Annotated in this window: 48 protein-coding genes (1 of these 48 cut by a window edge); 28 read left to right on the forward strand and 20 right to left on the reverse strand. The window is 64.0% G+C overall.

Features of this window, described 5'->3' with window-relative positions:
* From RHIZ70P_RS07775 to arsA, 3 genes are all read left to right on the forward strand, one after another.
* Positions 1–261 carry the end of a metal ABC transporter permease gene (locus RHIZ70P_RS07775; protein ID WP_115669810.1) on the forward strand. The gene continues 600 nt to the left of window position 1, outside the view, so 261 of the gene's 861 nt are visible here — the last part of the coding sequence; its start codon lies off the left edge, out of view; the stop codon is at positions 259–261.
* Complete coding sequence (locus RHIZ70P_RS07780) at positions 258–1,118, forward strand: metal ABC transporter permease (protein ID WP_115669811.1); 861 nt, start codon at positions 258–260, stop codon at positions 1,116–1,118. Before RHIZ70P_RS07775 ends, RHIZ70P_RS07780 begins: the two co-directional genes overlap by 4 nt.
* 93 nt (positions 1,119–1,211) lie before the next feature.
* On the forward strand, positions 1,212–2,969 hold the full coding sequence (gene arsA / locus RHIZ70P_RS07785; RefSeq protein WP_235842182.1) for an arsenical pump-driving ATPase: 1,758 nt from the start codon (positions 1,212–1,214) through the stop codon (positions 2,967–2,969).
* A 72-nt stretch (positions 2,970–3,041) separates the two neighbouring features.
* On the opposite strand, the gene RHIZ70P_RS07790 is transcribed toward arsA, so the two are convergent.
* Positions 3,042–6,515 carry an autotransporter domain-containing protein gene (locus tag RHIZ70P_RS07790; RefSeq protein ID WP_115669813.1) on the reverse strand — a complete coding sequence of 1,158 codons (3,474 nt, stop codon included), beginning with the start codon at positions 6,513–6,515 and terminating at the stop codon, positions 3,042–3,044.
* A gap of 196 nt (positions 6,516–6,711) precedes the next feature.
* Positions 6,712–7,605: a DMT family transporter gene (locus RHIZ70P_RS07795; protein WP_115669978.1), complete on the reverse strand. Its 894-nt coding sequence runs from the start codon at positions 7,603–7,605 to the stop codon at positions 6,712–6,714.
* A 197-nt stretch (positions 7,606–7,802) separates the two neighbouring features.
* On the opposite strand from RHIZ70P_RS07795, the gene RHIZ70P_RS07800 reads away from it, so the two are divergent.
* The 7 genes from RHIZ70P_RS07800 (at position 7,803) to RHIZ70P_RS22755 (ending at position 18,110) form a co-directional block, all read left to right on the forward strand.
* The gene (locus RHIZ70P_RS07800) at positions 7,803–8,711 is read left to right on the forward strand and encodes a LysR family transcriptional regulator (protein WP_028736692.1); all 909 of its coding nucleotides are present in this window, start codon (positions 7,803–7,805) and stop codon (positions 8,709–8,711) included.
* Between the two features lie 260 nt (positions 8,712–8,971).
* Positions 8,972–10,132, forward strand: a complete 1,161-nt coding sequence (locus RHIZ70P_RS07805) for an ABC transporter substrate-binding protein (RefSeq protein ID WP_115669814.1) — start codon at positions 8,972–8,974, stop codon at positions 10,130–10,132.
* Positions 10,133–10,329: 197 nt separating this feature from the next.
* The gene (locus RHIZ70P_RS07810; RefSeq protein ID WP_115669815.1) at positions 10,330–11,319 is read left to right on the forward strand and encodes an ABC transporter ATP-binding protein; all 990 of its coding nucleotides are present in this window, start codon (positions 10,330–10,332) and stop codon (positions 11,317–11,319) included.
* Positions 11,316–12,266 (forward strand): ABC transporter permease, encoded by a 951-nt coding sequence (locus RHIZ70P_RS07815; protein ID WP_115669816.1) that lies wholly within the window; start codon positions 11,316–11,318, stop codon positions 12,264–12,266. The genes RHIZ70P_RS07810 and RHIZ70P_RS07815 overlap by 4 nt, the downstream gene beginning before the upstream one ends.
* Positions 12,256–13,068 carry an ABC transporter permease gene (locus RHIZ70P_RS07820; RefSeq protein ID WP_115669817.1) on the forward strand — a complete coding sequence of 271 codons (813 nt, stop codon included), beginning with the start codon at positions 12,256–12,258 and terminating at the stop codon, positions 13,066–13,068. Before RHIZ70P_RS07815 ends, RHIZ70P_RS07820 begins: the two co-directional genes overlap by 11 nt.
* Before the next feature lie 36 nt (positions 13,069–13,104).
* Positions 13,105–14,529 (forward strand): gamma-aminobutyraldehyde dehydrogenase, encoded by a 1,425-nt coding sequence (locus tag RHIZ70P_RS07825; protein WP_115669818.1) that lies wholly within the window; start codon positions 13,105–13,107, stop codon positions 14,527–14,529.
* 638 nt (positions 14,530–15,167) lie between these two features.
* Entirely contained in the window at positions 15,168–18,110 is a 2,943-nt protein-coding gene (locus tag RHIZ70P_RS22755) for a beta strand repeat-containing protein (RefSeq protein ID WP_147293973.1), read from the forward strand.
* A gap of 25 nt (positions 18,111–18,135) precedes the next feature.
* Here the strand turns inward: RHIZ70P_RS22755 and RHIZ70P_RS07855 are convergent, their stop codons facing one another.
* From RHIZ70P_RS07855 to RHIZ70P_RS07870, 4 genes are all read right to left on the reverse strand, one after another.
* Positions 18,136–18,924, reverse strand: coding sequence for a carbon-nitrogen hydrolase family protein (locus RHIZ70P_RS07855; protein WP_115669824.1), 789 nt, complete (start codon positions 18,922–18,924; stop codon positions 18,136–18,138).
* Positions 18,925–19,019: 95 nt separating this feature from the next.
* Positions 19,020–19,679 (reverse strand): exopolysaccharide biosynthesis protein, encoded by a 660-nt coding sequence (locus tag RHIZ70P_RS07860; protein ID WP_115669825.1) that lies wholly within the window; start codon positions 19,677–19,679, stop codon positions 19,020–19,022.
* 162 nt (positions 19,680–19,841) lie between these two features.
* Positions 19,842–21,677 (reverse strand): ABC transporter ATP-binding protein, encoded by a 1,836-nt coding sequence (locus RHIZ70P_RS07865; protein ID WP_115669826.1) that lies wholly within the window; start codon positions 21,675–21,677, stop codon positions 19,842–19,844.
* 53 nt (positions 21,678–21,730) lie between these two features.
* The gene (locus RHIZ70P_RS07870) at positions 21,731–22,894 is read right to left on the reverse strand and encodes a M20 aminoacylase family protein (RefSeq protein ID WP_115669827.1); all 1,164 of its coding nucleotides are present in this window, start codon (positions 22,892–22,894) and stop codon (positions 21,731–21,733) included.
* Positions 22,895–23,218: 324 nt separating this feature from the next.
* Here RHIZ70P_RS07870 and RHIZ70P_RS07875 point away from each other — a divergent pair, with 324 nt between their 5' ends.
* From RHIZ70P_RS07875 to RHIZ70P_RS07885, 3 genes are all read left to right on the forward strand, one after another.
* The gene (locus RHIZ70P_RS07875) at positions 23,219–24,925 is read left to right on the forward strand and encodes a peptide ABC transporter substrate-binding protein (protein WP_115669828.1); all 1,707 of its coding nucleotides are present in this window, start codon (positions 23,219–23,221) and stop codon (positions 24,923–24,925) included.
* Between the two features lie 73 nt (positions 24,926–24,998).
* The gene (locus RHIZ70P_RS07880) at positions 24,999–26,009 is read left to right on the forward strand and encodes an ABC transporter permease (RefSeq protein ID WP_115669829.1); all 1,011 of its coding nucleotides are present in this window, start codon (positions 24,999–25,001) and stop codon (positions 26,007–26,009) included.
* A complete protein-coding gene (locus RHIZ70P_RS07885; RefSeq protein ID WP_115669830.1) occupies positions 26,002–26,910 on the forward strand; it encodes an ABC transporter permease in 909 nt (302 codons plus the stop codon). The genes RHIZ70P_RS07880 and RHIZ70P_RS07885 overlap by 8 nt, the downstream gene beginning before the upstream one ends.
* A 142-nt stretch (positions 26,911–27,052) precedes the next feature.
* Here the strand turns inward: RHIZ70P_RS07885 and RHIZ70P_RS07890 are convergent, their stop codons facing one another.
* The 3 genes from RHIZ70P_RS07890 to RHIZ70P_RS07900 all read right to left on the reverse strand — a co-directional run bounded on the left by RHIZ70P_RS07890 (position 27,053) and on the right by RHIZ70P_RS07900 (position 29,560).
* Positions 27,053–28,384: an NAD(P)/FAD-dependent oxidoreductase gene (locus RHIZ70P_RS07890; protein ID WP_115669831.1), complete on the reverse strand. Its 1,332-nt coding sequence runs from the start codon at positions 28,382–28,384 to the stop codon at positions 27,053–27,055.
* Positions 28,385–28,546: 162 nt separating this feature from the next.
* Positions 28,547–28,897 (reverse strand): ribbon-helix-helix domain-containing protein, encoded by a 351-nt coding sequence (locus RHIZ70P_RS07895; protein WP_115669832.1) that lies wholly within the window; start codon positions 28,895–28,897, stop codon positions 28,547–28,549.
* Between the two features lie 96 nt (positions 28,898–28,993).
* The gene (locus RHIZ70P_RS07900) at positions 28,994–29,560 is read right to left on the reverse strand and encodes a DJ-1/PfpI family protein (RefSeq protein WP_181903972.1); all 567 of its coding nucleotides are present in this window, start codon (positions 29,558–29,560) and stop codon (positions 28,994–28,996) included.
* A 246-nt stretch (positions 29,561–29,806) separates the two neighbouring features.
* On the opposite strand from RHIZ70P_RS07900, the gene RHIZ70P_RS07905 reads away from it, so the two are divergent.
* The 5 genes from RHIZ70P_RS07905 (at position 29,807) to RHIZ70P_RS07925 (ending at position 36,750) form a co-directional block, all read left to right on the forward strand.
* Positions 29,807–30,802, forward strand: coding sequence for a P1 family peptidase (locus RHIZ70P_RS07905; RefSeq protein WP_115669833.1), 996 nt, complete (start codon positions 29,807–29,809; stop codon positions 30,800–30,802).
* 239 nt (positions 30,803–31,041) lie between these two features.
* The gene (locus tag RHIZ70P_RS07910; RefSeq protein WP_235842173.1) at positions 31,042–32,856 is read left to right on the forward strand and encodes a PHA/PHB synthase family protein; all 1,815 of its coding nucleotides are present in this window, start codon (positions 31,042–31,044) and stop codon (positions 32,854–32,856) included.
* 7 nt (positions 32,857–32,863) lie between these two features.
* Complete coding sequence (locus tag RHIZ70P_RS07915; protein WP_115669835.1) at positions 32,864–34,270, forward strand: bifunctional enoyl-CoA hydratase/phosphate acetyltransferase; 1,407 nt, start codon at positions 32,864–32,866, stop codon at positions 34,268–34,270.
* Complete coding sequence (locus tag RHIZ70P_RS07920; protein WP_115669836.1) at positions 34,267–35,439, forward strand: acetate/propionate family kinase; 1,173 nt, start codon at positions 34,267–34,269, stop codon at positions 35,437–35,439. Before RHIZ70P_RS07915 ends, RHIZ70P_RS07920 begins: the two co-directional genes overlap by 4 nt.
* 120 nt (positions 35,440–35,559) lie before the next feature.
* Complete coding sequence (locus tag RHIZ70P_RS07925) at positions 35,560–36,750, forward strand: alpha-D-ribose 1-methylphosphonate 5-triphosphate diphosphatase (RefSeq protein WP_235842174.1); 1,191 nt, start codon at positions 35,560–35,562, stop codon at positions 36,748–36,750.
* Between the two features lie 2 nt (positions 36,751–36,752).
* On the opposite strand, the gene RHIZ70P_RS07930 is transcribed toward RHIZ70P_RS07925, so the two are convergent.
* The 6 genes from RHIZ70P_RS07930 to RHIZ70P_RS07955 form a co-directional block, all read right to left on the reverse strand.
* Positions 36,753–37,508, reverse strand: a complete 756-nt coding sequence (locus tag RHIZ70P_RS07930; protein WP_115669838.1) for an ABC transporter ATP-binding protein — start codon at positions 37,506–37,508, stop codon at positions 36,753–36,755.
* Positions 37,505–38,338, reverse strand: a complete 834-nt coding sequence (locus tag RHIZ70P_RS07935) for an ABC transporter ATP-binding protein (protein WP_115669839.1) — start codon at positions 38,336–38,338, stop codon at positions 37,505–37,507. Before RHIZ70P_RS07935 ends, RHIZ70P_RS07930 begins: the two co-directional genes overlap by 4 nt.
* Entirely contained in the window at positions 38,335–39,267 is a 933-nt protein-coding gene (locus RHIZ70P_RS07940; protein ID WP_115669840.1) for an ABC transporter permease, read from the reverse strand. The genes RHIZ70P_RS07935 and RHIZ70P_RS07940 overlap by 4 nt, the downstream gene beginning before the upstream one ends.
* Positions 39,264–40,268, reverse strand: a complete 1,005-nt coding sequence (locus RHIZ70P_RS07945; protein WP_419178283.1) for an ABC transporter permease — start codon at positions 40,266–40,268, stop codon at positions 39,264–39,266. The genes RHIZ70P_RS07940 and RHIZ70P_RS07945 overlap by 4 nt, the downstream gene beginning before the upstream one ends.
* A 68-nt stretch (positions 40,269–40,336) precedes the next feature.
* Positions 40,337–41,977, reverse strand: a complete 1,641-nt coding sequence (locus RHIZ70P_RS07950) for an ABC transporter substrate-binding protein (protein WP_115669842.1) — start codon at positions 41,975–41,977, stop codon at positions 40,337–40,339.
* Positions 41,978–42,028: 51 nt separating this feature from the next.
* Entirely contained in the window at positions 42,029–43,081 is a 1,053-nt protein-coding gene (locus RHIZ70P_RS07955; protein WP_115669843.1) for a dipeptidase, read from the reverse strand.
* A 588-nt stretch (positions 43,082–43,669) separates the two neighbouring features.
* On the opposite strand from RHIZ70P_RS07955, the gene RHIZ70P_RS07960 reads away from it, so the two are divergent.
* The 8 genes from RHIZ70P_RS07960 to RHIZ70P_RS07995 all read left to right on the forward strand — a co-directional run bounded on the left by RHIZ70P_RS07960 (position 43,670) and on the right by RHIZ70P_RS07995 (position 51,947).
* A complete protein-coding gene (locus tag RHIZ70P_RS07960; protein WP_115669844.1) occupies positions 43,670–44,767 on the forward strand; it encodes an ABC transporter ATP-binding protein in 1,098 nt (365 codons plus the stop codon).
* Between the two features lie 5 nt (positions 44,768–44,772).
* Positions 44,773–45,693, forward strand: a complete 921-nt coding sequence (locus RHIZ70P_RS07965; RefSeq protein WP_115669845.1) for an ABC transporter permease — start codon at positions 44,773–44,775, stop codon at positions 45,691–45,693.
* Positions 45,686–46,495, forward strand: coding sequence for an ABC transporter permease (locus RHIZ70P_RS07970; protein ID WP_115669846.1), 810 nt, complete (start codon positions 45,686–45,688; stop codon positions 46,493–46,495). Before RHIZ70P_RS07965 ends, RHIZ70P_RS07970 begins: the two co-directional genes overlap by 8 nt.
* 17 nt (positions 46,496–46,512) lie before the next feature.
* Positions 46,513–47,547, forward strand: coding sequence for an extracellular solute-binding protein (locus RHIZ70P_RS07975; protein ID WP_115669847.1), 1,035 nt, complete (start codon positions 46,513–46,515; stop codon positions 47,545–47,547).
* A 70-nt stretch (positions 47,548–47,617) separates the two neighbouring features.
* On the forward strand, positions 47,618–48,799 hold the full coding sequence (locus RHIZ70P_RS07980; RefSeq protein WP_115669848.1) for a serine hydrolase domain-containing protein: 1,182 nt from the start codon (positions 47,618–47,620) through the stop codon (positions 48,797–48,799).
* 35 nt (positions 48,800–48,834) lie between these two features.
* Complete coding sequence (locus RHIZ70P_RS07985; RefSeq protein ID WP_115669849.1) at positions 48,835–50,505, forward strand: amidohydrolase; 1,671 nt, start codon at positions 48,835–48,837, stop codon at positions 50,503–50,505.
* A gap of 7 nt (positions 50,506–50,512) precedes the next feature.
* Positions 50,513–51,196 carry a TetR/AcrR family transcriptional regulator gene (locus tag RHIZ70P_RS07990; protein ID WP_115669850.1) on the forward strand — a complete coding sequence of 228 codons (684 nt, stop codon included), beginning with the start codon at positions 50,513–50,515 and terminating at the stop codon, positions 51,194–51,196.
* A gap of 64 nt (positions 51,197–51,260) precedes the next feature.
* Entirely contained in the window at positions 51,261–51,947 is a 687-nt protein-coding gene (locus RHIZ70P_RS07995) for a hypothetical protein (protein WP_147293974.1), read from the forward strand.
* A 144-nt stretch (positions 51,948–52,091) separates the two neighbouring features.
* On the opposite strand, the gene RHIZ70P_RS08000 is transcribed toward RHIZ70P_RS07995, so the two are convergent.
* Positions 52,092–53,537: an NAD(P)(+) transhydrogenase (Re/Si-specific) subunit beta gene (locus RHIZ70P_RS08000; protein WP_115669852.1), complete on the reverse strand. Its 1,446-nt coding sequence runs from the start codon at positions 53,535–53,537 to the stop codon at positions 52,092–52,094.
* Between the two features lie 16 nt (positions 53,538–53,553).
* Positions 53,554–55,125: a Re/Si-specific NAD(P)(+) transhydrogenase subunit alpha gene (locus tag RHIZ70P_RS08005; RefSeq protein ID WP_115669980.1), complete on the reverse strand. Its 1,572-nt coding sequence runs from the start codon at positions 55,123–55,125 to the stop codon at positions 53,554–53,556.
* 248 nt (positions 55,126–55,373) lie between these two features.
* Here RHIZ70P_RS08005 and RHIZ70P_RS08010 point away from each other — a divergent pair, with 248 nt between their 5' ends.
* Positions 55,374–55,538, forward strand: a complete 165-nt coding sequence (locus RHIZ70P_RS08010; protein ID WP_115669981.1) for a DUF1328 domain-containing protein — start codon at positions 55,374–55,376, stop codon at positions 55,536–55,538.
* Between the two features lie 98 nt (positions 55,539–55,636).
* Here RHIZ70P_RS08010 and RHIZ70P_RS08015 read toward each other — a convergent pair whose 3' ends face one another.
* Positions 55,637–56,392: a Crp/Fnr family transcriptional regulator gene (locus RHIZ70P_RS08015; RefSeq protein ID WP_115669853.1), complete on the reverse strand. Its 756-nt coding sequence runs from the start codon at positions 56,390–56,392 to the stop codon at positions 55,637–55,639.
* Between the two features lie 121 nt (positions 56,393–56,513).
* Between RHIZ70P_RS08015 and RHIZ70P_RS08020 the strand changes: the two genes are divergently transcribed.
* On the forward strand, positions 56,514–56,882 hold the full coding sequence (locus RHIZ70P_RS08020; protein ID WP_115669854.1) for a hypothetical protein: 369 nt from the start codon (positions 56,514–56,516) through the stop codon (positions 56,880–56,882).
* A gap of 3 nt (positions 56,883–56,885) precedes the next feature.
* On the opposite strand, the gene RHIZ70P_RS08025 is transcribed toward RHIZ70P_RS08020, so the two are convergent.
* Entirely contained in the window at positions 56,886–57,452 is a 567-nt protein-coding gene (locus RHIZ70P_RS08025; RefSeq protein ID WP_115669855.1) for an RNA polymerase sigma factor, read from the reverse strand.
* The gene (locus RHIZ70P_RS08030; RefSeq protein ID WP_235842175.1) at positions 57,452–57,610 is read right to left on the reverse strand and encodes a NepR family anti-sigma factor; all 159 of its coding nucleotides are present in this window, start codon (positions 57,608–57,610) and stop codon (positions 57,452–57,454) included. Before RHIZ70P_RS08030 ends, RHIZ70P_RS08025 begins: the two co-directional genes overlap by 1 nt.
* Between the last annotated feature and the right edge of the window lie 61 nt (positions 57,611–57,671).

Below are 57,671 nucleotides of genomic sequence, written 5' to 3' on the forward strand. Positions count from 1 at the left end.
GTCGCCATGGTGGTGACGCCGGGCGCCACCGCCTATCTGCTCACCGACCGCTTCCAGCGGCTGATCGTGCTCGCCTTCCTGATCGGCGCAGGAACGAGCTTCACCGGCGCCTATGCGAGCTATTTCCTCGACGGAGCCACCGGCGGCGTCATCGTCGTGCTGCAGACCGTCCTCTTCCTGCTCGCCTTCGTCTTCGCCCCGAAGCACGGCCTTCTCGCGGCCCGCCGGCGCGCGGCCGAGGCCCTGGAGCCGACGCCATGAACGAGACCCTCGAACTTCTGCTTCTGCCGTTCCAGCTGCCCTTCATGCAGTCGGCCTTTGCCGTCACCCTGATGATCGCCGTGCCGATGGCGCTGCTCTCCTGCTTCCTGGTGCTCAAGGGCTGGTCGCTGATGGGCGACGCCGTGTCCCATGCCGTGCTGCCCGGCGTCGTCATCGCCTACATGGTCGGCCTGCCGCTCGCCATCGGTGCCTTTATCGCCGGCATGATCTGCGCGCTCGCCACCGGCTATGTGAAGGAGAACAGCCGGATCAAGGAGGACACCGTGCTCGGCATCGTCTTCTCCGGCATGTTCGGGCTCGGACTGGTGCTGTTCGTCAAGGTCGAGTCCGACGTCCATCTCGACCATATCCTGTTCGGCGACATGCTCGGCATCCTGCCCTTGGATCTCGTCGAGACCGGCCTGATCGCCCTTGCCGCGACCGCCTTCCTGGTGATCCTGCGCAAGGACCTTCTGGCCCACGCCTTCGATCCGCAACATGCCCGCGCCATCGGCCTGCCGGTCAGGCTCCTGCACTACGGCCTGCTCGCCGTCCTGTCGCTGACCGTGGTCGGCGCGCTGAAGGCCGTCGGCATCATCCTCTCGGTGGCCATGCTGGTCGCCCCCGGCGCCATCGCCTTCCTCATCACCCGCCGGTTCCAGACCATGCTGGTCGCCGCCGTCATTGTCGCGGTCACAGCAACCGTGCTCGGCATCTATCTGAGCTTCCTGATCGACAGCGCGCCGGCGCCGACCATTGTCCTTCTGATGACGGCCATGTTCATCCTCGCCTTCCTGCGCACCGTGTGGAAGGCCCGCGACCTGCGCAGGCATCCGGCGTCGGAGACCGAAGCCTAGCCGCGCCGGATTTGCTTTGTGTCAAGTCACTTCCATTGGCGACCGTCTAGGGTTAGCGTCACGCCCGAGCAAGGACCAAGCCCGATGACACCGATGACACTGCTGACGAAACCGAACCGCCACCTGTTCTTCACCGGCAAGGGCGGCGTCGGCAAGACCTCGATCAGTTGCGCCACCGCGATCGCGCTCGCCGACAAGGGCCTGAAGGTCCTGCTGGTCAGCACCGATCCCGCCTCCAATCTCGACGAGATGCTCGGCGTTTCCCTCGGCAGCGATCCGACCCCGGTGCCGGGCGTGTCCGGCCTCTTCGCCATGAACATCGACCCGGAGACGGCGGCGGAAGACTACCGCGCGCGTGTGCTCGACCAGATGGGACCGGCTGCCACCGACCAGGACAAGGCGACCGTGCGCGAACAGCTGTCCGGCGCCTGCACCACCGAGATCGCAGCCTTCGACGAGTTCGTCGGCCTGCTCGCAGACGACAATCCCCAGTTCGACCACATCATCTTCGACACCGCGCCGACCGGCCACACGCTGAGGCTGCTGAGCCTGCCCAAGGCCTGGACCGGTTTCCTCGAGGCCAATGAGCGCGGTGCCTCCTGCCTTGGACCGCATTCCGGCCTGAAGATGCAGGAGGACCGTTTTCGCGATGCGCTGGAATGCCTGGGCGACCCGGCCCGCACCACCATCGTCCTGGTGACCCGCGCCGAGCGCGGCGCGATCCGCGAGGCCGCGCGCACCGCCGCAGAACTCGCCGAACTCGGCCTCTCCAACCAGATGCTGGCGATCAACGGCCGCTTCACGCCCTCCGATGCGGGCGACACGGTCGCGGCCGCCTTCGCCGCCGAACAGACGGCGGCGCTGGCCGAACTGCCCGCATCCCTCGCGTCCCTGCCGCGCGACGAGGTACCGCTGAAATCCTTCGACATGGTCGGCCTCGAAGCCCTGCGCGCCCTCTTCGCCCCGAATGACGATCTCACCGGTTCCGGCACTGGCGACCTGCCCGCCGTCACCGACCTGCCCCGCCTTTCGGCGCTGGTCGACGACATCGCCGCCGGCGGCAAGGGCCTTGTGATGGTCATGGGCAAGGGTGGCGTCGGCAAGACGACGATCGCCGCCGCCGTGGCAGTCGGGCTCGCCGCGCGTGGCCATTCCGTGCACCTGACGACCACCGATCCGGCAGCCCACCTATCCTTCGTCGTCGGCTCGGATGCCATGCCGGGCCTGACCGTCGACCGCATCGACCCGGAGGCCGAGACGGGCCGCTACATCGACAAGATCATGACGACCAAGGGCCGCGATCTCGACGAGGACGGCAAGGCCCTGCTGCGCGAGGACCTTGCCTCCCCCTGTACCGAGGAGGTCGCCGTCTTCCACGCCTTCTCCCGCGTCGTCGGCGAAGCAAGGAGCAGCTTCGTCGTCATCGACACGGCGCCGACTGGCCATACGCTGCTGCTGCTCGACGCGACCGGGGCCTACCACCGCCAGATGACCCGGCACCTCGACGAAACCGCCCCCGGCCGCATGATCACGCCGCTGATGCGCCTGCAAGATCCGGCCTATACCCGCGTGCTTCTCGTCACCCTGCCGGAAACCACACCAGTCTCCGAGGCCGGCGCGTTGCAGGAGGATCTCCGCCGCGCCAAGATCGAGCCCTATGGCTGGGTGGTCAACAAGTCGATGGCGATCACCGGCACGCGCGACCCGCTCTTGCGCGCCCGGATCAAGGGCGAAGCCGCCCAGATCGAGCGGGTGAAACGCGATTTCGCCCGCCGCGTCTACGGTCTCGATTTCCGCTCGGTCGCACCGGTCGGGCTTTCCGAACTGCGCAAGATCGCCGATCCGGCATGATGCGCGCGACCGCTGGAGCACGGGAGGGGCCGCGAGGGTCGCCGCAGCGACCCTTGCCCGGCATCCTGCAGATCAGAAGCGCACGTCCACGCGCCCCTTGACTTGCTGTTCCCACTCGCCTTCGCCGGCCTGGCCCGCATAGCTGAGGCCAAGCAGCGCATTCTCGCTGACGGGAACCGAGAGCCCGGCTTCCATCACCGCGACGTCGCGGGCCGAAGGCACGCCGTAGGCGGTGAAGCTGTCGCTGCCGGCAAAGGCCAGTCGCGTATCGGCAAGACCGTCGCCGAAATCGTGGCGCCAGCCGACCATGCCGTGCAGCACGGCCTTGGTGTCACCAAGGGCAAGCGGCGCCTCGCCGCGCAGTCCGAGCGTGCCATAGGTCGTGTCATAGCTGTCCGCATCGGCGGAAACGGCCGTCACGCCGCCCGTTTCGGTGAAGCTGTCGGTGCGAAGATGCACATAGGCGATACCGGCAAAGGGCGAGATCCGGCCGAGGCTGGTGTCGATGTCATAGCTCGCCTCGCCGAACAGCTGGGCGGTGCGGGCGTCGTAGTCCGCTTCGTTGCGGTCATCGAGACTGCCGGCATCGACCGTGCGTTCGGTGGAAATCTCGTGCCAGGTATAGGCTGCGCCGAAGCGCAGATCGAGCGCTCCGAAGGAGCGGCCGCCGTAGAGGCCGAGCGAAGCGTTGTCGGACGTGCCCGAGGCGCCGCGCGATGCCTCGTCGAACGCCGTCTGGCTGTAGGCGCCGGCAAAACCCAGCCGCCAGTCGTCGGCGAGAACGGTGTCCGCACCGCCGGCAAAGCCCCCCGTCGAATGGGCGAGCGACCCGGCATTGCCGTCGCTTTCGGAGCGCGCCCACGCGCCGAAGGCCGAGGTCCAGAAACCATGACCTTGCGAAGCGTCGCCGAGCAGGCGGGCGTTGAACGCATCGCGCACATAGTGGCTGTCATCGACCAGCATGCCCTTGGTAGAAGCGTGGATGTCGCCGGACAGGTCGTCGAAGGCGCCCTGCACATCGGCAGCGCCAAGTCCGACGACCGCGTCGTAGAGCGCATCCCCGATCGCCAGCGATTCCAGCGCCGTGCCGACGGCAATCTGGTTGCGCGTCTCGGCAAGGCTGGAGAAGGAGATGTTGTTGCGCAGCAGCGTCAGGAAGACATTGTCGGCATCATAGGTCAGCCGGCCGTCGAGAAAGGCGAAGCTGTCGGTCAGCGTGCCGAAGGTGCCGTTCACGCCGCCCGCGGCGCTGAGGATCGTGTAGACGGTGCCGAACGTGTAGGTCGAACCGTCGTCCGTTCCGTTCTCCGGCCCGACGGTCACGGTCGCGCCGCTGTCGATGGTGGCCGTCCCGGAGGCATCGATCAGATCGCTGTTGCCGAGGTCGTCGACCTCGACCGAGTAGATCGAACCGGAGGCAAAGGTAATGTCGCCGACGCTGATCGTGCCGATGGAGTTGCCCGGCGCGACAGTGCCGCCGCTCGCCACCGCGACATTGCCGAGCGTGCCGGTGCCGCCGAGCGTTCCGCCGTCGAGCACGCTGGCCACGACCGAAAGCCTGTCGGCGTTGACCGATACCAGCCCGCCCTCGATCGACAGGTCGCCGGTGAAGGCCCAGTAGTCGCCTGTCAGTTCGGTGATGCCGGACAGGAAGGACAGCGTGCCGGTGCCTGCCACATCTGCTCCGAAGACATAGTCATTAGCCGTGTGGTTGAAGACGATCTCGCCGTCGCCGTCGCCGAAGGTCACCGTCTCGGTGTCGATGACGCCGGCGGTGGCCGCAGATTCGCCGGCTGCCGCACCGATGTTGAGGATACCGGTGGAACCTGCATCGTCTGCGATGACGATGCGATCGGCGCTTACTGTTGCACCATTGGCGACGGTCAGTTCGCCGTCACCCTCGATGCCGATCGACAAGCGGTCGTACAACTCGACGGTGGAGCCGGGGCCAGAGACGATGACCGTGCCGGACGAGCCGACTTCATTGCCGATATGCAGGCGGTTGCCGAGGACCAAGCCGCCGTTGAGAACGGAGAGGTAACCCGTACCGTGCCGCCCGACATTGAGATCGCCGGAATACGGCACGTACGGATTGACCGTCGCCAACCACTGCGACCACGTACCGGTCACCGTCATGGTGCCCACCGAGCCGGCGAGGTCGCCGAGAATGCCCTGCGTGCCGCCGACGTAGCCGCCGTTGGCGATGGTGACCGTCCCTTCCGCGCCACTGTTGTGGCCGACGATGAAGGCCCCGCTCAAAGACCAGCTGGACCCCGTGCCCGTTACCAGAAGCTCACTGTCGGAACCGGCCTCAGTGCCCACATAACCATCGGTGCTCGAGACGTCTGCGTTACTGGCAATGGTCAAGAAACCGTCGCCCAGATTGCCGACGTAGAGCGTGCCGGTATTGTGCCAAAAGCTGTAGACGCCGGTCACAGTGGCTGTGCCGGTCGAGGCCGCGTTCCAGCCGAGAATCGCGCCATCAGAACGCACGAATGCGCCGTTGCGGATCGTCAGCGCGCCGGTGCCGTTGTAGCCGACCCCGATGCGGTCGGCGATGGAAAGGGTCGCGTTGTCGACGACGGCCGCACCGCTGCCGGCGGCGGTGTAACCCAGATAGGCCGCGCCAAGGTCGACGTTGGCATTATCCGTGACATTGAGAGTGCCGGAGCCGCTCGCGCCGAGATAGAGATCGCCGAGCACCAACCATCCGCTGCCGACGCCGTCGACATTGACGCTGCTGCCCGAGGCGGAGGCCAGATTGGCTATGGTCGCGGTGCCGCTTTGGACATAGCTTTCATTGATCACGTCCAGCGTACCCACCCCGCCGCCACCGACGAGGAGGCCACCCGTCGTGGTCCAGGTCGAACCGGTCCCGCTGACCAGGGCATCTCCGATGGTATTGTTGCCGTTGGCGATGATGCTGTCGGCGCTCGTCACGTCGGAACCGGAAAGGATGTTGAGATAGCCGTGGCCGCCGCTGGAAGCGTCGCCGCCGAAGCCGACATAAAGAAGGCCGGAGGTGGTGAGGCTGGCATTGTCCTGGAGGTTCACCGTGCCGGTCGATGTCGTGCCGGACGCGATGTTCATTTCCCCGGCGCCGACAGCCGCACTGTTCAGGATGCTGATGACCCCGCCTCCGCCATTGCCGACATAGATCGCCCCGGAATTGGTCCAGTCATTGCCGGCTCCGGTGATGGTGGCCGATCCCGTCGAGCCGCTGTTCCATCCCAGTGAAACCGAGTCCGACGTCAGGTCGTCCTCTATCGTCAGATCGGCCGCACTGCCGAGCCCGAGAAAGAGCGTGCCGACATGGGCGCCGGCGCCGTCGATCACCACACCGGTCGAATCGATGCGGGCGCTGTCGCCGGCATTGGGCGTGTGCCCGTCCCACACCCAGTTGCTGTCGAGAAACCAGTCATTGGTGCCGCCGTTCCAGTAGACGGAATCGGCACGCGCCGCGCCGGAAAATCCAGCGGCAAGGCACAGTGCAATCGCACTTGTCGACAAAAGACGGGTACGACGCGCAATACGGTCGGGCTTCATGAAAGGTCTCCCGGAGACACCGCGACGGCCAAGCCAGCCGTCCCGGCAACCCCAAATTGTTTAAAGAATCGATCCGATCCTTTTCCCAAGCCGGGAACAAACCCGTCAATGGAAAGCACACGTACCTTGCCGATACACCCGAAAATGGTCGCGGATAGCGGCATGCACGCCACACGCCAGCGGTCGGCAGTCGGTGTCACGGATCGACGGATGCGTTGAGCGCGTTGCGCCTTGCCAGCACATTCTCCCGCCAGACGGTAAAAAGGCCGGCGCCGACGACGATGGCCGCGCCGATCACCATATTGACCCTCAGCACCTCGCCGAAGACCACGACGGCGATACCCGAGGCGAGCACCAGTTGCAGATAGGTGATCGGCTGAACGGCGACGGCATCGAGATTGTCATAGGCCTTGATCAGCAGATAATGGCCGGCGATACCGGTGCAGCAGAGCAGGATCATCCACTTCCAGTCCGCGGTGGAAATCTCTGTCCAGAAGAACGGCCCGGCAATCGAGAGCGCCACCGCCCCGACCGTGCCGATATAGAAGAAGCTCGTCATCGGCCCGTCCACCCGGCTCACCAGCCGCGTCATCAAGCCGTAGAGCGCGCCCATCACCGCCGTTGCAATCGGCAAGATGACCAGCGGGCTGAACTGGTCCCCGCTCGGCGACAGGATCAGCAGAACACCGCACAGGCCGACCCCGATCGCCGTCCAGCGTCGCCATCCGACCTTTTCGCCGAGGATCGGCACCGACAGAAGCGCGACAATCAGCGGACCGGCGGCAAAAATAGCCTGCGACTGGGCCAGCCCGACCTTGGCGAAGGCGGAAATGGCAATCGGGATCTGCGCCGCCAGCAGCAGCCCCCGGGCGATCTGCAGCACCGGACGCTTGGTGGCGACAGCCGCCCGCAAACCGCCGCGCGCCCGCATCGCCAGAAGAATGGCAAAGGCGGCAAACGCCCAATAGCGGAACATTGCCACCAGCACCGGCGGATAGTTCATGCCGAGATGCTTCGACACGGCGTCCTGCACCGAGAATATGGTGAAGGCGATAATGGCGAAGGCATAGCCGAGCGGCGTGGATTTCATGAAACCGACTGACATGGAAGGAGCAAAAATGGCTCCTTCGCAGGGAAAGGAGGCGAATCGATCGTATACGTCTCTTGGCATTTGCAAAGTCTGAAACTTTGCACAGCTGCCTTGCGGCACCTGAGCAGCCTTCCCGCGTCCAATCGCGGTCGGCAGCGCCGCTTGCCCTTTCGCCCACCGCCATGCTCTAACCGGCCATGGCCTTCACGCTTCGTCAGTTGCAGTATTTCATCGCCGTCGCCGAGCAGGGCTCCGTCACGCGTGCCGCGCAGAACCTGTCGATTTCGCAGTCGTCTGTCACCGAGGCGATCAAGGAACTCGAGGGTGATCTCGGCGTCGAATTGTTCGAGCGCCATCCGCGCGGCCTGTCGATCACCCATAACGGCCATCAGTTCCTGCGCCATGCCACGAAGATCCTGGCGACCGTGTCGGATGCCCGCAACGCCTTTTCCGAGACCCAGGAGAACACCGGCGGCACGCTCAATATCGGCGTCACCTCGCTCGTCGCCGGCTATGTACTGTCCGACCTGCTCGCCCGCTATCGCCGCGCCTGCCCCGGCGTCGAGGTTTCGGCGATCGAGGACAATGGCTCCTATCTCGAACACCTGCTGATCGGCGGCGAACTCGACGTGGCCGTCATGGTCATCTCCAATCTGCGCGACCGCATGGCGCTGCAGGCGGAGATCCTGGAGACCTCCCCCTATCGCCTCTGGCTGCCCATGGGCCACCCGCTCGTCTCCGCCGACATCATCTCGATCGCCGACATCGCCCGCGAACCGCTGATCATGCTGACCGTCGACGAAATCGAGGAGAATACCGGCAAGCTCCTCTCGGCCCTCGGCGCCCGTCCGCACGTCGCCTTCCGCACCCGGTCGGTCGAAGCGGTGCGCAGCCTGGTGGCGACCGGCGCCGGCGTGGCGCTCCTGCCCGACCTCGTCTACCGCCCCTGGTCGCTGGAAGGCGACCGCATCGAAAGCCGCGACGTCTCCGGCGCCCTGCCCGTTGTCCAGGTGGGCATGGTCTGGCGCAAGGGCTCGAGCCTGCCGCAATCGGCCCGAGACTTCGTCGGCATCGCCGAGGCGCTGCGCAGCGGGCGGGGACGTTAATTCCGGAAAAGCCCCTCATCCGCCTGCCGGCACCTTCTCCCCGTTTTCACGGGGAGAAGGGACGAGCGGCACTGCCGTGGCCGTCCCCTCTCCCCGCTCGCGGGGAGAGGGTCAGGGTGAGGGGCAATTTTGACTGACCATTCGGAAAAACCGATAGCGACTTTCTGACAAATGAATTTGCGAATGCGGCGGTTTCGCGTCACCTTCATCCTCGGGAACAAACGCCGCGAAAAGGCGGCCCCCAACCGGGAGAAATCGCTATGAAAAAGTTATTGCAGTCCTGCACCGCAATCATCGCCGTTGCCAGCTTCGCCACCAATGCCATTGCCCAGGAGCCCCTGAAGGAGCTCGGCAAGGGTGAAGGCGCGCTCTCCATCGTCGCATGGGCCGGCTATATCGAGCGCGGCGAAACCGACAAGAATTACGACTGGGTCACCAAGTTCGAAGCCGACACCGGCTGCAAGGTCACCGTCAAGACCGCAGCGACCTCCGACGAAATGGTTGCCCTGATGAACGAAGGCGGCTTCGACCTCGTCACCGCCTCGGGCGACGCGTCGCTGCGCCTCGTCGCCGGCAAGCGCGTCCAGCCGATCAACACCGACCTCATCCCGTCCTGGAAAACCATCGACGAGCGCCTGCAGAACGCGCCCTGGCACACGGTGAACGGCGTCCACTACGGCACCCCTTACGTCTGGGGCCCGAACGTGCTGATGTACAACACCGAGGCCTTCAAGGATCAGGCGCCCACCAGCTGGAAGGTCGTCTTCGAGGAAATGACCCTGCCGGACGGCAAGTCCAACAAGGGCCGCGTCCAGGCCTATGACGGCCCTATCTATGTCGCCGACGCGGCGCTCTACCTGATGAAGCACAAGCCGGAACTCGGCATCAAGGACCCCTACGAACTGAATGAAGACCAGTACAAGGCAGCGCTTGAGCTGCTGCGCGGGCAGCGCCAGCTCGTCGGCCGCTACTGGCACGACGCCATGATCCAGATTGACGACTTCAAGAACGAGGGCGTCGTGGCTTCCGGTTCCTGGCCCTTCCAGGTCAACCTGATGAAGGCCGAAGGCGCCAAGATCGCCTCGACCTTCCCGGAAGAAGGCGTCACCGGCTGGGCCGATACCACCATGCTGCACGCCGACAGCGAACACCCGAACTGCGCCTATATGTGGATGGAGCATTCGCTCTCGCCGAAGGTCCAGGGCGATGTTTCCGCATGGTTCGGCACCGTTCCGTCCGTCCCGGCCGCCTGCAAGGGCAATGAGCTTTTGACCGACGAAGGTTGCGCCACCAACGGCTACAACAACTTCGACAAGATCAGCTTCTGGAAGACGCCGGTGTCCAAATGCGAAAGCCAGGGCGAATGCGTGCCCTATCACCGCTGGGTCTCGGACTACATCGGCGTGATCGGCGGCCGTTGATCGAAGACATGTGAGGGCTCTGCCCCTCACCCTGACCCTCTCCCCGCAGGCGGGGAGAGGGGACTTGCCCCGAGCTGTCGCAGCAACGCGCGGCAATTGAGAGATCCGCAAGGCCGGAAAGGTTCCGCCTTCTCCCCGCGTGCGGGGAGAAGGTGCCGGCAGGCGGATGAGGGGCCGTTTAAGCCATTGGAGTTTCCATGACCGCAGCCGTTGAATTCTCGCAGGTGTCGCGCCATTTCGGCGCTGTCAAAGCCGTCGATGCCGTCGATCTCGCGATCGCGCCCGGCGAGTTCTTCGCCATGCTCGGGCCCTCCGGCTCCGGTAAGACGACCTGCCTGCGCCTGATCGCCGGCTTCGAACAGCCGAGCGCCGGCCATATCGAGATCTTCGGCGAAACGGCGGAAGGCGTTCCGCCCTATCGCCGCCACGTCAACACCGTCTTCCAGGACTACGCGCTGTTTCCGCATCTCGACATCCTCAACAACGTCGCCTACGGGCTGATGGTCAAGGGCGTGGAGAAATCCGAGCGCCTGCGGCTTGCCGAAGAAGCGCTCGACCTCGTCAAGCTGCCGGGCTACGGCGGGCGCAAGCCGGGCCAGCTCTCCGGCGGCCAGCGCCAGCGCGTGGCGCTTGCCCGCGCGCTCGTCAACAAGCCGAAGGTGCTGCTCCTCGACGAGCCGCTCGGCGCGCTCGACCTGAAGCTGCGCGAGCAGATGCAGGAGGAGTTGAAGACCCTTCAACGCTCGCTCGGCATCACCTTCATCTTCGTCACCCACGACCAGGGCGAGGCGCTCTCGATGGCCGACCGCGTCGCCGTGTTCAACAATGGCAAGATCGTCCAGGCCGGCACGCCGGAAGAAATCTACAATCGTCCGAGGACCCGCTTCGTCGCCGATTTCGTCGGTTCCTCCAATGTGATCTCGCCCGCCGACATGAAGACGCTCGGCGGCGAGGCAAAATGGGCGAGCCTGCGCCCCGAGGCCATCCGCCTCGTCGCCGATGGCGGTATTCCCGCAACCGTCCGCTCGCGAAGCTTCCTCGGCGCGGCCACGAGGCTCACCGTCGCCACCGGCAACATCGCGCTCTCCGTCATGGTGCCGGCAGGCCAGCCGGTACCGGAGATCGGCGCCGCGACCGGCCTTTCCTGGCAGCCCTCCGACCTGCATTACATGGACGACGCGGCATGAGCGCGGTCGCCACCACATCGATCCTGCCGGGACGCGGCGGTCTGATGGGCCGCCTGTCGGACCTGTTCTGGCGCCGCCCGACCCTGCTGCTCGTGCTGATGCTGATCCCGCCGCTGCTCTGGCTCGGCATCATCTATGTCGGATCGCTGGTCGCGCTGCTCCTGCAGAGCTTCTTCTCGATCGACGAGTTTTCCGGGCTGATCAACTACGAGTTCACGCTATCGACCTACGGCCAGCTGCTGAGCCCGGCCAATTTCGACATCATCGTCCGCACCGTGCTGATGGCCGCCGCCGTCACGCTCGCCTCCGCCGTGCTCGCCTTCCCGATCGCCTACTACGCCGCCCGCTACGCCACCGGCAAATGGAAGGCCTTCTTCTATATCGGCGTCATGCTGCCCCTATGGTCTAGCTATCTCGTCAAGGTCTATGCCTGGAAGCTCATCCTCGCCAAGGAAGGCATCCTCACCTGGGCCTTCGACAAGTTGCACCTCACCTGGCTGCTCGACGCCATCCTCGCCATACCGGTGATCGGCGGCAATTCGCTGTCGATCAGCTATATCGGCACCTTCCTCGTCTTCATCTATGTCTGGCTGCCCTTCATGATCCTGCCGGTCCAGGCAGCCCTCGAGCGCGTGCCCGGCAATCTGATCGAGGCCTCGGGCGATCTCGGCGCCCATCCGGGCCAGACCTTCCGCCATGTGCTCCTGCCGCTGGCGCTGCCCGGTATCATCGCTGGCTCGATCTTCACCTTCTCGCTGACGCTTGGCGATTACATCATCCCGCAGATCGTCGGCTCCTCGCGGCTGTTCATCGGCCAGGCCGTCTATGCCCAGCAGGGCACTGCCGGCAACGTGCCGCTCGCCGCCGCCTTCTCGGTCGTGCCGATCGTCATCATGGGCATCTATCTCTGGGCTGCCAAACGCATGGGGGCTTTCGATGCGCTCTGATCGTTCCTCGGCCGGATGGCCCCTCAAGATCGCGGCCGCCGGCGGGCTCCTGTTCCTGCATCTGCCGATCCTCTTGATCTTCGTCTATGCCTTCACAACGGAGGAGAAGAGCTTCCAGTGGCCGCCGCCGGGCTTCACGGTCAAATGGTTCGCCGTTGCCTGGAACCGCCCCGACGTCTGGGAGGCGCTGACCTTGTCCGTCAAGGTCGCGGCGATCGCCACCGCCATCGCGCTGGTGCTCGGCACGCTTGCCGCCGCCGCCGTGTCGCGCACGAAATTCTTCGGCCGCGAGGCGATTTCTCTGCTGGTCATCCTGCCGATCGCCCTTCCCGGCATCATCACCGGTATCGCGCTGCGCTCGGCCTTCTCGCTGGCGGAAATCCCCTATTCGATGTGGACGATCATCCTCGGCCACGGCACCTTCTGCGTGGTCGTTGTCTACAACAACGCGGTCGCCCGCTTCCGGCGGACCTCCGGCTCGCTGATCGAGGCCTCGATGGATCTCGGCGCCGACGGCTTCCAGACCTTCCGCTATGTGGTGCTGCCGAATATCGCCACCGCCCTTCTCGCCGGCGGCATGCTCGCCTTCGCGCTGTCCTTCGACGAGGTCATCGTCACCACCTTCACCGGCGGCCAGCAGTCGACCCTGCCGATCTGGATGCTCGAAGAACTGATCCGCCCGCGCCAGCGCCCGGTCACCAACGTGGTCGCCATGCTGGTGGTGATCGTCACCTTCCTGCCGATCCTGGCGGCCTATTATCTCACCCGCGACACCGACCAGATTTCGGGCAGCGGCAAATAGCATCAGAGACAACTCAATATCTTGAGGGAGAACGACATGGACACGCAAATGCTGATCGGCTCTAAGTTCGAGGCCGGCACCGAGACCGAGGAAAAGGTTCTGAACCCGAAGACCGGGGAGACCATTCTCGACCTGCCCGAAGCCTCGCTCGCCCAGGTCGACGCCGCCGTCGATGCCGCCGAAAAGGCCTTCAACAGTTGGTCGGCCACCACGCCGTCGGAACGCTCGTCCTATCTCCTGAAGATCGCCGACGCGATCGAGAAGGATGCCGACGGGTTCGCCGCCCTCGAAAGTCTCAACTGCGGCAAGCCGATCAACGCGGTGCGCAATGACGAGATCCCGGCCATCGTCGATTGCTGGCGCTTCTTCGCCGGCGCCATCCGCTCGCTGCATGCCCCGGTCGCCGGCGAATATCTCCCCGGCCACACCTCGATGATCCGCCGCGACCCGGTCGGCATTGTCGGCTCGATCGCGCCGTGGAACTATCCGCTGATGATGATGGCCTGGAAGCTCGCGCCCGCGATCGCAGGCGGCAACACGGTCGTCTTCAAGCCGTCCGAACAGACGCCGCTCACCGCCCTGAAGATGGCGAAGCTCCTGGCCGACATCCTCCCCGAGGGCGTCGTCAACGTCGTGCTCGGCCGTGGCGAGAGCGTCGGCAACGCGCTGATCAACCACCCGAAGATCGGCATGGTCTCGATCACCGGCGATATCGCCACCGGCAAGAAGGTTCTCGCCGCCGCCGCCAAGACCGTCAAGCGCACCCATCTGGAACTCGGCGGCAAGGCTCCGGTCATCGTCTATGACGATGCCGACCTCGAAGCCGTCGTCGCCGGCATCCGCACCTTCGGCTTCTACAATGCCGGCCAGGACTGCACCGCCGCCTGCCGCATCTATGCCTCCGACAAGATCTACGACAACTTCGTCGCCGACCTCGCCTCCGCCGTCTCGACGCTGAAGTTCAACCAGTCCGACGACACCGAAAACGAGATCGGCCCGCTGATCTCGAAGCGCCAGCGCGACCGCGTCGAGAGCTTCGTCACACGCGCCTCCGAACACAGCCACATGGAAGTCGTCACCGGCGGCAAGGTCTCGGGCGAGAAGGGCTTCTTCTATGCCCCGACCGTCATTGCCGGCGCGCTTCAGGACGACGAGATCGTGCGCCGCGAAGTCTTCGGCCCGGTCGTCTCGGTCACCCGCTTCTCGGATACCGACGATGCAGTCGCCTGGGCAAATGACAGCGATTACGGCCTTGCCTCCTCCGTCTGGACCAAGGACATCTCCCGCGCCATGAAGACCGCGGCCCGCCTTCGCTACGGCTGCACCTGGATCAACACCCACTTCATGCTCTGCAACGAAATGCCCCATGGCGGCCTGAAACAGTCCGGTTACGGCAAGGACATGTCGGTCTATGCGCTCGAGGATTACACAGCCGTCCGCCACGTGATGATCGCGCATTGAGGACCGTCCGCAGATAAGCGCAGGTCGGGGCGTGCCCACCCTCCACGCCCCGACCTGCTGGTAAATGTCCGGCCGCATTTCCGGCCGGGGCCCCGCCGGGGCTAACGCCTGCGCTCGCGAATCTCCTTCTCCTCATCGACCAAGGGAAGAGCTTTGCAAGGCGACGATGGGGCCGCAGGCGCAACGCTCCATTTGATCTGCGCCCTTTGCATGTTCACGTTGCATCGATTGATCGGTGAATGATGCGCTCCCCATTAGTCAGCCATCCGCCGACAAGCGGACGGCCGGCGACCTGAGACCCGCCTCCTTCGACATTCTGGGGAGCGGAGCAGGTCCTCTGCGAAGTTGTCAGGCATTCAGGCTCTCATCCAGATCAAACCCGGCAGGCTCAGCGAGGTGGCAGTTGAGCAGATGAAAATAGTTCCTGATCCGCCAACCGATCTTTTTCCACCGCGGTCGTTGATTGCACTGCAGAAATACCCCACACGCCCAAGCTGTTATTGCGAGACGGATTAACAATCCTTGCCAATATTCGAGCACGGACGTATAAATAAGCAACTCCGAAAATTTCGATATCGAATTCGCCTTTAGTCACGACGGATAATGGTTTCCGCCGTCAACGCGCTGAGGAGTAACCAATGCCCACGACATTCCTTATAGGCGAGGCAGGCAGCTACACGATCGAGGATGATGGCACACCCGGCAATGCGACTTCCGTGCTCACCCGGGATAGCGACGGTGCGGTACTCGCAGTCATCGCTCATCCGGCGGACTTGCTGAGCATCCAGGCCTCGGTTCCCGGCGTCAACATCACTCTCAACATCACCGACTCGCTCGGGACCGGAAGCCTGCAGGTCGGCGATCTGGCTAATCCGGGACAGGCGCCTGATTCGATCGTGGTCGACAACATCTCGACATTCAACGGCGTCACGCTCGTCGCCAACGGCAGCATTACCGAGGCCGGTTCCGACTCGGCGGTCGACATTCAAGCAGCCTCGGTCGTTTTGAGCGCCGGGACGGGCGTTGGGGCTCCGGGCAATGCCATTGAAACCCAAACCGGCGCGATCGAGGCGGAGACGAACACGGGCGGCATTGCCATCGGCAACGTGGGAGCGGTCCAGATCGGCGGATTGACCGATGCCGTCGCCGGACTCAATGTCACCACCTCCGGCGACATCGACTTCACCAACCTCGGCACGATCACACTCACCGATGTGACTGGCGCCGAGTCGGTCCACGGCGGGACGACTTCAGGAAACGTGAACCTCAACGCGATCGGCTTCGATTCCGACATTACCTCCAGTGTGAACCGGGACGCCCTCACCGCGACAGCTGGGAACATCACATTGACGGCCGGGCGCGATATATCCTGGGGCACGGGTGGGGCCGATTTCGACAACGACGTGCGTGCCGACGGAAGCATCACCTTCGACGCCGGTCGCGACGTCGTGATCAGCGGCTTCGCCGACATGGTCGCGGACAGCCAAACGGGCACGACCGGCGGAGAACTTATCGTCAATGTCGGCCGGAACATCGGTATCCTCGATGATACCGGCAGCGACGCCGGCTTTAGTACCTTCGGAACCGGCTCCGTTATTCTTACCACCGGCGCCAACGGACTGCTCAATTTGGAGACCCCAGTCTCCGCTACGATTTCCTCAGGGGGAGACGTAATCGTCAACGCGGATCGCGTGACGATCGCCGCCACATCCGGCATCACGGCCAGCGGCGACATCATTCTGCGCCCCGTGACAGATGGACGCGCGATCGTCCTTGGCAGCGTGTCGGACGTGGCTGCCGCCCTGGAGCTTTCCGGCACCGAACTGAACCGCATCTTCACCTCCGGCACATTCACGATCGGCAGCGACAATGCCGGCTCGATTCTCGTCAGTGCCCTTGTCTCGACTGCGGGCGCCCCCAATGTGACCCTCAGGACGGGAGAATCCGTCAACTTCGTTGCAGGTTTCACCGTTTCCGGCCTGCTGACGGTCCGGGCGGGCGACGACGTGTTCCAGCTTGTCGGCTCCGCGATCACCGCTGGCGACGTGGATATCTTGGTCGACCTGGCCGGCGACGACGGAAACCGGGGTGGCGTCGTCAACGTGCTCGGCACAATCACCGCAACGACAAGAACATTCACGGGCAATGGTGATGCGGACACGTTAAGCGGCAGCGCCGGCGACGATGTGCTCAACGGCCGCGGTGGCAGCGATACCATGCAGGGCCGCGCCGGCAATGACACCTATGTCGTCGATTCGATCGGCGACCAGATCATCGAGGGTGTCGGCGACGGAACCGATACGGTGCAGACTGCGGTCAGCTTCACGCTCGCAGCCAATGTCGAGAATCTGTCAATGCTCGGCACCGCCAACATCAACGGCATCGGCAATGGCCTGGCGAACGTCATCAACGGCAATTCGGGAAACAACATTCTCGACGGGGCAGCAGGGGCTGACACCCTGAACGGCGGCCTCGGCAACGACACTTATGTGCTGGGCGACGGAAGCGACACAGTGACCGACACCGGCGGCACTGATACGGTCACATCGACGATTACACGTTCTATTGCAACCCTGGCAGCGATCGAAAACCTGACCTTGCTCGGTGCCGGCAACATCAACGGCACCGGCAACGCCCTTGCCAACATCATCACCGGAAATTCCGGCGTCAACGTGCTCAATGGCAACGCAGGCCTCGACACGTTGATCGGCGGCCTCGGCAATGACGCCTATATGCTGGGGGCAGAAAGCGATACCGTTATCGACAGCGGCGGCAACGACCTGATCACCTCGACGATCTCCCGCTCGCTCGCGGCCCACGCGTCGATCGAACGCCTGACACTGCTCGGCGCCGCGAACATCAACGGTACCGGGAATGCCCTGAACAACATCATCACAGGCAATTCGGGCGTCAACGTGCTCGACGGCGGCGCTGGCCTCGACACGCTGGATGGCGGCCTGGGAAATGATGCCTACGTGCTGGGAGCGGAGGACGACACGGTTATCGACAGCGGAGGCAACGACCTGATCACCTCGACGATTAGCAGGACGTTGGCGGACTACGCGACGATCGAGCGCCTGACGCTGCTCGGGTCTTCCAACATCAACGGCAGCGGCAACGGGCTCAATAACCTGATGACCGGCAACGGTGCGAACAATATCATCAACGGCGGCGCCGGCAGTGACACCATCAATGGTGGCGCCGGTACCGACAGGCTCTTCGGTAACATTGGCAACGACACTCTTACCGGCGGAACCGGTGCCGATTTCTTCGTGTTCCACTCGGCGCCCAACGCCGTGACCAATGTCGACACGATCACCGACTTCTCCATCGCCGAGGACACGATCTCCCTGGAAAACAGCGTGTTCACCACCATCGGAGCGGTCGGCACGCTCGCGGCTGCAGCTTTCGTGAGAAACACCACCGGCCTGGCGCAGGATGCCAGCGACCGGATCATCTACGAGAGCGACACCGGGAACCTCTTCTTCGACAGCAATGGCAGCGCCGCCGGCGGAAGCGTCCTGATAGCCGTGCTCGATCCGGGGCTGCTGCTGACCAACCTCGACTTCACGGTCATCTAGACCGGCAGAGAACCGCAGCGCTCCATCACAGGCGATAGAGCGCCGGACGGCGATCGGTGAGGTAGGGGTTCTGCTTGCGGCAGTCGTCATAGGCGGATGGGTCGATTTCCGCGACGAGCAGGGCTTCGCGCGTGCCGGCGCGGGCCAGTTCATCGCCGTCCGGGCCGACGATGGCGGAGCGGCCGCTGTAAGAGAGCGCCCCCTCCTCGCCGCACAGGTCGGCGTAGACGATGAACAAGCCGTTCTCGAAGGCACGGGTCGGCACCACCATGTCCGCCACGCGCCGGCTGATCGGCCCCGCCGGCAAGGCCGTCGGCACCAGCACGAGTTCGGCGCCGGCCAGCGCCAGCGTGCGGACATATTCGGGAAACTCGACATCGTAGCAGATCAGCATGCCGGTGCGGATGCCGGCAAAGTCGAAGACCTGTGGCGGATCGCCGCCCGGCGTGAACGCGGCCCGTTCGGCATCGCCGTAGAGATGGCCCTTGCGATAGAATTCGCTCGCCCCGTCGGGGCGCACGAGGACGGCGCTGTTATAGACCGCCTCCCCGTCCCGTTCGGCAAAACCGGCGCAGATGGCGATCTCGAATTCGGCGGCGATCTCGCTGAGCGCTCCGACAATGTCTCCGTCGCGGCCCTCGGCGATCTCGGCGAACTGGTCCGGGCTCAAGGCATAGCCGGTAGCGGAAAGCTCCGGGGTGACCAGGAGATCCGCCCCCATGTCCGAGGCCGCCGCTGCCGCCTGGGCAATCTTGGAAAGGTTGGCCGCGGCATCACCCGAAATCGGCTGCATCTGGTAGAGTGAAATCAACATGGCATGTCCTGCGCGAAACGATCGATGTCTAGAAGATAGGCCGACCGGTCCTGCTTTGCAAAGCGCAAGCGGGCGAAGTCCCGGATTTCGGTCGATCACACCACGACGGCGTTGATGAGCAGGATGAACGCCTTGAGCAACGCGTAGAGCACGCCCGCGACGACGCTCACCGCCACCGTGAACATCGCCGTGCCGAGCAGGACGAAGACACCGTCACGTTCGAGAATACCGCAAGAAAACAAGCATATGGCGATCGCCGGCAGGATATTGCCGAGCGGCACCGGCAGGGTGAGGATGATCGCCAGGATAAGACAGAGCAGGCCGATGACATATTCCGCCGGCGGATAGATCAAGAAACTGAGCCTGGGCCGCAGCATGAGCTCGCCGCGCGCCAGCCAGGGCGAAATCCGGCTGACGATCGAGGCAAAGTCGCTCCGCGTCATGGAACGGTCCGCGATGATCCTCGGCAGCCATGGCGACTGGCCGAGCATCAGTTGCGCAGACAAGAACACCAGGGGTGCACCGGTCAGCGCCGAGGTTCCCGGCGGTGTCGGGATGACGTTCGGCAGCGCGAAGATCAGGATCAGCGCACCGAAGGCGCGGTCGCCCATGGCCTGGAAAATGTCCGCGACGGAGACGCGATCGCGACTTTCGTCGCCGGCAATGCTCGTCAGGATGTCGGAGAGCCTGCCACCATGCCGGAGGACGTCGGGCGCCCCGGTATCGTTCGCCTGCGCCCCATCCGTATCTGCCATGCCACTCCCCGCCAATGCTCGGCCACGATCACACACTGGCCTAGCCGAAGACAATGACGGATGTTTGTTTAAGGGCGGATGAAGTTCAACGAGCGAAGGCGATCGGAAAGCGGAAGAGGTCGGCACCGACAGCGCCGTCCCGTCCCGCCTCCAGCGCCTGCCTCACACCTGGACCAGGTGACCGGCCGAGACCTCGCGATACTGCCGCACCGGCGGCACATAGCCGACCGGGCGGATCGGGCTCTTGATCTCCTCGGTCGAAACATTGCGCTTGAGGCTGCGCCGGGCCGGATCGGGAATCGGCACGGCCGCCATCAGCTTGCGGGTATAGGCATGCTGCGGATTGTCGAACACCGCCTGGCGCGGGCCGATCTCGACGATCTCGCCGAGATACATCACCGCCACCCGGTGGCTGACCCGCTCGACGACAGCCATGTCATGGGAAATGAAAAGATAGGCGAGATTGAAGCTCTGCTGCAGGTCGAGCAGCAGGTTGCAGACCTGCGCCTTGATCGACACGTCGAGCGCCGAAACCGCCTCATCGGCGACGATAACCTTCGGGTCGAGCATCAGCGAGCGAGCAATCGCTATGCGCTGGCGCTGGCCGCCGGAGAACTCGTGCGGATAGCGCCGCATCATGTCGGCCTTCAGCCCTACCCGCTCCAACAGGTCGGCGGCCTTGTCGCGCGCCTCGGCCTTCGGCCCCAGCCCATGCTCGACATAGGGCTCCATCACGGCGCTGCCGACGCTCATGCGGGGATCGAGGCTGGCGAACGGATCCTGGAACACCATCTGGATGCTGCGGCGCATCTTGCGCAGCGCGGTCCGGTTGAGGTTGACGACGTCATAGCCGTCGAGCGAAATCGCGCCGGCGGTCGGCTCGACCAGCCGGGTGATCGAGCGGCCGGTGGTCGACTTGCCGCAACCGGATTCGCCGACCAGCGCCAGCGTCTCGCCTTCCCGCAGGTCGAAGGAAACATTCTCCACCGCGTGCACGGCGCCGCTCTTGCGGCCGAGCAGGCCGGAATGGATGTCGAAGCGCGTGGTCAGGTTCTTCACTTCCAGCACCGGCCGCCTGGCGTTGTCGACGCCGCCGGCTTCCGTCTCCGGAATCCGGGTTTCGCCGGTGACGATATCGATCACCGGGAAGCGCATCGGCCGCTCGCGCCCACCCATCGAGCCGAGCTTCGGCACGGCCGAAAGAAGTGCGCGCGTATACGGATGCTTGCCGCGATTGAAGATATCGTCGGTGGACCCGGTTTCGACCGCCTCGCCACGGAACATCACGATCGTCCGGTCGGAGACCTCCGCCACCACGCCCATGTCGTGGGTGATGAACAGCACCGCCATACCTTCCTCGTCCTGAAGCACCTTGATCAGGTCGAGGATCTGGCCCTGGATGGTGACGTCGAGCGCCGTCGTGGGCTCGTCGGCGATCAGCAACTTGGGTCTGGAGGCAAGCGCCATGGCGATCATCACGCGCTGGCGCATGCCACCGGAAAACTGATGCGGATAGTCGTCGAAACGGTTCCTGGCATTCGGGATGCGGACCTTGTCCAGCAGACGCAGGACCTCGGCCTTCGCCTCGGCCGTCGAGACGTCGCGATGGCAGGTGATCGCTTCGGCGATCTGCTTGCCGATCGGGAAGATCGGATTGAGCGAAGTCATCGGCTCCTGGAAGATCATGGCGATCTCGTTGCCGCGCACCTTGCGCATATCTTCTGAACCGAGCGTCAGCAGTTCCCGCCCGTTCAGCTTAACGCTGCCCTCGATGCGGCTCGAATTTTGCGGCAGCAGCCGCATGATCGACAGCGAGGTGACGCTCTTGCCCGAGCCGGATTCACCAACGATCGCCACGGTTTCGCGTGGCGCTACATCGAAGCTCACGCCCTTGACCACCGACCGCCATTCGTCGCCGACCTTGAACGAGGTCGTCAGGTCCTTGACCGAGAGGACCGGGGCCTCGACCTGAAGATTGCCATTCGAAATTTCCACCATCCGACACGTCCCTTGAAGCCTGCGATTTCCGACAACTGCTTGGGGGCGCGGCCTTACGCCGCGAGCGCCGTCTCCGCGAGCGTTACCCAATAGCTGATGCCATAGGGGATCGCCTCGTCGTTGAAGTCGTAGGCGGAATGGTGAAGATTGGCGCTGTCGCCGTTGCCGATGAAGACGAAGCTGCCGGGACGAGCCTCCAGCATGTAGGAAAAGTCCTCCGCCCCCATCATCGGCGCGATCTCGCCTTCGACGGCCCGCTCTCCGGAAATCCGCCGCATCACGCCGAGCGCGAACTCCGTCTCGTGGGGATGGTTGAAGGTCACCGGATAGCCGCGCCGATAATGCACATCGACCCGCGCTGCGAAACTGGCCGCAATGCCGTTCGCCACTTCGTTCAGGCGCCGCTCGGCATAGTCGCGGGTCTCGGGCAGGAGCGTGCGCACCGTGCCGGTCAGCTTCACCGTATTGGGGATCACGTTCGACGCCTCCCCGCCGTGCACCGTCGCCACCGTCACCACCACGGATTGCAGCGGATCAACCTCGCGGGAGGCGATCGCCTGGAGTGCGATGACGATATGGGAGGAGACCAGCACCGGATCGATGGTCTTGTGCGGTTGGGCCGCATGCCCGCCGCGGCCATGCACGAGGATCTCGAACTCGTCAGCCGCCGCCATCACCGAGCCCTTGCGGGTGGCGAAGTGGCCGACCGGAATGCCGGGATGATTGTGCATGCCGTAGACCTGCGAAATCCCGAAGGTCTCCATCATCCCGTCCTCGACCATTTCCCGACCGCCGCCGCCGCCCTCTTCCGCCGGCTGGAAGATCACCGCGACGGAGCCGCGGAAATTGCGGGTTTCGGCGAGATACTTGGCGGCCCCGAGCAGCATGGCGGTATGCCCGTCATGACCGCAGGCATGCATCTTGCCCGGCGTCTTCGACGCCCATTCCTTGCCGCTCGTCTCGTAGATCGGCAGCGCATCCATGTCGGCGCGAAACCCGACGACCGGACCGTCGCCACGATTGCCCTTGATGATGGCGACGACGCCGGTCCGGCCGATGCCGGTCTCGACGACGTCACACCCGAAGGAGGTCAGCTTCTCCGCAACGAATTCGGCCGTCTCGTAGACGTCGAACAGGAGTTCGGGGTTCTCGTGCAGATGGCGGCGCCAGGCAGCCACCTCGCCCTGCAATTCGCTGGCACGGTTCAACACAGGCATGTGTTCGATCCTCGGTTTTTCTTGTCGTTCCCACTCTTGTTGCGCCATACTGCGCTGCCTCAAAGCGCTTTTGCAAGCCGCAATTTTCCGCCTTGAACGGAAAATAGGCCTATGCTTAGATGGCTCAAATTTTGATCAGTCCTGCGGGTTTCGAACCGATTTTCCGAGCGGGAAAGCACTTCAAACGGAGGCCAGGAAATCAAAATTAGCGAACAGGGCCAGCAAGATAACTGGGATTGGCCTTGATTGCCGGGAGAATGGGAACTCTCCTTCAGGCAGCACTGACGTTCACAACTCCAACGATAAAAACAGGGGAATGACGACATGCATAAATTCCGTATTCTATTGGCAGCATCGGCTGCGGCGCTGGCCTTCCAGGCAGCGCCGGCGCTAGCCGAACGCGGCTCGGACGGTGAGCTCAAGATCCTCTTCTGGCAGGCCGTATCGACCCTCAATCCCTACCTCTCCGGCGGCACCAAGGAGGTCTACAGTGCGTCCATGGTGATCGAGCCGCTGGCACGCTATGACGAGACCGGCACGCTCGTACCCATGCTGGCCGCCGAAATCCCGACGGTCGAGAACGGCGGCGTCGCCGCCGACCTGAAGAGCATCACCTGGAAGCTGAAACCGGACCTCAAGTGGTCGGATGGCACGCCTGTCACCGCAGACGATGCCATCTTCACCTGGAAATACTGCACGGCGCCGGACGGCGGCTGCGCCCAGGCCGCATATTACGAAGGCGTGACCAATGTCGAGGCCGTCGACGCCTCCACCATCAAGATCTCCTTCTCCGAGGCCAAGCCCTATCCCTACAGCGCCTTCGTCGGCGCCCAGTCGCCGATCATCCAGGCGGCCCAGTTCAAGGATTGCCTCGGCGCCAAGGCCCCGGAATGCACCGCCGCCAATTTCGGCCCGATCGGCACCGGCCCCTTCGTCGTCAAGGAATTCAAGCCGAGCGACGTCATCACTTTCGAGGCCAATCCGAACTATCGCGACCCGGCCAAGCCCGCTTTCGCCACCGTGACACTCAAGGGCGGCGGTGATGCGGCATCGGCCGCCCGCGCCGTGCTCGAAACCGGCGAATTCGACTATGCCTGGAACATGCAGGTGGAACCGGAAATCCTCGCTACGATGATGGCAGCCGGCAAGGGCACGCTCGTCACCGCCTTCGGCACCCAGGTCGAACGTATCGATGTAAACCCCTTTGCCGTCGATTCCTCGCTCGGAGACAAGCGCTCCACCAATGAGGCAGGCCCGCATCCGGCTCTTTCCGACCCGGCCGTGAGGAAGGCCCTGTCGCTCGCCATCGACCGTGACATCATCGACGAGGCCGGTTACGGCGAAGCGGGCCAGCCGACCTGCAACATCCTGCCGGCGCCGGACATCTACAAGTCGACCGACGTCGACTGGTGCCTGAAACAGGACATCGATGCCGCCAACAAGTTGCTCGACGATGCCGGCTGGGCAAAGGGTTCCGACGGCATCCGTGCCAAGGACGGCGTGAAGCTTTCCTTCCTCTTCCAGACCTCGACCAATTCGGTCCGCCAGGCCAGCCAGGCGCTGATCAAGGACATGTGGTCCCAGATCGGTGTGGAGACCGAACTGCGCAACATTGCCGCCAACGTCTTCTTCGGCGGCGATCCGGCTTCCCCGGACACCTTCCAGAAATTCTATGCCGACGTACAGATGTACACCAACAACTTCGACGGCACCGACCCCGAGAAGTACATGGCCGGCTGGATGTGCGACAAGATCCCGAGCCCCGCGACCGGGTGGCAGGGTGAGAACATCGTCCGCTACTGCAACCCGGAATACGACAAGCTGGTTGTCGAACTCGGCAAGACCGCCAAGATCGAGGACCGCGCCGTCATCGCCAAGAAGCTGAACGACATGCTGACCAATGACGTGGCGCAGATCCCGCTCATCCACCGCGGCAACGTCTCGTCCCATTCCCTCACCCTCGAGGGCGTGCGCATGAATGCCTGGGACAGCGAATTGTGGAACGTCGCTGACTGGAAACGCAAGAAGTAAGTGCCGTTTCGCCGGGCCTGCATCCCCGCCGGCCCGGCGACCGCCCTCTTCGTGACAGTCAGGGACCCCTCCGATGTTCACCTACACTCTGCGGCGATTGCTGTTTGCAATCCCGACTCTGCTGATTATCAGCTTCATTATCTTCGCTCTGCTGGATCTCGCTCCCAACGATCCCCTTGGCGACCTCCCCCTGACCATTCCGCCCGAAGTTCGCGAACAGATGCGAGCAGCACTGGGCCTGGATCAACCCTTCTTCATCCGCTTCCTCAAATGGCTGCAGCAGTTCTTCATCAACGAACCGCTGAACATCTTCGAACAGATCACCGGAATCACCGTCGGCAGTGGCGACCGTCTGCGCGTTCTGTCCTGGGCCACCCGCAGCCCGGTGGTCGACCTGATCGTCCAGCGCCTGCCGCAGACCCTCTGGGTCGTCGGCCTGTCCTATCTATTCGGCGTATTGCTGGCGATCCCGATCGGCGTCATCTCCGCCTACAAGCAGTATTCGATCTTCGACCAGATCGGCACCTTCGTCTCGATGGTCGGCTACTCGGTCCCGACCTTCTTCACCGGCGTGCTGCTGATCGTCATCTTCAGCTCCTACCTGCAGTGGTTCCCGTCGATCTACGACACCAATCTCGTCGTCAACGACTGGTCGAGCTTCGTCGCCCAAATCAGGCAAATGTTCCTGCCGGTGCTGGTGCTCACCCTCTACAACACTTCGCAGATCAGCCGCTTCGTCCGCGCCTCCATGCTCGACAACCTGCATCAGGACTATGTCCGCACCGCGCGGGCCAAGGGCGTCAAGGAAAAGGTCGTGCTTCTGGTCCACGTGCTGCGCAATAGCCTGATCCCGGTGGTCACCGTCATCGCGCTCGGCGTGCCGACCATCTTTTCCGGGGCCATCATCACCGAGCAGATCTTCCGGGTGAACGGGCTCGGCCAATTGCTGATCACCGCCATCCAGGGCGCCGACATCCCGCTGGTGCAGACGCTCACCTTCATCTTCGCGGTGCTGATCGTCCTCTTCAACCTGATTGCCGACGTCCTCTACGGCATTCTCGACCCGAGGATTCGCTATGACTGACGCCCTCGCCACCATTGAAAAGCCGGGCCGCTCGTTTGCCGGCGATCTCTGGCACCAGTTCAGGGCCCATCCGGGCGGCGTCGCGGGCCTGATCGTCTTCGCCTTCATCGTCGCCGCGGTCTATCTCGGGCCGTTCATCCACACGATCGACCCGAACAAGATCGACATCAAGGCGAAGAACCAGGGGCCATCCTGGGCCCACCCGTTCGGCACCGACAATCTCGGCCACGACATGCTCGCCCAGGTGCTGGCCGGCGGGCAGATCTCGCTGGCCGTCGGTATCACGGCCATGCTGCTCGCCCTGTTTCTCGGCACGCTGGTCGGGGTGCTGTCCGGTTACTTCAAGCGGATCGACGGGCTCTTGATGCGGATCACCGACCTGTTCCTGGCGCTTCCGCTCTTGCCGCTGCTGCTGGTTATCATCATGCTGTTTCGCGATACGCTGCGCGCCGCCTTCGGCCCGGAGAGCGGGATCTTCATCCTGATCGTCTTCGTCATCGGCATCACCAGCTGGATGCACACCGCCCGCATCGTGCGCGGCGACGTCCTGGCCGTCAAAAACCAGGAATTCGTTCTGGCAGCCAAGTCGAGCGGCATGTGGGAATACCGGGTGATCCTCAAGCACATCCTGCCGAATGTCATGAGCTCGATCATGGTCTCGGCGACGCTCGGCATCGCCTCCGCCATCATCACGGAATCGGCGCTGTCCTTCCTCGGCCTTGGCTTCCCCTCGGACTTCCCGACCTGGGGTCGGCTCTTGTTCGACGGCGCCAACTTCCTGCAGATCAACCCGTCGCGCGTGCTCTGGCCGGGCTTGGCCATCTCGCTCACGGTCTTGAGCGTCAACTATATCGGCGACGCGATCCGCGATGCGCTCGACCCAAGGATGATGAAACGCTGACTCCCCTTCTCCCCGATGGGGAGAAGGTGGCCCAAAGGGCCGGAAGAGGGGGGCGAAGCCAACTGATCTCAGTGCGCATGGCCCCCTCATCGCCTCGCATCCGCTTGGCACTTCTCCCCGCCAGGGAGAAGAGGGAGCCCCCTCAAACCCCGCTGATCACCTCGATCTTCGAACCGTCAAAGAAGCGCGACAGCCTGAATGCCGTCGGATCGACGCAAGGTGCGTGGCCGGTGACCAGGTCGGCCATCAGGCGTCCGGCACCCGGCCCGATGCCGAAACCGTGACCGGAGAACCCGGTGGCAATGAAGAACCCCGGAACGTCCTCGACCGGCGAAATCACCGGAACGGCATCCGGCGACACGTCGATATAACCCGCCCAGCGCTGCTCGATCTCCGCCTTGGCGAAGACCGGATAGTCCTTTTTCAACTGCGCCAGCGCATGATTGGTCCACCTGTCCGAGGGCTTCGGATCGAGCACCCGGCAGCGCTCGAACGGCGTTTCCTCGTCCATGCGCCAGCGTTGCGCCATGCGACCCTCCTCGAGGAAGCGGCCGGAGACGCGGAAGCGGAGCGAACGCCACTCGCTCTTCAGCGCCGGCAGGAACTTCAGCATGAAGCGGAAACTGTCCGGCACGATCTCGACGATGTTGTCGTAGCGCGAGACGATCGTGTAGCCGCCGTCCTGGCGCTTGCGGAAGGCGAAGTCCTTGCCATAGAGCGTGTGTTCCGGCCCGCCCTCGATCGGCTTGGTGCGGATGACGGTGTTCATCACCTTCAGCTGCGGCAGGTCGATACCGGCATTGCGGGCAAAGAGGCTCGACCATGCGCCGCCGGCCAGCACCACGGACGAGCAGGCGATCGAGCCGCGCTCGGTCACCACGCCGGAGATCCTGCCGCCCGAGGTCTCGATGCCGCGCACCGCGCATTTCGTCAGGATGTGGGCGCCCTTGTCGCGGGCGGCCTCGGCGATCGCCGGTGCCGCCTTCTGCGGCTCTGCGCGGCCGTCGGCCGGTGTATAGAGCGCACTCTTGAAGTCGTGCTTCATGCCCGGATAGAGCCCGCTGAATTCCGGCCCGTCGATCATCCGCGACTTCATCTGGTAGTTGCTGAGAATGTCCGGCCATTCGGCGTTCTTGGCTTCGTACTTCTCATCCATTGAGGCAAAAACGATGCCGCACTGCTTGTAGCCTGTGTCGCGCCCGATGCGCTGGTCGAGCCCCTGCCAGATGCGGATCGCCTCAGCCATCAGCGGCACTTCGCGCGGATCGCGCCAGGAAATGCGCACCCAGCCCCAGTTGCGGCTCGACTGTTCCTCGCCGATTCCGCCCTTTTCGCACAGCGCCACCGAGACGCCGCGTTCGGCCAGCTCCAGCGCCGTCGACACGCCGATGATGCCACCACCGATGACGACGACGTCGACGCGGGCAGGCATGTGCGCGTCACCTTGAACGGGAACGACCTTGGGACCGGGCATGAGGGGTGAACTCCTGGAAGACAAAAGGGTCCGGCAGGCGGGGAAGGACGTCAGTTGGCTGCCGGTGCAATGGCCAAGCTATAGCACCGGCGGATCGCTTCGTCACGCCAGCCCGTGACATGACGCGTTCCAAAGGCGACAGGACAGCCCCTGTCTTGTCCGTCAGTGGTACTTGGCCTTCTCGACCGTCAGGATATGGTCCGCATCCAGGGCCGAGATCGGCAGGTCCGTATTGGCCGGTATGTCGCCGGACAGCTGCAGCGCCAGATAACGGCCGCAGCAGACGCGCAGGAACGAGGTGAAATTGCCGAGATCATGCCCGGCGTCGATCGATTCATGATAGAGCTTGGCGATCAGCTGGATCACCGTCATGCCGTCGCGGCGGCCAACCTCCTCCAGCGTCATCCAGAAGAAGTTTTCCAGCCGCACGCTGGTCACCATGCCGTCGATCCGGAGCGACTTCGTCTGGCTTTCCCAGAGGGCCGGATCGGCCTGGATGAAGAGCTTGCACATGGTTTCCTCCCGAATGTGCGGCCTCGCCGTGGCTGCGAGCCTATCGCGAGACGGCGGAACGCGCAAAGCCCCGCCGTCTCGGCAAAAGGTCGAGGATCAGGCGGAAAGCACCGCCATGAACTGCTTGAGCCATGCCGGATGGGCCGGCCAGGCGGGGGCGGTCACCAGCTTGCCGTCGGTGAAGGCCGCATCGATGGCGATCTCCGCATAGGTGCCACCGGCGAGTTCCACTTCGGGGCGGCAGGCCGGATAGGCCGAGCAGGTGCGGCCTTCGAGCACGCGGGCGGCGGCGAGGATCTGGGCGCCATGGCAGACGGCGGCAACCGGCTTGTCGGCGTCGAAGAAGTGCTTCACGGCGGCGATCACCTCGGGATCGAGGCGCAGATATTCCGGCGCCCGGCCGCCCGGAATGAGCAGCGCGTCATAGTCCGATGCCTTGATGTCGGCGAAGGTGGCGTTGAGCGCGAAATTGTGGCCGCGCTTTTCCGTGTAGGTCTGGTCGCCTTCGAAATCGTGGATCGAGGTGGCAATCGTCTGGCCGGCCTTCTTGCCGGGGCAGACGGCGTGCACGACGTAACCGCAGGCCAAGAGCGTCTGGAACGGCACCATGGTCTCGTAGTCTTCGGCAAAATCGCCGGTAATCATCAGGATCTTCTTCGACATGTCATCCTCCCGTTCTGGAATGTCGGGCGGACGCTAGCAAATCGCCTGCGGCGGCGGGTATTATCGCCTTACTACAGCGACAATTTTCGCAACCACACCGCCTGCATGATCGGGGACCGGCCTGCCCCGCGGCTGTGATCCTTCTCCTGTCGCTTGATTCCGATCACGGACGAGGCCAATCTCCGCGCATATTTCTGAACGCCATAGGCGGTTCCCATCGAACCGAAGCGCATCAAGAGGAACGGCATGACGTCCCAACTCAATCTTTTGACCGATGTCGAGGGCGTGGCCGTCGGCCATGCGACCGACCTGAAGCTCGGATCAGGCGTGACCGTGATCGTCTTCGATCGCCCCGCCACCGCCTCCGGCAGCGTGCTCGGCGGGGCGCCGGGTGGACGCGAAACGGCACTGCTCGATCCGGCGATGACGGTGGAAGCGGTCGATGCCTTCGTGCTGTCGGGCGGATCGGCCTTCGGCCTCGATGCCGCCGGCGGCGTGCAGGCGGGCCTGCGCGCCATCGGCCGGGGCTTCCCGGTGGGCGATGTCCGCGTGCCGATCGTGCCGCAGGCGATCCTGATGGACCTTCTCAACGGCGGCAACAAGGACTGGGGCCTGCATTCGCCCTATCGCGACATGGGTTATGATGCCTTCATGGCGGCAAGGCACGGTCCGTTCGATCTCGGAAGCGTCGGCGCCGGCACTGGCGCGACGACGGCCACCTTCAAGGGGGGCCTGGGCTCCGCCAGCGCCATGACCAGCGGCGGCCAAACCATCGCCGCCATCGCCGCGGTCAATGCCATGGGCTCGGCGACGATCGGCGACGGCCCGTTCTTCTGGGCAGCCCCTTTCGAGCTGGACGACGAGTTCGGCGGCATCGGCCTGCCGGCCAATTTCTCCTCGCCCGACACCATCCTGCGGGCCAAGGGCATCAACCTCACCGCCACCACGATCGGCGCGGTCGTCACCGACGCGGCGCTGACCAAGGCGCAAACTCACCGCCTGTCGATCATGGCCCATGACGGGCTTTCCCGCGCCGTGCTGCCCGCCCACCTTCCGGCCGACGGCGACACGATCTTCTCCGCCGCGACCAATCGCCGGCCACTGACCAGTTCCGCCGATTTCATGGAGCTCTGCCACCTCGCCACCCTCGTCATGGCCCGCGCCATCGCCCGCGGCGTCTTCGAGGCGACCTCCCTGCCCGTGGACGGCGCGCAAGCCTCCTGGCGCGACCGCTACGGCTGAAGCGATGCGTCGCCCTTGCGCTTTGTCAAAAGACATCGCAGCCGAGGGTCGGACGTGCAAGAGGACGTTAAGCGTGCGACGCGGCTTCGATTGAATTACGGCTGCAAAGGCTTATATTGCATTGCAGCAACGACGATCGTGCAAGCCGCCGGAATGCGGCTGCAGGGTCGTGTGTCCGTCATGCAGCTGCGCTATCCGTGGGCGCAAACGACACGCCGAAGCGGACTGGAGAAGATCGCATGTCTATATCGAGCATGATCAGGGCCGCCGATCCTACCCACGCCAACATGGACACGGCACTCGACGCTCTCGGTTTCGACGACGGCTCACAGGCCGCCGGCTTCGAGGCGCTGACCCGGATGAACGAGGCGCTGATCGCGCCCTTGACCGGTGGCCTCTCGCCGGCTGCCCTGTCGCTTGCCGTCTACGACTGGGCGGTCCATCTGGCCATGGCGCCGGGCAAGCGGCTGGAACTGGCGCAGAAGGCCGTGCGCAAGAGCAACCGACTTGCCGCCCACATGGCCGCCGCCGCTGTTGATCCGCAGACCCCGCCCTGCATCGAGCCCTTGCCGGGCGACGACCGGTTCAAGGGCGAGGAATGGCAGCACTTTCCCTACAATGTCTTGGCCCAGTGCTTCCTGTTGAACCAGCAATGGTGGCACAATGTCACCAACGACGTGCCCGGCGTCGCGCCGCATCATGAAGACGTGATCTCGTTCGCCACGCGCCAGATCCTCGACATGTTCTCGCCGTCGAACTACCCGCTGACCAATCCGGTGGTGCTGAAGCGCGCGGTGGAAACCGGCGGCATGAATTTCCTCGAGGGTTTCCGCAACTTTATCGAGGACACCAATCGCCAGCTGACGCAGCAACCCGTCGCCGGAACCGAGGCCTTCCAGCCCGGCAAGACCGTGGCCGCCACGCCGGGCCGTGTCGTCTACCGCAACCGCCTGATCGAGCTCATCCAGTATGCGCCGGCAACCGAGACGGTCCATGCCGAACCGATCCTGATCGTCCCGGCCTGGATCATGAAATACTACATCCTCGATCTCTCGCCGGAGAACTCGCTGATCCGTTACCTGGTCGCCCAGGGCCATACCGTATTCTGCATATCCTGGCACAATCCGACCGCCGCCGACCGCGACTTGAGCCTCGACGACTATCGCCGGCTCGGCGTCATGGCAGCGCTCGACGCGATCAACGCCATCGTGCCGGAGCGCAAGGTGCATGCCACCGGCTATTGTCTCGGCGGCACGCTGCTGTCGATCGCCGCGGCCGCCATGGCGCGGGCGAAGGACGACCGGCTGGCCTCCGTTACCCTGTTTGCCGCCCAGACGGATTTCAGCGAACCGGGCGAACTTGCCCTCTTCATCGACCACAGCCAGCTGCATTTCCTCGAAAGCGTGATGTGGAATCGCGGCTTCCTCTCCGCCGACCAGATGGCCGGGGCCTTCCAGCTCCTGCGCTCCAACGATCTCGTCTGGTCGCGCATCGTGCACGACTACCTGATGGGCGAACGCACGCCGCTCAACGACCTGATGGCCTGGAATGCCGACACGACCCGCATGCCGTTCCGCATGCATGCCGAATACCTGCAGCGCCTCTATCTCGACAACGAGCTCGCGTCGGGCCGCTTCATGGTCGACGAGCGCCCGGCGGCCCTGCAGAACATCCGCGTTCCGGTCTTTGCCGTCGGCACCGAGCGCGACCATGTGGCACCGTGGAAATCGGTCTACAAAATCCACTACCTGACCGACACCGACGTGACTTTCGTGCTGACCAGCGGTGGCCACAATGCCGGCATCGTCAGCGAGCCGGGCCATCCGCATCGCCACTTCCGCATGACGACGAAGAGGGCCGTCGACCCTTGCGTCAGCGCCGAGGAATGGATGGCCGAATGCCCGACGCGCGACGGTTCCTGGTGGCCGGCCTGGTCGGCCTGGCTTGCATCCCATTCCTCACCGGATAAGGTTGATCCGCCGCCGATGGGATCGAGCGAAAACGGTTACGTCGCCAAGGAAGCCGCACCCGGCACCTACGTCCATCAAAGATAGAGTAGCAATGAACCAGTCCCTGCTTACGAACCGCACCTTCGACGAGTTGAAGGTCGGCGACAGCGCCACGATCGCCCGCACCATCGGCCGCGAAGACATCGAGCTCTTCGCCCAGGCCTCCGGCGACTTCAATCCGGCCCATGTGGATCCGGTGTTCGCCGAAAAGGAGTTTTTCGGCCAGATCATCGCCCACGGCATGTGGACCGCCGCCATGGTGTCGGCCGTGCTCGGGACCAAGCTGCCCGGCCCCGGCACGATCTATCTCGGCCAGGAACTGCGTTTCCAGAAGCCGGTCTTCCCCGGCGACACGATCACCGCGATCGTCACGGTGACCGAGAAGCGTGCCGACAAGCGCATCGTCGTATTCGACACGCTCTGCACCAACCAGCACGGCGAGGATGTCCTGAGCGGTCTTGCTACCGTGATCGCTCCCTTCGAGCGCGTGGAATGGCCGCAGGTCACGTTCCCGGCGGTCGCCGCCCAGCATCACGACCGCTTCGAGGACATCATCGCCGAGGCGCGCGCACTGCCGCTGATCAGGACCGCCCTCGTTCATCCCTGCTCGCCAGAGGCCATCCAGGCCGCCTTCGAGATCCGCGACGAGAACCTGCTCGACCCCGTCCTGATCGGTCCCGAAGCCAAAATCCGCGCCGCCGCGGCAGAAGCCGGCGTCTCGCTTGACGGCTTCGAGATCATTTCGGTCGAGCACAGCCATGCCGCCGCCGAGAAGGCCGTGGAACTGGCGGTCGCCGGCAAGGTCTCGACCCTGATGAAGGGAAGTCTGCACTCCGACGAACTGCTGGGCGCCATCGTCGCTGCCGGCTCGGGGCTCAAGACCGAACGACGCATCAGCCATGTCTATGCCATGGACGTGCCGGCCTACGAAAAGCTGCTGGTGGTCACCGACGCGGCGATCAACATCGCCCCCACGCTCGACCACAAGCGCGACATCTGCCAGAACGCCATCGACCTTTTGCGACTGCTCGGCAATCCCAACCCCAAGGTCGCCGTACTCGCCGCGGTCGAGACGGTCAACGACAAGATGCAGGCGACGCTGGATGCTGCGGCGCTCACCGTCATGGCGGCGCGCGGCCAGATCACCGGCGGCAGCGTCGACGGGCCGCTGGCCTTCGACAATGCCATCAGCCTTGACGCCGCCCGCACCAAGGGCATCGTCTCGCCGGTCGCCGGCCAGGCCGACATCCTGCTCGTGCCGGATCTCGAAGCCGGCAACATGCTGGCCAAGCAATTGCTCTATTTCGCCGGCGCCGATGCCGCCGGCCTCGTGCTCGGCGCCCGCGTGCCGATCATCCTCACCAGCCGCTCCGACAGCCTCAAGGTTCGCGTCGCCTCGGCCGCGCTCGCCAAGCTGGTCGCCGCCAAGCGCGCGGCACAAGGGCTGCCAGCGCAATGAGGGAGAAGCTGCTCCTCACCTTCAATGCCGGATCTTCGACGGTGAAGATCGGCCTTTTCCGGCGCGAGGACGGCAAGGCACGGCGCATCGGCAAGGGCATGATCGACTTTCGCCACAAGCCGTTGACCTTCCACCTGGTCGAAGGCCCGGAAGTCTTCGACGTGCCGCTCGAGGCCGAAGGCGGCGACGTGCTGCATGAGGTGCTGGACGAAACCTTCGGTTGGCTGACGGAACACTTCGACATCGATGCCGTGACCGCCGTCGGCCACCGCGTCGTGCATGGCGGCGACGTCTTTGCCGGGCCGGTCAAGATCGATGAGGCGGTGCTCTCCGGGATTGCCGCGCTGACACCGCTCGCGCCGCTCCACCAGCCGCAGAACCTGCGTCTGATCGAGGCCATCCGCCACCTGAAGCCGCATCTGCCGCAGACCGCATCCTTCGACACCGCCTTCCACCGTACCCAGTCCGCGACCGTGCAGCGCTTCGCCATTCCGCGCCAGTATTTCGATCAGGGCATCAAGCGCTATGGATTCCACGGCCTGTCCTACAAGTACATCGCAGGTGCACTGGCGAAGCTCCGGCCCGAGCGCGCGGGCGCGCGAACCGTCGTCGCCCATCTCGGCAGTGGCGCCAGCATCTGCGCTATCCGGGATGGCCTGAGCCGCGACAGTTCCATGGGTTTTTCGACCATCGACGGCATCCCCATGGCGACCCGATCCGGCGCGCTCGATCCCGGCGTGATTTTTCACTTCATGGCACGTCTGGGTCTTACACGCGAAGAGGTGGAAGACATCGTCTACCACAAGTCCGGCCTGATAGGCCTCTCAGGCATCAGCGCCGACAGCCGCGTGCTGCTCGAAAGCAGCGCCACGGAGGCCGCCGAAGCGATCGACGTCTTCACCTTCCGCATCGCCGGCGAGATCGCCAGGCTTTCCGCCACCATCGGCGGGCTCGATACCCTGGTCTTCACCGCCGGTATCGGCGAGAACCAGCCGGCGATCCGCCGTAAGGTGTGCGAACGGCTCCCCTATCTCGGCATAGAGCTCGATGAAGCGGCGAACGACGCCAATGCACAGACGATCTCCGCGCCATCGGCCCCTGTCGCCGTCCTGGTCATCGAGACCGACGAGGAGCAGGTGATCGCCGACGAGGCGCTTTCCGTCCTTTAACGGCGCGAAAAGGCGGGACCGACATAGAACAGTCATATGCCGGCGCTAAGCACACTCGAATGCAAGGCCGCGACCGAGTCTTGTCTCCGCCCTCCCCTGCCCTGCCGACGAGGATGTCCGTTGCGTATCGAGACCTTTCAGAATGGTGAGCCGCGCCCTGGAGCCGATGCCGGGTGCTTTGTCATCGACAATGCGAAGATCGTGCTCAATGATACCGTCGTCGAAGGCTCGGTGGTGATCGAGGACGGCCGGATCGCTGCTCTGGGAACAGGCCGGGCCGGCGCCGGTGCACTGGACTTCGGCGGCGACTACCTCCTGCCCGGCCTCGTCGACATCCATACCGACCATTTCGAAAAGCACGTCTTTCCCCGCCCGCATGTCCGCTGGGATTACATGCGCGCCGCCCTTTCCCACGACGCCCAGATCATCGGCGGCGGCGTCACCACCGTGTTCGACAGCCTTTGCGTCGGCGTCTCCTCGGAAGACAGCGAACGGGCGGCGATCCTCGGCCCCATGATCGACGTGCTGGAGCGCGCCCAGGCCGCCGGCATGCTGCGTGCCGAGCATTTCGTCCACCTGCGTTGCGAGGTGGTGGACCCGCGCACGCCGGAACTCACGGCCGCCAATATCGACCGGCCGCTGGTGCGTGTCGTCTCGGTGATGGAGCATCTGCCCGGCATCCGCCAGAGCCGCGACATGGACGCCTACGTCAACCGCCTGCAGAAGGCAGGGGGCGAAAGCGAGGCGATCATCCGCGACCGCATCGCCCAGATGGTGGCCGAAAGATCGGACATCGGCCGCACGGTCCGCCCCGAGGTCGTGGCGCTCGCCCGCGCCCGCGGCCTGCCGCTTTTGAGCCATGACGACACCGACATCGAGCATGTCGACCTCGCCGCCGACGAGGGCGTGGCAATCTCGGAATTCCCCTGCACGCTGGAAGCGGCCCGCGAGGCCCGCGCCCGATCCATGCTGATCGTCGGCGGTGCGCCCAACATCGTGCGCGGCGGTTCGCAATCCGGCAATGTCGCGGTGCGCGACCTGCTGGCGGAAAGGCTTATAGACATCCTCGCCTCGGATTACGTGCCGCGCTCGATGCTCGATGCCGCCTTCCTGATCGCCAACGACCCGGCCCTCGACTACGACCTGGCCGCAGCCGTGCGCATGGTGACCAAGGCGCCCGCCGAAGCCGCAGGCCTTGCCGACCGCGGCGAGATCGCCGCGGGCAAGCGCGCCGACCTGATCCGTGTCGGCGAGCATGACGGCCATCCGTACCTGAAAGCCGTGTGGCGCAAGGGGCACCGGGTCGCCTGATCTCAGGCTTCCCGCACGAACCCCTCGCTCGCGGTCAACAGCTGGCGCGTATAGTCGGTGGAGAACTCCCGCGAGCGCAATTGCGCCACGTCGAGCGCCTCGACCACCTTGCCGGTCTTCATCACCGCCAGCCGCTCGCACATATGGCTGATCACCGCCAGGTCATGGCTGACCATGACGAAGGTCAGGCCACGATCGCGGCGCGCCTGTTCGAGCAGGTTGAGGATTTCCGCCTGGATCGAGGCGTCGAGCGCCGAGGTCGGCTCGTCGAGCAGCAACACCTTCGGTTCGACGATCAGTGCCCTCGCAACGGCGATGCGTTGCCGCTGGCCGCCGGACAGCTGGTGCGAGAAGCGAAAGCGGAAGCCGGAGCCCAGCCCCACTTCGTCCAGCGCCCGCGCGATGCGCGTCTCGGTATCGGCAAAGCCGTGAATGGCCAGCGGCTCCAGCAGCAGCCTGTCGACCGTCTGGCGCGGATGCAGCGAACCATAGGGGTCCTGGAACACCATCTGCACCGTGCGATAGAACTCATGGTCGCGCTTGTGACCGGTGAAACTGCGGCCGTTGACGGTGAGCGTGCCACTGTCGAAACGGTTGAGGCCGGCAACGGCGCGCAGCAGCGTCGACTTGCCCGATCCGGACTCGCCGACAATGCCGAAGGATTCGCCCGCGGCGATGTCGAGGCTCACCTCGTCGAGCGCGCGAAAGCCGCTGAAGGTGACGAGCATGTCGCGGATGGAAAGGGCCGGTACGGTCATAGCGCCCACTCCGCCTGGCGTTCGAGGACGGGCAGCGGATGCCGGTCCGCATGGATCTGCGGCAGACAGTTCAGCAGGCCGCGCGTATAGGGATGCTGCGCCTCGGAAAGCCGCGACGCAGGCAGTTCCTCGACCACGCGGCCGGCATACATGACCAGCACCCGGTCGCAGAAGGACGAGACGAGCCGCAGGTCGTGGCTGATGAAGATCAGCCCCATGCCGCGCTCGGACACCAGCTTGTCGAGGATCCCCAGCACTTCGAGCTGGACGGTGACGTCAAGCGCCGACGTCGGTTCGTCGGCGATCAGCAGTTCGGGTCCGCAAACCAGCATCATGGCGATCATGATGCGCTGGCCCATGCCGCCCGAGACTTCATGCGGATAGAGCCCGAAAACGCGTTCCGGATCATTGATCTGCACGGCTTCCAGCATGGCGAGGGCCCGCTGGCGGGTCTCGGCATTGGACAGGCGCTCGTGCGTTTGTAGGGTTTCCATGATCTGCCGGCCGATCGGCATGACCGGGTTCAGCGAATATTTCGGGTCCTGCAGGATCATGGCGATCTTCTTGCCGCGCAGAGAACGCCGCTCGCGTTTCGAGATCGACAGAAGGTCGGTGTCTCCGAAGGAAAGCCGGTCGGCGGTGATCCGCGCATGGCCGGGGGTCAGCCCCATGATGGCGCGGCCAGTCTGCGACTTGCCGGAGCCGCTCTCGCCGACGATACCCAGCCGCTCGCGTCCGAGCGTGAAGTTCACCCCGCGCACGGCCTCGACGAGACCGGTGCGGGTCGGAAAGCTGACCTTGAGGTTCTCGACGGTAAGGAGCGGTTTCATTGGCCGGCCTCCTTCGGATCGAGCGCGTCGCGCAGGCCGTCGCCCAAAAGGTTGAAGCCGAGCGAGACGATCAGGATGGCAAAGCCCGGCATGGCCGCGACCCACCACTGGTCGAGGATGAACCGGCGGCCCGACGCGATCATCGCGCCCCATTCCGGCAGCGGTGGCTGGGCGCCGAGGCCGAGGAAGCCGAGGCCGGCAGCGGTCAGGATGATGCCGGCCATGTCGAGCGTGACGCGGACGATCAGCGATGACATGCAGAGCGGCATGATGTGCGAAATGACGATCCGCAGCGGCGATGCACCCATCAGTTTGACCGCAGCGATGAAATCAGAGTTGCGGAAGGTCAGCGTCTCGGCCCGTGCAATGCGGGCATAAGGAGGCCACGACGTGATGGCGATGGCGAGCACCGCGTTCTCGATGCCCGGCCCGAGCGCCGCCACCAGCGCCAGCGCCAGGACGAGCTTGGGGAAGGCGAGGAAAATGTCGGTGATGCGCATCAGGACGGCATCGACCCATCCGCCCGCATAGCCGGACACTGTGCCGACGATCAACCCGATCGGCGCCGCGATGATCGCCACCAGGAAGATGACGAACAGGGTCAGCCGTGATCCGTGAATGAGCCGCGAGAGAATGTCACGGCCCTGGTCGTCAGTGCCGAGCAGGTAGCCAACCGTGCCGGGCGGCAAAAGCCGGGCATTGCGCAGATCCCCCTGCACCGGCGAATGCGGCGCCAGCACGTCGGCGAAGGCGGCGACGAACAGCAGGCCGAACAGGATCAGCAGGCCGAGCACCGCCAGACGGTTCTCGGAAAAGCGCCGCCAGATGATGTAGAGCCGGCCGAGCCGGGCCTGCCGGCGTGATTGCGGACGGTCGGAGAGCAGCCAGCCGCGCAGGCTCTGTTTGGTTTGGATGTCGGTCTGGCTCATCGGCTGCGCGTCCTCGGGTCGAGTGTGCGATAGAGGATATCGGTCAGAAGGTTGATGCCGATAAACACGGCGCCGATGACCATGGTGCCGCCCAGAACGGCGTTCATGTCGGCATTCTGCAGCGAGTTGGTGATGTAGAGGCCAAGCCCCGGCCAGGAGAAGATCGTCTCGGTCAGCACCGAGCCCTCGAGCAGGCCGGCATAGGACAACGCGATAACGGTCACCAGCGGCACGGCGGCATTGCGCAGCGCGTGGAACCAGATGATCCGCGTCTCCGACAGGCCCTTGGCCCGCGCGGCGACGATATATTCCTGGCTGAGCTCGTTCAGCATGAAGGAACGCGTCATCCGGCTGATATAGGCGAGCGAGAAATAGCCGAGCAGCGATCCGGGCAGGATGATGTGGCGGAACAGGTCCCACACAACGTCCCACTGGCGTTGCCAGGCGGCATCCAGCAGGAAGAAGCCGGTGACCGGCGTGAACGAATACTCATAGACGATGTCGACGCGTCCCGGATAGGCGACCCAGTTGAGCTTGGCATAGAAGAACACCAGCGCCAGAAGACCGAGCCAGAAGATCGGCACGGAATAGCCGATAAGCCCGATGACGCGGACGATCTGGTCGGCGATCGAGCCGCGCTTGACCGCGGCGAGAACGCCGAGCGGTATGCCGAAGACGGCGCCGATCAGCGTGCCCACGCTGGCAAGCTCGATGGTCGCCGGAAATACCCGAAGAATGTCGGTCATCACCGGATTGGTGGTCAGCACCGAAGTTCCGAAGTCGCCGGAAAGCGCCTGTCGGACATAGATGAAGAACTGCTGGTAGAGCGGCAGGTTGAGGCCGAGTTCCTCGCGCACGCGCTCGACGACATGGGCGGGTGCCCGGTCGCCGACAATGGCGAGCGCCGGATCGATGGGAACGACGCGGCCGATGAAGAAGGTCACGGCCAGAAGGCCGAGATAGGTCGTCACCACGGTCACCAGGAACCGCAGCAACGACATGGCGAAGGCCGAGGCGCCGGCGCCGGAGCGCCGCGCCTCGGTTTTTGTCTCGAGAAGGGCCAAGAACCTCAGTCCTTGGATACGGTGTAGACGAAGTTGGTGTCGAAGCTCGGGCCGAGCTTGTAGCCCTTCAGCTTGTCCGAATAGCCGGCGACTTCCGTCTGCTGGAAGATGACGACGAACGGACCGGTCGTCAGCACCTGCTTCTGCAGGTCTTCATAGATCGCGGCGCGCGCGGCCGAATCCTTCTCCAGAAGCGCGGCCTGGGTCTTCTTCGTCAGTTCCGGAACGTCCCAGGCATTGCGCCAGGCGAGCGTCTTGGTCTTGCCTTCGTCCGAATTGTCGGGGTTGTAGGTGAAGGTCTCGGCATTGGAGTTCGGGTCGAAATAGTCCGAGCCCCACTGGCCAATATAGATGTCGTGCTGGCGGGCGCGATACTTGGTCAGCGTCTGCTTGCCGTCGCCGGGGATGATTTCCAGCTTGATGCCGGCCTGGGCCAGCGTCTGCTGGACGTTTTCGGCAATGCCGGTGACCGGCTGGGTGTTGCGCACGTCCATGGTGACGGTGAAGCCGTCGGCCAGACCGGCCTTGGCCAGCAGTTCCTTGGCCTTGGCGACGTCGAGCTTGTAGGGCTTGTCGTCGAGGGCGCCGAGCTGGCCGGCCGGCAGGAAGGTCTGGTGGATCGTGCCGATGCCCTTGATCAGGGTCTCGCCGATCGCGTCATAGTCGACCAGGTACTTGAAGGCTTCGACCACTTCCGGCTTGGCCAGGTTCTCGTTCTTCTGGTTGAGGCTGAAATAGTAGAGCGTGCCTTTCGGAGCCGAGGTAAGGGCGATGCCCTCCTTCTTGGATACCGCATCGACATCGCCCGGCTCGAGGTTGCGGGCCACGTCGACATCACCGTTTTCCAGCGCCAGGCGCTGGCCGGCGCTTTCCTTCATGTGGCGATAGATCACGCGGGCAAGGGCCGGCTTCTCGCCGAAGTAATTGTCGTTGCGCTCCAGAACGACGACTTCGTTGGCGCGCCATTCGCGGATCTTGTACGGGCCGGAGCCGGCATAGCCGGTCTTGAGGAACTCGTTGCCGAAATCGGTGTCATATTTGTATTCGGCGGTCGGCGTCACCGGCTTGGCGTTGTCCATCACGACCTTCTTGTCGAGGACGGAGGCCACGGTGGAGGTCAGCACGTTGAGTACGAAGCTCGGCGCATAGGCCTTGTCGACGGTCAGCACGAAGGTCGTCTCGTCGGCGGCCTTGGCCTTGTCCGCGACATTGTCGCCGTTGAGGCCGAACTGGGTGAGCAGGAAGGCCGGCGACTTGTCGAGCTTGACGGCGCGCTCGAACGAGAAGGCGACGTCTTCGGCGGTGATCGGGTTGCCAGAGGCGAATTTCAAGCCCGGCTTCAGCTTGAACGTATAGGTCAAGCCGTCTTCGGAAATCGTCCAGCTCTCGGCCAGTTCGCCGACGACCTTCGACGTGTCGTTCATGTCGAGATTGACGAGCTTACTATAGGTGTTGGCGGTCACCTCGGCGGTCGAGATCTCGAAGGCTTCACCCGGATCGAGCGTGATTATGTCATCGAAGGCCCAGCCCTGTACCAGCGTGTCGGCCGGCGTCGCGGCGAAGGCCTGCGGCGCGGAAGCCATGAGCAGCGCCATGGCCGCGCTGGTGGTCAGCAGACGCATGGACTTGTTGAAGGAATGTATCATTTTTGTCGTTCCCCTGTTTTTCCGATTGGTCTTTTTCAAAACGCCCGCAGCCTATTCGTGCCAGGCGGACGCCAGAACTCTCAGCCAGTTCTCCCGGCATATCTTGGCAAGGTCCTGATCAGCGTATCCGGCGGCTTTCAGGGCCGCAACCAGTTTCTGATTGCCGCCCGCATCGGCTATTTCGGCCGGAATCGTCGCGCCGTCGAAGTCTGAACCGAGCGCCACGCAGTCGATCCCCATGCGCTCGACCATGTAGTCGACATGGCGCACCATGGCGCTGATCGGCGTATCCGCATCGTCCCTTGCATCGTCGCGCAGCATGGTCACGGCATAGTTGAGGCCGACCAGACCGGCGCTTTCCTTGATCGCGTCGAACTGCTTGTCCGTAAGGTTGCGCGCCACCGGCGTCAGCGCATGGACATTGGAATGGCTGGCGACCAGCGGCTGGTCGCTGGTCTTGGCCACATCCCAGAAACCCTTTTCCGTGATGTGGGCGAGGTCGACCAGGATGCCGAGCCGATTGCAGGCCTTCACCAGTTCGAAGCCGGCATCGGTCAATCCGGGCCCGGCATCCGGCGATGCCGGATAGGCGAAAGGCACGCCGTGGCCGAAGATGTTGTTGCGGCTCCACACCGGCCCGAGCGACCGCAATCCGGCAGCATGGAAGGTCTCGAGCGCGTCGAGATCCTCGTCGATCGCCTCGCAGCCCTCCATGTGCATGACCGCGGCGAAAATGCCGTCGTCCATCGCCTTGCGGATCTCGCCGGTCGAACGGCACAGCCGCCAGGCGCCGGCCCGGTCGAGCCGAAGGGCTATCGAGGCCATGCCGAGAGCGATGTCAAGCGATGGCTGGCGCTCGAGCGGTTCCTCGAGCGGCGTGGAATAATGACCCTCGGCGTCGGGCTCCTTCAACGAGAAGTCGCCGTCGGAGGGAATGTAGATGGCACAAAGCCCGCCGGCCAGTCCGCCCGCCTTGGCGCGCGGTCCGTCGATATGGCCTTCCCTCGTACCGTCGACGAACTCCGCGACCGGATCGCCCCCGTTCGCCCGCCCTCGCCAGAGCCGCAGCAGGAGGTCGTTGTGGCCGTCGAAAACCCGTTCCATGAAGAGAAATTCCTGCCGTCCAAGAGCGAAGATGATTGTCCCGGAACGACTGCACAGACGATTCCGGCACGATAGGCACAGCGGCCGAGACCGCTTGTTGAACTAACGTAGAACTAAATCGCGCGCCGGTTCAAGCCAAAAAAAAGCGATTGCGAACAAGGCGATGCGCGCAGGAGTAGCAGGCCCGCCTCCGCCCCGCGCAACCGGGGCTCCCTGTTTCATCGGCCACAATTCCGGGACCTTTCGGCCGCCCGGCGGGGGTCGCTCAAAATTTGCTCCGCATGGCGAAATAAAAATGGTCAAGCGACCAAATTTGCGGCACGATACCAAAATTCCGCCCTGCGCGGGATCGGGCTTGGAGGAGCCCGCAGTGGAGCAACGCCTTTACGCATCGCCGGATTTCAGCGGGTTCAGAGGGCGCGTAGGCTCCGATCGGGAGGAGACGAGGAGGAATTCGTCACATCATAGCGCGTGGCACGCTTATTGCGTCGCCATGATCGACGAGCCGACCGGGCGCGACAGCAGGCCGGCCATGCCGGAACGCGAACTGTTGCCGGAAAAGATCCATTTCAAACCTGGGGATATTTCTTGAGTTCGACATCGAAGAAGGCCGCAATCGAAATCCGGGACGTCGGCCGCGTCTATGGCGCAGGCGCCGGTCAGGTCACCGCGCTCGACCGCATCAACCTGACGATCCGCGAGAACGAATTCTTCACCCTGCTCGGCCCGTCCGGCTGCGGCAAGACCACGCTTTTGCGGCTGATCGCCGGTTTCGACTTTCCGACGAACGGCGAGATCCTGCTGAATGGCGAGGACATCGCTCCGCTGCCGCCGTTCAAGAGGCCGGTCAACACCGTGTTCCAGTCCTATGCCCTCTTCCCGCACATGACAGTTTCCGAGAACATCGGCTTCGGCCTGAAGATGCTCGGCAAGCCTGCAGTCGAGGTGAAGGCGCGCGTCGACGAGATGCTGGCCCTCGTCCATATGGAATCGATGCGCGACCGCTCGGTTGCCCAGATCTCCGGCGGCCAGCAGCAGCGCGTCGCACTTGCCCGCGCGCTTGCGCCAAAGCCTAAGGTCCTGCTGCTCGACGAACCGCTCTCGGCGCTGGACTACAAGCTGCGCAAGGAGATGCAGATCGAACTGAAGCGGGTCCAGGCCGAGACCGGCATCACCTTCATCTTCGTCACGCACGACCAGGAAGAGGCGCTCACCATGTCCGACCGCATCGCCGTCATGTCGAACGGCGAGGTGCGCCAGGTCGGCTCGGCCCACGAAATCTACGAGCGCCCCGCCGACCGTTTCGTCGCCGACTTCATCGGCGAGTCGAACTTCCTCGCCGGCGATGTGGTCGATCTTGGCGAAAACGCGGCCACTGTCCGGCTGACCGCCGGAACCGTCATCGAAGCCTCGCTTCCGGGAGACATGCGACCGTCCGGCCAGGTCACCATCGTCGTGCGCCCCGAACATGCCTCGCTCGCCGAGCCCGGCGCCGGCAGTTTCGACGGCGTGCTGAGCGACGCCATCTATTTCGGCACCGACACGCATTTCCACATCCTGCTCGACAACGGCGACAGCTTCATCGTGCGGGAACAGAACATGCGCAACAGCACCGTGGCGCATGAGAAGGGCGCGCGCGTCGCTGTCCGTCTCGGCCCGCAGGCCGCGCAGATCCTCAAGGGGTAGAGGCCATGAGCACCGCCGCCGAAGCCGCCTCCGCGGCAAAAGCCAAGGACATCCGCGATCGCTGGCTGCTCAGCGCCCCGGCCCTGCTCCTCATTGCACTGGCCAGCGTCGGCCCGCTGCTGATCGTGCTGATCTATTCCTTCCTCGCGCCAGGGCCCTATGGCGACGTGAAATGGGAATTCTCGACGGAGGCCTGGTTCAACGTTTTCCTGTCGCGCGACATCTTTGACGGCACGATCTCGATCGCCGACGCCCATGTCTCGATCCTCTGGCGCTCGATCAAGCTGGCCGTCGCGACCACCATCATTTCGCTGGTCTTCGGCTTCCCCACGGCCTATTTCATCGCCAGCCGACCGCCCCACATCCGCTCGGTCTGGCTTTTCCTGATCACCATCCCCTTCTGGACCAATATGCTGATCCGCGCCTTCGCCATTCAGGAGGTGATCCGCAACGAGGGGCTCGCCAACACCATCCTGATTAAGCTCGGCGTCATCTCAGCGCCGATCCAGATGCTCTACACCGATTTCGCCATCCTGCTCGGCATGGCCTATGTCCACCTGCCGCTGATGGTGCTGCCGCTCTATGCCAGCATGGAGAAGCTCGACTTCCGCCTGGTCGAGGCCGGCTACGATCTCTATGCCACCCGTTTCCAGGTGCTGCGCCGCATCATCATTCCGCTGGTCAAGCCCGGCATCATTGCCGGCTCGATCCTGGTCTTCATTCCGGCGCTGTCGTCCTACGTGATCCCGCGCATCCTCGGCGGCGGCAAGAACCTGATGATCGGCAACCTGATCGAGCTGCAGTTCGGCCAGGGTCGCAACTGGCCGCTCGGCGCCGCGCTGTCGATTACCCTGGTGATCATCGTGCTGGCCGCCATGCTCTACTATGTGAAGAATGCCGGAAAGACCGGAGGCGGCCATGCATAAGGGTTTCAACATCCGCACGCAGACGGGCTTCGCCACGATCGCCATGCTGTGCTTCTTCATCCTCTACCTGCCGATCGCCACCCTGGTCGTCTTCGCCTTCAACTCCGGCACCTCGATCGCGCTCTGGGAGGGTTTCTCGCTGCGCTGGTTCGCCGCCGCATGGAATAACCAGCAGGTCATCGAAGCCTCGATCCGCTCGGTGAAGATTGCCGCCGTCGCCGCCGTGATCGCAACGGCGGTGGCCACCCTCGCGGCCATTGCCACGACCCGAACCGCCGCCTATCGCGGCCTGACCTTCAAATATTCCTTCCTCAACATGCCGCTGATGGTGCCGGAAATCGTCACCGCCGTTGCGCTGTTGATCTTCTTCTCGCGCGTCAAGGTCTGGACCGGCTATTCCGGCCTCGGCTATCTGATCCTGGCCCACACGGCCTTCTGCATCCCCTTCGCCTACCTGCCGATCCGCGCCCGCCTGGAGAGCATGGACCTGGCGCTGGAGCGCGCCGCGGCCGACCTTTACGCGACGCCGTTCAAGGTTTTCCGCCATGTCACCCTGCCGCTGCTGTGGCCCGGCATCCTTGCCGGCCTGATGCTGGCCTTCGTCATCTCGCTCGACGACGTGGTGATCACCGAATTCGTGAAATCCGGCGGTCAGGACACGCTCCCGACCTACATGCTCGGCCAGCTGCGCCGCGCCATCACGCCGGAGATGAATGCCATCTCGACAGTCTTTCTGCTGCTGTCGCTGGCGGTTGTCACGATCTTCTTCTTCCTCAGCAGATCCAACGAGAAAACCGAGTAGAAACAGGAGTGGGAACCATGAAAAAGACCTTGAGACTCGCAACCGCAGCCGCAGCCCTGCTGGCGTCGTGCGCCTTCGCCCATGCCGAAGGCGAACTGAACATCTTCAACTGGGGCAATTACACCAATCCCGAACTGATCAAGAAGTTCGAGGAACAGTACAAGGTCAAGGTAACCCTGACCGACTACGATTCCAACGACACCGCGCTCGCCAAGATCCGCCAGGGTGGTCACGGCTTCGACATCGTCGTGCCCTCGGCCTCGGCCATGCCGGTCTTCATCGGCGAGGGACTGCTACTCGAATCGCGCCCCGACCAGATGGAAAACTTCAAGAACATGGACCCCAAATGGGTTGATGTTCCCTTCGATCCGGGCCGCCATTACTCCGTTCCGTGGCAGTGGGGCACGACCGGCGTCGCCGTCGACAAGTCGGTCTATTCAGGCGATCCGAACACCTCGGCGATCTTCCTCGACCCACCGGCAGAACTGGTCGGCAAGGTCAATGTCGTGCCCGAAATGTCGGACGTCATGCACCTGGCGATCAGCTATGCCGGGGGCGAACCCTGCACCGGCGACATGGAAGTGTTGAAGAAGGTCCGCGACCTGCTGGCGGCCGCCAAGCCGAAATGGATCTCGATGGATTACGGTACGGTCGAGAAATACACCAAGGGCGACCTTGCCGCTTCCGTCGACTGGAACGGCGCGACCTTCCGCGGCCGCCTGGCCAACCCCAACATCGTCTACGGCTACCCGAAGGAAGGCTATCCGATCTGGATGGACAATGCCTCGATCCTCAAGGATGCCAAGAATGTCGAGAACGCCAAGCTGTTCCTGAACTTCATCATGGCCCCGGAAAACGCCGCCCTGATCTCCGCCTTCGCCCGCTATGCCAACGGCATCAAGGGTTCGGAAGCTTTCATGCCGGAAGACATGAAAACCGCTCCGGAAGTGAACATCCCGGAATCGGCCAAGGCCGCCGGCAAGTTCAACCTCGCCTGCAAGCCGGAAGTCCAGGAAATCTACACCAAGATCTGGACCGAGATTCAGAAGTAACCGGCCAGATCCGAACCTGCATGACGACGGGGGAGCCTCACGGGCTCTCCCGTTCCAAGGGAATATGCCAATGACAACCGAATTCGAGAAAGCCCACGGCTTCGCGCGCCGCGACGTGACGATCGCCAACTGGCGCACCGCCCCCTATAGCCGCTGGTCGTTCCAGAACCTGCGCGAAATGGTTCCGACCGCGGAAATCCGCGCCGCAGCCGAGGAGCCGGAAGCGGCCCTTTCCTCCTCGCCGCTGCTCGACACTCCCCTCGAAACCGGGCTTGCCGGCACGACAAATGCCCGTGCCTTCCTCGACTATGCCCACACCGACGCCTTCGTCCTGATGAAGGGCGGCCGGATCGTCGCCGAACATTATGCGCCGCATGCCCATGTCAACGCGCGCCACATCGTCTTTTCCATCAGCAAATCGCTGACCGCGCTGGTATCCGCCGTCCTCGAAGGACAGGGCGTTATCGATCCGGATTGCCCGGTGGTCAGCCTGATCCCCGAGGCCAAAGGCTCGGCCTATGGCGATTGCAGCTATCGCGACGTGCTCGACATGCGCGTCAGTCTCGATTTCGACGAGGCCTATCTCGACAAGAACGGCGCCTTTGCCCGCTACCGCCGCTCGACATTGTGGAACCCGTCGGAAGCCGGCGCCCCGGTCGAGACGCTCATCGAATTCCTGATGACGATCCAGAAGGCCGACCGTCCCCATGGCGGTCCCTTCTTCTACGCCTCGCCCAATTCCGACCTGCTCGGCATCCTGATCGAGCGTGCCACCGGCCGCCGTTATGTCGACCTGTTTTCCGATCTCCTGTGGAAGCCACTCGGCGCGAAGAACCACGCACTGGTCAGCGTCGATGGCGCAGGCACGGCGCGTTCGGCCGGCGGCGTCTGCGTCACCGCCCGCGACCTTGCCCGCGTCGGCCAGATGCTGCTCGACGGCGGTAGTGCCAACGGCCGCCAGGTGGTGCCCACAGCCTGGGTCGAGGACATGCAGACCGCCGGCGATCCGAAGGCCTGGGCCGCGAGCCAGCCGACCATGCTGCCGAACGGCCGCTACCGCAGCAAGTGGTACCAGACGGGCGAGCCCGACGGCGCCTTCTGCGCCATCGGCATCCACGGCCAGTGGCTCTATGTCGACCCGTCGACCGAAACGGTGATCGTCAAGCTGTCGTCTCAGCCAAACCCGCTCGACGACGAACTCAAGCAGGACAATTTCGCCTTTTTCCGCGCGCTGAGCCGCATCAGCGCCTGAACCGTCACCTCTCTATTTTTTCCGGGACCCACGACATGTCGCAGACCGCAGACCTCATCATCCGCAACGCCCGCGTCCTGACCATGGACGAGACGGCGCCGAAAGCCGAAGCCGTCGCCATTGTCGGCAACCGCATCCTCGCGGTCGGCGGCAATGACGAGGTCATGGCGCTGGCCGGCGGCTCGACACGGGTGATCGACGCAAAGAGCGCCACCGTGATGCCGGGCTTCAACGAAGCCCACATGCACATCTTCATGGGCTCGCTGTCGCTGGTTCAGTTGAACCTGCACGCAGTGCACGGCTTCGAGGCGATGAAGAGCGCCATCCTCGACTATGCCGCGAACAACCCCGACGAACCGGTGCTGCTCGCCTATTCCGCCGATTACGGCATCCTCGGCGAACTTGGCCCGACAACGCGTCACCATCTCGACGCCATCCTGCCGGACCGCCCCTTCATGATGTACGCGCCGGACCACCATACCGCGTGGGCCAATACCGCCGCGCTCAAGCTCGCCGACCTGCTGCACGGCCGCGACGTCGGCATCGGCAATGAGGTGGTGATGGGCGAGGACGGACTGGCGACCGGCGAACTGCGCGAGACCAATGCCATCACGCCGGTCGCGCGCCTCGCCTCGACCGGCGGTCGCGAAGGTCTTGGCATCGCCACCGGCGGCGACCCGGAAAACCTCACCCCCGAGCAGCGCGCCGTCGACCGCGCCATCCTCAAGCGCGGCCTCGAATACTGCGCCTCGGAAGGCCTCACCTCGCTGCAAAACTTCGACGGCAATCTCTACCAGCTGGAGCTGATGGCCGACCTGGAGGCCGCCGGCGAACTGCCGGTGCGCATCCGCATCCCCTTCCACATGAAGAACTTCATGGATCTTTCCATGCTCAACAAGGCGGCGCAGTGGAAAAAGCGCTTCGCCTCCGACATGGTCCGTGGCGATTTCGTCAAGGTCTTCATGGACGGCGTCATCGACAGCCAGACCGCCTACATGCTGGACGGCTATGGTGACCGTCCCGACTACGACTGCGAACCGCTGTTCACGGCCGAAGCCTTCGACGCGGTGGCGACGAAGGCCGACAGCCTCGGGCTGCAGGTTGCCGTACATGCGATCGGCAGCGCGGCCGTGCGCCAGACGCTGGATGGCTACGAGGCGGCAATCAAGGCCAACGGCAAACGCGACAGCCGCCACCGCATCGAGCATATAGAAATCATTCATCCCGACGACATCCCGCGCTTCAAGGAACTCGGCGTCGTCGCCTCCATGCAGCCGGTCCATGTTCCCGGCGGCTCCTGCTTCCCGCTGGAGCCGACCGTCACGCGGCTCGGCGAGGACCGCTGGAAATATGCCTATGCCTGGCGGACGCTGAAGGACGCGGGTGCCCGCATGGTGTTCGCCACCGACTGGCCGATCTCGCCGGTCTCGCCGTTTGAATGCATCCAGAACGCGCTGACCCGCAAGCCGTGGCGCAAGGGCGATCCGGACCAGCGCATGACACTTCAGGAATCGCTCTATGCCTATACGGCCGAGGGCGCCTGGGTCGAGTTCATGGAAGACCGCAAGGGCAAGCTGAAGCCCGGCTTCCTCGCCGACATCGTCGTTTTGTCGCAAGACATCGAGGCGGCCGCACCCGACCGGGTCGCCGATGTCCGCCCGCGCATTACCATCTGCGACGGCCGTATAACCCACGAGGCCCCCTGACCGCACCATGGACGAGCCACGCCGACCATCGAGCCTTCACGGCACCTCCCATCCGGGCAAGATACCGGGCGCCACCCGCAAGGGGACCGAGACGCGGGCCCGCATCATCAAGGGTGCGTTGGAGGCTTTGGAGAACGGCGGCATGGAGGCGCTGACCACCCGCAAGATCGCCGCCAGCGCCGGCGTCAGGCTCGCCACGCTGCACTATTATTTCGACAACAAGGAAAGCCTCCTGCTGGCCGTGCTGGAAGACCTGATCGCCGACATGGCGGAAGCCTATCAGGCGGACATCCCCGCCTCGCATGATCCGCAAGAGCGCATCGAGACCGTCATCCGCTCGATGTGGCGCTATGTCCAGCGCACCCGCAACAAGCAACTCGCCCAGACGGAACTGACGCTCTATGCGCTGAGAACCCAGGGCGCGGACTGGCTCGCGGCGCGCCAGTACAACGCCTATATCGACTTCTACAGCAAGCTGATCTTCGACGGCATGGGCGAGATCAGCGAAGACAAGAAACAGATCGGCACGGCCGTCGCCCGCTTCATGCTGATCGGCATCGACGGCCTGATCCTGCAGAACTTCGCCCTGCACAACGACGGCGACACCAATGAGGGTGTGGAAACTCTCATCATCGCCACCCAGGACCTCGTGCGGCGGTTGCAGGCCGAAGCCAGGCTTGCCGCAGGCTGAACGCGCGTCCCGACCGCGGCCATGCTAGGATGCCATAGAAGTCCACAGCCAGCAGGGCGACGCCATGCCCCCAACCATTCAAACCGACCGAACTGCTCAAACCGCCCATGCCGCTCAAGCAAGCCAACGCCCTCCCCGCCGCAACCGCGTGACGCCCTTCGGCCATATGGAAGCCACGTCGGCCCGTGGAACGCTGATGGGCAATCGCGGCGATCTCCATGCCCCTGACGGCACGATCACCAGACACCACGCCGGCAAGGCCTGGATCTGCTGCTCGCTTACTGAAAAAAACGGCCGCCGCGTCATCTTCGACACCAAGGGCCACTATACGCCGCTGTTCTTCCTCGACGAGGCGGTTGCCTTCGCCGCCGGCCATCGCCCCTGCGCCGAATGCCTCCGCGCCGATTTCCTTCGCTTCAAGCTGCATTTCAACCGCGCGACGCACCGCCCGGACGACCAGTTCGTTCCCGCCCGCGAGATCGACGTCCTCCTGCATCGGGAACGTCTGGACGGCGGGACCAAGCGCCTCTGCCGGGCCGCGCTCGCCGACCTGCCCGACGGCGCCTTCTTCACCCAGGATGCCGCACCGCGGACACCGCTCCTGCTCTGGCAAGGGAACGCCTATGCGTGGGGCCACGCGGGCTATGGGGATCCGACAGCCTTGACAGGCAGGGCCGAGGTGTCCGTCCTGACGCCACCCACGCTGATCGCCGTACTCCGAGCCGGCTACGTGGTAGCGCCCCGGCTCTGATCCTCAGCGGCGGCGCCCGAGGCCGGCCGTGAACGAGCTCCCCCTCAAGGGGGAGATCGGGTTCAGCCTGCGTCTCGGTCGCGAGCCAAACGAAAAGGCCGGGCGTCTCCGCCCGGCCTCTCTGATGCACACCCGCGTGCGACCTTACTTGATCATCGGCAGCAATTCGCTCACCGACTTCTTGGCGTCACCGTAGAACATCCGGGTGTTCTCCTTGTAGAACAGCGGGTTCTCGATGCCGGAATAGCCGGTGCCCTGGCCGCGCTTGGAGACGAAGACCTGCTTGGCCTTCCACACTTCGAGAACCGGCATGCCGGCGATCGGCGAGTTCGGGTCTTCCTGCGCCGCCGGATTGACGATGTCGTTCGAGCCAATGACGATGGCCACGTCGGTCGAGGGGAAGTCCTCGTTGATCTCGTCCATTTCCAGAACGATGTCGTAAGGCACCTTGGCCTCGGCCAGGAGCACGTTCATGTGGCCCGGAAGACGGCCCGCCACCGGATGGATGGCGAAGCGCACGGTCTTGCCCGAAGCGCGCAGCTTGCGGGTGAGTTCGGAGACCGCCTGCTGGGCCTGTGCGACCGCCATGCCGTAGCCCGGCACGATGATGACGCTGTCGGCTTCGTTGAGCGCGGCAGCCACGCTCTCGGCGTCGATCGCCACCTGCTCGCCCTCGATCTCCATCGCCGGACCCGTCGTGCCGCCGAAGCCGCCGAGGATGACCGAGATGAAGGAGCGGTTCATCGCCTTGCACATGATGTAGGAGAGGATCGCACCCGAGGAGCCGACCAGCGCGCCGGTGACGATCAGAAGATCGTTGCCCAGCGTGAAGCCGATCGCCGCGGCCGCCCAGCCGGAATAGCTGTTCAGCATCGACACCACCACCGGCATGTCGGCGCCGCCGATGCCCATGATCAGGTGATAGCCGATGAAGAAGGCGAGAAGCGTCATCAGGATCAGGGTCCAGATGCCGGCGCCGTTGAAGTACATCACCAGCAGCACGAGCGAGGCGATCGCCGCGCCGGCGTTGAGCATGTGCCCGCCCGGCAGTTTCTTGGCCTTGCCGTCGACCTTGCCGGCCAGCTTGCCGAAGGCGACGACGGAGCCGGTGAAGGTGACCGCGCCGATGAACACGCCGAGGAAGACCTCGACCTTGAGGATCGCCACCAGAGCCCCGGTGGGATCGGCGAGCTTGTGGGCCAGAACGGCGGCAAAGCCGGTCAGAGCATGGCGCGCCGCCTCGTCCATCCCGGCCACCCGGCCGAGTTCGATCTCGGCATTATAGCCGATGAACACGGCGGCCAGGCCGACGAAGGAGTGCAGTGCGGCGACAAGCTGCGGCATTTCCGTCATCTGCACGCGGGCAGCGACGTAATAGCCCATGATCGAGCCGCCGGCGATCATTACCAGGATGATGAACCAGTTGCCGACTCCCGGCCCGAAGACCGTGGCGGCGACGGCAAGCGCCATGCCGACAATGCCATACCAGACGGCGCGCTTGGCGCTTTCCTGGCCGGAAAGCCCGCCGAGCGAGAGGATGAAGAGAACAGCGGCTGCGATGTAGGCGGCCGAAACGATACCGATCGTCATGATTGATCCTCTCCCCTCAGGACTTCTGGAACATGGCGAGCATGCGCCGGGTGACGAGGAATCCGCCGACGATGTTGATCGTGGCGATCAGCACCGAAAGCGAAGCGAGGATGACGACCAGCCAGTTGCCGGAACCGATCTGCAGCAATGCGCCAAGGATGACGATGCCGGAGATCGCGTTGGTCACGGCCATCAGCGGCGTGTGCAGCGAGTGGCTGACGTTCCAGATCACCGAGAAGCCGATGAAGCAGGCAAGCACGAAGACGATGAAATGGCTCATGAACTCGGCCGGCGCATAGGCCCCGACCAGGGCCATCAGCAAGCCGCCGATCACCAGAAGGCCGACCTGGCTGCGGGTCTGCGCCTTGAAGGCCGCGACTTCCTTGGCCCGCTTTTCCTCGGGCGAAAGTTCCTTGACCTTTTCCTTCGGCTTGGCAGCCGCGATCGCCTGGATCTTCGGCGGCGGTGGCGGATAGGTGATCTCGCCGTCCTTGGTGACCGTCGCGCCGCGGATGACGTCGTCTTCCATGTTGTGGACGATCATGCCGTCCTTGGCTGGCGTCAGGTCCGTCATCATGTGGCGGATGTTGGTCGAATAGAGCGTCGATGCCTGGGCCGCCATGCGGCTCGGGAAGTCGGTATAGCCGATGATGGTGACGCCGTTTTCCGAGACGATCTTCTGGTCGGGCACCGTCAGGTCGCAATTGCCGCCGCGTTCGGCGGCAAGGTCGACGACCACCGAGCCGGGCTTCATCGAAGCCACCATGTCGGCGAGCCACAGCTTCGGCGCGTCACGGCCGGGGATCAGTGCCGTGGTGATGACGATGTCGATCTCCGGTGCCAATTCGCGGAACTTGGCCAGCTGCTTTTCGCGGAATTCCGGCGAGGACGGTGCGGCATAGCCACCGGTCGCCGCACCATCCTGCGTCGCCTCGAATTCGAGATAGACGAACTGGGCGCCCATCGACTCGATCTGCTCTGCGACTTCCGGGCGCACGTCGAAGGCATAGGTGATGGCGCCGAGCGAGGTCGCCGTGCCGATCGCGGCCAAGCCGGCGACGCCGGCGCCGATGACCAGCACCTTGGCCGGCGGAACCTTGCCGGCCGCCGTCACCTGGCCGGTGAAGAACCGGCCGAAATTATTACCGGCCTCGATCACGGCGCGATAGCCGGCGATATTGGCCATCGAAGACAGCGCGTCCATCTTCTGGGCACGGGAAATACGCGGCACCATGTCCATGGCGATGACATTGGCGCCCTTGTCCCTGGCGCGTTCCAGAAGCTCCTTGTTCTGGGCCGGGTAGAAGAAGGAAACCAGCGTCTTGCCGGACGACAGGCGTTCCACTTCCACCGTCTCCGGCGGACGCACCTTGGCGATCACGTCGGCGCCGGCATAGAGCGCCTCGGCGCCCTCGACAACCTCGACGCCGACGGCGCGGTAGGCGTCGTCGGAAAAGCCGGCGGCCTTGCCCGCCCCGCTTTCGATCATGCAGTCATAGCCCAGCTTCTTCAGCTGGATCGCGCTGTCGGGGGTCATGGCAACGCGTGCCTCTCCCGCAAACAGCTCCCGTGGCGAACCGATCTTCAAACCCATCTCCCTCGCATCAGGCTAAAGTCGAACAATTTCGGCATGAAAACGAGCAGAATGCGACGTCGCTGTCCAGCCCAGTTTCCCCCTCATGTGAGGGTTTCGCGCGGATGACCCGGCTCCGTCAACGGATAATTCGCAAATGCCGGTCGGTGCGACAGCCGCCGCACGCTCACCGCACCTCCTACATGGAACAATATCGTCTCCGGCAGGTTTATCCGACGGTCAAAAAACGAACGGAGAGCATCATGCTGCAATGGATCCTGATCTTCCTGGCGATCGCCGCCGTCGCCAGCCTTCTCGGCTTTCGCGGTGTTGCCGGCGCTTCTGCGGGAATAGCCAAAATTCTCATTTTCGTCGTGCTGGTGATCTTCATCATCGCCCTGTTTGCAGGCATTATCGTCGTCGCATGATGTGAGCGAAGCCATTGAACGAAAAAACCGCCGGTCTCGCGACTGGCGGTTTTTTCGCATTCGGCAGCGCATCTGGCTTGTTGCCAGGGCATCGATTGTCAGATCAGCGGACGGACCTTCGGTTCTCCGGGATTCCAGTTCGCCACGTTTTGCAGGCCTTCCGGATCGAGCACCTCGCAGCCCCGGTCGAGCCACTGGATGAGACCGCGCTCGCTCAGCTTCCGCAACGTCTTGTTGGTGTGGACGATCGACAGGCCGAGCGTATCGGCGACGTGCATCTGTGTCACCGGCACATGGCGACGCTCCTCGTCGAGAAGGCCGGCGTTGCGACCTCGCTCGAACAGGAAAGCCAGCAGATAGGCCGCCCGCTCTGTCGCAGTGCGCCGACCGACGCTCAGCAAGTGCTCGTCGAGAATGCTCTCCTCGCGCGCTGCCAGCCATGTCAGGTCGAAGGCGAGGCCGGAATGCTTCTCGAACAATTGGAACAAGCGTTTGCGCTCGAAGACGCACAGGGTTACCGGCGTCAGGGCCTCGACGGAATGCTGCATCTCGGCCATGACCGCTCCCTGCAAACCGACCATGTCGCCCGGAACGACGTAGTTGAGGATCTGCCGCCGTCCGTCCTCTAGGATTTTGTAGCGAAATGCCCAACCTTCCAGTAATGTATAAAGATGGGCGCTGTGAGAGCCTTCGACGATCACGGTCGACCCGGCATCGGCGTTCAGTTCACCGCGCTTGAAATGCGACACGAAGTTAAGCTCGTCTGCACTGAAGGGGCGAAAGTGCTTCTTCTGGCGCAAGGGACATTCGAAACAGCTGACACGCACCGGGGTCTTGCGAAAGTCGCTTGCCATGCACTGTCCTCTTGTCTCGACGCCGTCACGATGGCGTAGCAGCCACTGTGCCACATGTCTTATTTAAATGACGTCCTGCGCTTGAATGCCGATAAGGCACTTTGGCAAAAAAGGAAACGCCATGCACAACCCGTCGCTGCGCGTTCTCGTCGCGGAGAACCAATACCTGATCGCGATGGAAGTCGAGCAGATCCTTGTCGACGCCCTGGACTGCACCGTTGCGATCGTGCCGCTGGTCCGTCTGAAAGACCAGCTCCGCGAAGGCGAGTTCGACCTCGTCTTTTTGGACAAGGCCCCGACAGAGGCCCTCAATCGCGACCGTGCTCGTCAGGTGACCCAGACCGGCGCGGCGCTGATCTTCCTGTCGTCCTATGACCATCCCCTGGTGGAGGCGCCCGGCAGTGTGGCTTTTCCGTCGGTGGCAAAGCCGATCCAGGCCGAGGAATTGATACGCGCCGTGCGGTCGGCGACGGCGCGCATGTCCACCTGAGCGTCAGACGGCAAAGGCCCGTTTGGTCACCGCCGAACTGTGGGCATCGGGCCCGTAATCGCCTTCGCCGCTCACGCCGAGGATTTCCTGCAGCTTGTTGCGCGCCCGGTTGATGCGGCTCTTGATCGTGCCCACGGCGCAGCCGCAGATCTCGGCCGCCTCTTCGTAGGCGAAACCCGAGGCGCCGACCAGGATGATGGCTTCGCGCTGATCGCTCGGCAGTTGGTCGAGCGCGCGCTTGAAATCCTGGAGGTCGAGGGAGCCATACTGTTGCGGGTGGGTCGAAAGCTGCGAGGTGAAGATGCCGTCGGTGTCGGAAACCTCACGGCCACGTTTGCGCATCTGCGAGTAGAATTCATTGCGCAGAATGGTGAACAGCCAGGCCTTCATGTTGGTGCCGGGCTCGAAATGATCCTGCTTGGCCCACGCCTTCATGATTGTATCCTGCACCAGATCGTCGGCGGCGTGATGGCGCCCGGTCAACGAAACGGCAAAGGCACGCAGGTTCGGCAGTGCTGCCAGCAGATCTCGCTTGAACGAGCGGTCGACGGAGTTGGCATCAACGGTCATTAGGCGGAATCCTTGACGCGGGTGGTCTGATCGGCGTTCTTTTCCGCCTGATCGAGCTTTTCCAGCAGGCTGAGGAAGCGGTCGGGAATCGCTTCGTCCTGCACGGCGCGATAGAACTGGCGCAATTTCTCGGCAATGCCGGGGGTCACGCCAGCCATTTCCTGTCTTTCTTCGGCTGGTCTGTCGTTTTGGGAATTGGTCATGCTTATCCAACGGGGG

This window comes from Paenirhizobium selenitireducens ATCC BAA-1503 (genome assembly GCF_900492185.1).
GTDB lineage: Bacteria > Pseudomonadota > Alphaproteobacteria > Rhizobiales > Rhizobiaceae > Allorhizobium > Allorhizobium selenitireducens_A.

Bases quoted from the DNA above. Each gene is read 5' to 3' on its own strand.
- RHIZ70P_RS07780 (WP_115669811.1), top strand. From the start codon at position 258: ATGAACGAGACCCTCGAACTTCTGCTTCTGCCGTTCCAGCTGCCCTTC.
- arsA (WP_235842182.1), top strand. From the start codon at position 1,212: ATGACACTGCTGACGAAACCGAACCGCCACCTGTTCTTCACCGGCAAG.
- RHIZ70P_RS07790 (WP_115669813.1), bottom strand. From the start codon at position 6,515: ATGAAGCCCGACCGTATTGCGCGTCGTACCCGTCTTTTGTCGACAAGT.
- RHIZ70P_RS07795 (WP_115669978.1), bottom strand. From the start codon at position 7,605: ATGAAATCCACGCCGCTCGGCTATGCCTTCGCCATTATCGCCTTCACC.
- RHIZ70P_RS07800 (WP_028736692.1), top strand. From the start codon at position 7,803: ATGGCCTTCACGCTTCGTCAGTTGCAGTATTTCATCGCCGTCGCCGAG.
- RHIZ70P_RS07805 (WP_115669814.1), top strand. From the start codon at position 8,972: ATGAAAAAGTTATTGCAGTCCTGCACCGCAATCATCGCCGTTGCCAGC.
- RHIZ70P_RS07810 (WP_115669815.1), top strand. From the start codon at position 10,330: ATGACCGCAGCCGTTGAATTCTCGCAGGTGTCGCGCCATTTCGGCGCT.
- RHIZ70P_RS07815 (WP_115669816.1), top strand. From the start codon at position 11,316: ATGAGCGCGGTCGCCACCACATCGATCCTGCCGGGACGCGGCGGTCTG.
- RHIZ70P_RS07820 (WP_115669817.1), top strand. From the start codon at position 12,256: ATGCGCTCTGATCGTTCCTCGGCCGGATGGCCCCTCAAGATCGCGGCC.
- RHIZ70P_RS07825 (WP_115669818.1), top strand. From the start codon at position 13,105: ATGGACACGCAAATGCTGATCGGCTCTAAGTTCGAGGCCGGCACCGAG.
- RHIZ70P_RS22755 (WP_147293973.1), top strand. From the start codon at position 15,168: ATGCCCACGACATTCCTTATAGGCGAGGCAGGCAGCTACACGATCGAG.
- RHIZ70P_RS07855 (WP_115669824.1), bottom strand. From the start codon at position 18,924: ATGTTGATTTCACTCTACCAGATGCAGCCGATTTCGGGTGATGCCGCG.
- RHIZ70P_RS07860 (WP_115669825.1), bottom strand. From the start codon at position 19,679: ATGGCAGATACGGATGGGGCGCAGGCGAACGATACCGGGGCGCCCGAC.
- RHIZ70P_RS07865 (WP_115669826.1), bottom strand. From the start codon at position 21,677: ATGGTGGAAATTTCGAATGGCAATCTTCAGGTCGAGGCCCCGGTCCTC.
- RHIZ70P_RS07870 (WP_115669827.1), bottom strand. From the start codon at position 22,894: ATGCCTGTGTTGAACCGTGCCAGCGAATTGCAGGGCGAGGTGGCTGCC.
- RHIZ70P_RS07875 (WP_115669828.1), top strand. From the start codon at position 23,219: ATGCATAAATTCCGTATTCTATTGGCAGCATCGGCTGCGGCGCTGGCC.
- RHIZ70P_RS07880 (WP_115669829.1), top strand. From the start codon at position 24,999: ATGTTCACCTACACTCTGCGGCGATTGCTGTTTGCAATCCCGACTCTG.
- RHIZ70P_RS07885 (WP_115669830.1), top strand. From the start codon at position 26,002: ATGACTGACGCCCTCGCCACCATTGAAAAGCCGGGCCGCTCGTTTGCC.
- RHIZ70P_RS07890 (WP_115669831.1), bottom strand. From the start codon at position 28,384: ATGCCCGGTCCCAAGGTCGTTCCCGTTCAAGGTGACGCGCACATGCCT.
- RHIZ70P_RS07895 (WP_115669832.1), bottom strand. From the start codon at position 28,897: ATGTGCAAGCTCTTCATCCAGGCCGATCCGGCCCTCTGGGAAAGCCAG.
- RHIZ70P_RS07900 (WP_181903972.1), bottom strand. From the start codon at position 29,560: ATGTCGAAGAAGATCCTGATGATTACCGGCGATTTTGCCGAAGACTAC.
- RHIZ70P_RS07905 (WP_115669833.1), top strand. From the start codon at position 29,807: ATGACGTCCCAACTCAATCTTTTGACCGATGTCGAGGGCGTGGCCGTC.
- RHIZ70P_RS07910 (WP_235842173.1), top strand. From the start codon at position 31,042: ATGTCTATATCGAGCATGATCAGGGCCGCCGATCCTACCCACGCCAAC.
- RHIZ70P_RS07915 (WP_115669835.1), top strand. From the start codon at position 32,864: ATGAACCAGTCCCTGCTTACGAACCGCACCTTCGACGAGTTGAAGGTC.
- RHIZ70P_RS07920 (WP_115669836.1), top strand. From the start codon at position 34,267: ATGAGGGAGAAGCTGCTCCTCACCTTCAATGCCGGATCTTCGACGGTG.
- RHIZ70P_RS07930 (WP_115669838.1), bottom strand. From the start codon at position 37,508: ATGACCGTACCGGCCCTTTCCATCCGCGACATGCTCGTCACCTTCAGC.
- RHIZ70P_RS07935 (WP_115669839.1), bottom strand. From the start codon at position 38,338: ATGAAACCGCTCCTTACCGTCGAGAACCTCAAGGTCAGCTTTCCGACC.
- RHIZ70P_RS07940 (WP_115669840.1), bottom strand. From the start codon at position 39,267: ATGAGCCAGACCGACATCCAAACCAAACAGAGCCTGCGCGGCTGGCTG.
- RHIZ70P_RS07945 (WP_419178283.1), bottom strand. From the start codon at position 40,268: ATGTCGTTGCTGCGGTTCCTGGTGACCGTGGTGACGACCTATCTCGGC.
- RHIZ70P_RS07950 (WP_115669842.1), bottom strand. From the start codon at position 41,977: ATGATACATTCCTTCAACAAGTCCATGCGTCTGCTGACCACCAGCGCG.
- RHIZ70P_RS07955 (WP_115669843.1), bottom strand. From the start codon at position 43,081: ATGGAACGGGTTTTCGACGGCCACAACGACCTCCTGCTGCGGCTCTGG.
- RHIZ70P_RS07965 (WP_115669845.1), top strand. From the start codon at position 44,773: ATGAGCACCGCCGCCGAAGCCGCCTCCGCGGCAAAAGCCAAGGACATC.
- RHIZ70P_RS07970 (WP_115669846.1), top strand. From the start codon at position 45,686: ATGCATAAGGGTTTCAACATCCGCACGCAGACGGGCTTCGCCACGATC.
- RHIZ70P_RS07975 (WP_115669847.1), top strand. From the start codon at position 46,513: ATGAAAAAGACCTTGAGACTCGCAACCGCAGCCGCAGCCCTGCTGGCG.
- RHIZ70P_RS07980 (WP_115669848.1), top strand. From the start codon at position 47,618: ATGACAACCGAATTCGAGAAAGCCCACGGCTTCGCGCGCCGCGACGTG.
- RHIZ70P_RS07985 (WP_115669849.1), top strand. From the start codon at position 48,835: ATGTCGCAGACCGCAGACCTCATCATCCGCAACGCCCGCGTCCTGACC.
- RHIZ70P_RS07990 (WP_115669850.1), top strand. From the start codon at position 50,513: ATGGACGAGCCACGCCGACCATCGAGCCTTCACGGCACCTCCCATCCG.
- RHIZ70P_RS07995 (WP_147293974.1), top strand. From the start codon at position 51,261: ATGCCCCCAACCATTCAAACCGACCGAACTGCTCAAACCGCCCATGCC.
- RHIZ70P_RS08000 (WP_115669852.1), bottom strand. From the start codon at position 53,537: ATGACGATCGGTATCGTTTCGGCCGCCTACATCGCAGCCGCTGTTCTC.
- RHIZ70P_RS08010 (WP_115669981.1), top strand. From the start codon at position 55,374: ATGCTGCAATGGATCCTGATCTTCCTGGCGATCGCCGCCGTCGCCAGC.
- RHIZ70P_RS08015 (WP_115669853.1), bottom strand. From the start codon at position 56,392: ATGGCAAGCGACTTTCGCAAGACCCCGGTGCGTGTCAGCTGTTTCGAA.
- RHIZ70P_RS08020 (WP_115669854.1), top strand. From the start codon at position 56,514: ATGCACAACCCGTCGCTGCGCGTTCTCGTCGCGGAGAACCAATACCTG.
- RHIZ70P_RS08025 (WP_115669855.1), bottom strand. From the start codon at position 57,452: ATGACCGTTGATGCCAACTCCGTCGACCGCTCGTTCAAGCGAGATCTG.
- RHIZ70P_RS08030 (WP_235842175.1), bottom strand. From the start codon at position 57,610: ATGGCTGGCGTGACCCCCGGCATTGCCGAGAAATTGCGCCAGTTCTAT.